We start from the raw sequence: 57,671 nt of genomic DNA on the forward strand, positions 1-57,671 counted from the left end.
CCGGCAACTATCCAATACGATACGGAGCAAATCCTCCCTGTGTTCTTGTCCAATCATCGACACAGTCTGACGTGGGAAGCAATCTACCTGAGGTATGGACTGCCGAAGTGACTCATACCATTGCCATTCATCGGTGACCAACATTTTAATTACACCTGTTAGCTGTACTTTCCAGTGCTCACGCTGCTTTATCCGACTGACCTGAAGCATATTGTAGGCCTTCTCCCAACGTACAATGATCTCGCTGAATTCTCTCGCATATTGATCAAGTGGAGAACCGAGCCATAAGACAGACTCCTGAAGAAGATCTCGAAGAAAATATCGACTCCATCGCATATCAAACAGCAGACCCGATATTAACATTTCATTGGCCTGATCCCCTTCATTCGCCCCACGCAGTGCATCTAAGAGTCGCAGAGACACCACATGTCCAAAATGAAAATTCCGCTCTCCTTGCGTAATCGTCCGGCCTGTCAGAAATTCTTCAATCTGCGTTGTTAACGCCTGGATCAACATGTCTCGGTAACCGTCAGAGTCCAGCTTCACAGTCGCCCGAATGTCCATGGTTCCATACGTTCGGAGTTCTTCTTTGCGTTTGGCCTGCGCAAGCTCAGGTATGCTTTGGTTACCTTTCCAGAAGTCATGAAAGGCCCTTTGAGTAACCTTTCCCTTATACTTGGAGGGCACGGGATCGTAGACGTGAACATGCTCATCTTCCAAACCATATACAGCAATCCAATGGTCTACCAGATGTAGTCGGGAGCCCTGCTTCACATGTTTGCGAATGTACTCGGGATTCTGATAATCCTCACAGTAAGGCAGGTGATAACTGGTTCCTGTAGCCAAAAAAAGCCCACCTTCGCCAATATACTGCCGGATCTGCGTCTTGCCTTCCTCGAAGCTTTCCAGCTGTCGCTGACCATACATCTCCCAGATTGGCTCTACATAATCCAGTTTGTGAAAATAAGGCTTCACCAGTCCGTTATCCCCGCACGAAGGAAGGCTGTACAACCGACTTGCCGCCAGCAGTGCAAGACTTGTGATAGATCCTTGTCGATGGAGCACTTCATGAATCAGAGGAAAATTGCAGGGATAATAATAAGGAATGTCCAGCACTGGAGCGAATGAAGGAATGATCATTTTGGGCCTCCTGTTCCCGTTTTGGCTGACGTACTGCCCCAGGATTGGATTAGGTAATGCACAGACATATCATCTGTCGCTCGAAATACCCGATTGGCAATAGGTTTGCCATCCACATCGGTCTCGAAACGGCGGAAACCACGTGTAAACCGGAAGGAGAACCCACTATCACGCGGGACTCGGTAACTACCTTCATATCGACCTGTACCAGAACGGACAAGCTTCATACCCATCCCACCATATATCGTTTCCTCCGAGTCTTCGTCGGGAGCTACCTCTGCACGAATGCAGACCTCTACGTGAGTTGACAATTCAGGAACGACGGTATAGATGCGTGTAGCAGACAGTTCCCCCACAGTCAGCGTGATGGATGCACTTCCAATACCGACAGGAACCAACTCTCCACTCGCATGAACCTGAAGCACATTCGGGTCACTTGAAGTATAATTCCCATGCAGCAGACTCTGAACCAATCCACTCTCGTAGTGCATTTGTGCATTGATACACACGGTCATTCCACCTTGTAGTCCGATGACATCCCTTCCAAGCAGTTCGAGCGAGGAGGGCTTACCCACGTGGCCGAACATGTACAGTAACGGGAGGTGAATGCGCGCTCCCCAGTCACCTTCCTGATGACAGGCACCCGGCTGTTCCAGAAATGCCAATTCCTCATCCGATCCTACTCCGCGTTCAAGTAATTGATGAGCTACCCTTCTGACCTGAGAAGGCAGAAACAGACCTTCCGTATCTCCAATATCCATCCATATTCGAACGTCGGGTACCTCTTCTGGCAAGCGATACATGTGTTCTTCCAACAGTCCGCTTTCCGATGTTTCGTCCAGCTGCACATCCACATAGAATGGCGACATCATGATCAGTTTTCCAAAAACCTCCGGATTTCGCATCCCCATGTGCAATGTACAAAGCGCCGCGGCAGATGAACCTAACAGCCCGGTATTCGACTTATCCGGTAGCGTCCGATATCGATGATCAATGATCGGCTTGAGCTCATGAATGATGAAATGTTCATAGTCGATGCCTGAACACCCCACACTCACGGCCTCTCTCTCCGGAGCGACGAAGTGATAGAATTCGTTGTGCGTGACTGGACGGACATGCGTAATGCCGACAATAATCAGTGATTCAATCTGCCCGGAGGAAATAAGACCGTCTGCTGTCTGGTCCATATTCCATGTTTCATTGCCTGGCCCGGATGGACCAAAAGCCCGCTGCCCCGCATGAACGTACAGAACCGGATAATGCCGAGCTGTCTGCTCATGGTAACCGGGAGGGAGGTACACATAAATGTTGCGGATATTGCCCAGCCGCGACGCCTGAATGCCTTCCAAACATTCGATGACAGAATGGGTACTCAACGATCATCAACCGCCTCTCTTCTCCCAATTCGACTGCATAATACAAATAACCCCGCCTCAGAAGAGACGGGGTTGTCCCAGAACACACGTAAGTGTTCCGGGATACATAGCCCTTATATTGTGAATCTGCGAATAGTTTAAATCCCCGGACATGCTTTTGTAAACATAAAAATAGAAAATAAATGCTCTCAAAAAAGTTATTGACATAAGATCCAATATTTCTTACGATAACGTTGTGATCATAACTCGAGGGCCATGCTTTTAAACCTGAGCGGTTTAGGACAACCCCGGTAACTCCCGAAGGAGATGCCGGGGTTGTTGGCGTGTCAAAAGGAGGGAAGTCTTCAATCCACTGCGTAACATTCCGCTGTATTGAAAGCGCTATTATTCAAGAGCCAGGTTGGTTGTTTATCTAAACTACTACATTCACGAGAAGGGTGGATTACTATGTTTCAAATGGCCAAACGTGTACTCCTCAGCACAACACTGACACTCAGTTTACTTGCAGGGGGCGCACTTCCCTATCTGCCTGCTTCAGCGATCTATGCCGATGCGGATACCGCGGTTACCAACAAGCAGAACTTTAGTACAGACGTCATCTATCAGATCTTTACGGACCGCTTTCTGGACGGCAATCCTTCCAACAATCCTACCGGAGCTGCCTACGATGCTACTTGTAGTAACCTGAAGTTGTATTGCGGAGGCGACTGGCAGGGTTTGATCAACAAAATCAACGATAACTATTTTAGCGATCTGGGCGTTACGGCATTGTGGATCTCCCAGCCGGTCGAAAATATCTTCGCCACGATCAACTACGGCGGCGTGATCAACACAGCGTATCATGGCTACTGGGCACGTGATTTCAAAAAGACCAATCCGTATTTCGGAACGATGGCTGATTTTCAAAATTTGATTACAACCGCTCATGCCAAAGGCATCAAGATCGTAATTGACTTTGCACCGAACCACACGTCTCCTGCCATGGAGACCGATACCTCCTTTGCAGAGAATGGCAAGTTGTATGATAACGGTAATCTTGTTGGCGGATACACGAATGATACAAATGGATATTTCCATCACAACGGCGGCTCCGATTTTTCCTCCCTGGAGAATGGTATCTACAAAAACCTCTATGACCTCGCTGACCTGAATCACAATAACAGTACCATTGATCAATATTTCAAAGATGCAATCAAGCTATGGCTTGATATGGGCGTGGATGGTATTCGCGTTGATGCGGTGAAACATATGCCTCTCGGCTGGCAAAAGAGCTGGATGTCCTCCATCTATGCACATAAACCTGTATTCACTTTCGGTGAATGGTTCCTGGGATCTGCTGCATCTGATGCGGATAACACGGAATTTGCCAACGAATCCGGGATGAGCCTGCTTGATTTCCGCTTTAACTCTGCCGTGCGTGACGTCTTCCGGGATAACACATCCAACATGTATGCTCTGGATTCGATGATTACTGGCACAGCCGCAGATTACAATCAGGTTAATGACCAAGTCACGTTCATCGACAACCATGATATGGATCGGTTCAAAACAAGTGCCGTCAACAACCGTCGTCTGGAACAAGCGCTGGCCTTCACCCTGACTTCACGCGGCGTACCTGCCATCTATTATGGTACCGAGCAGTATCTGACGGGTAACGGGGACCCTGATAATCGGGCCAAAATGCCTTCCTTCTCCAAAACAACCACTGCTTTCAACGTGATCAGCAAGCTGGCCCCTCTGCGCAAATCCAATCCAGCAATTGCCTATGGCTCCACTCAGCAACGCTGGATCAATAATGATGTGTACGTCTATGAACGCAAATTTGGCAAAAGTGTAGCTGTTGTTGCGGTGAACCGTAATCTTTCCACACCAGCAAGCATTGCGAATCTAAGCACTTCACTGCCAACAGGCAACTACACCGATGTACTGGGCGGTGCACTGAACGGTAATAACATCACTTCCACCAATGGCAACGTCTCTTCCTTCACACTGGCAGCCGGAGCAACAGCGGTATGGCAATATACAACGAGCGAAACTACACCAACGATCGGGCATGTAGGTCCGGTGATGGGCAAACCGGGTAATGTCGTTACCATTAGTGGACGTGGATTTGGCTCCAACAAAGGTACCGTATACTTCGGTACAACAGCCGTTACCGGTGCCGCGATCACATCGTGGGAAGATACACAGATCAAAGTGACAATCCCAGCTGTTGCCGCAGGCAATTATGCTGTGAAAGTAGCTGCGAACGGCGTTAACAGCAATGCGTATAACAACTTTACCATCCTTACGGGTGATCAGGTCACTGTACGATTTGTCATTAACAATGCTTCCACCACACTGGGTCAGAACATCTATCTGACAGGTAACGTGGCAGAACTGGGCAACTGGAGTACGGGCACAACAGCTATTGGTCCTGCTTTCAATCAGGTCATCCACGCCTACCCAACTTGGTACTATGATGTGAGTGTACCAGCCAGGAAACAACTGGAGTTCAAATTCTTCAAGAAAAACGGGGCAACCATTACGTGGGAAGGTGGTTCCAACCACACGTTCACCACACCAACCAGCGGTACAGCCACAGTCAATGTAAACTGGCAATAGAATATCCAGTCCACAAGCTAAACCCGGAGTTACGCTAACGCAGCGTATGCTCCGGGTTTTGCTGTACCTAGCCAGATTGCTTAGATTGCTTCTATCCTCTCTCTGTTGAATTTATATGTGGGTTCAATTCATTTCATTTTGGTGTATCATACATGTCATTGATAGGTTCGGATCGACTTCAATGTTGTCGCTGCCAGAATACCTGTCGCCAGCAGTAATATGCCCACGCCTTGCAGCACAGAAGCTGCCCCCAACTGATCAGCCAATACGGAGACAACCGTCAATCCCAGAATAGGCGCTGTACTGGTGATTGTTCCAACCACACCATAGACCCTTCCTTGCAGCTCGTCCGGAACGGCTGTCCTCAGCATAATCTGGGTGAGCATCGTACAGCACGCGAACATCGCACCTCCGCCCACGATTAACGGCAACGCCATGATTGGAGAAGATACATTCGCCAAAAAAATATAAATCGGTCCTAATACAATCAGACCGATAAATACCCATCTCCCTCTTCGCTTCAATCGTTTCCCCGAAGCAATCAACAATGCAGAGCCAATCATGTATCCCAGCGGAATACAGGTCTCAATTAATCCAAACTGTACCGGATTCGCCTCCCATACCTTGACCGCCATCACTTGAACCAGCATCATGGCCGACATGAAAAATAAAATCAGCAACGGATTGAGCAATACGATGGATCGGATCAAAGGATTCCGATAGATGTAGCCAAACGAACTACGCCACTCCTGAGCAAACGTGGTCTGCTGACTAACGGATCGCTGTACCTCAGGAAAGCGGCCCGCCATCAGCACACAGACTGCGGACAACAGAAAGGTTGCCCCTGTAATTAATATGGCAACGAATCCGCCAAATGCAGCAACAGCCACTCCCGCAGCGGCTAGTCCACTGATTCGGGCAAGATTATCCACCATATGAATGGTTCCGGTCGCTTGTTGAATATGCTCTCTGCCAACCATACTTGCTACAGAGGCGTGGAATGCAGGGGCCTGAAACAGGCTTGTAAACATGGAGAGTGAGAGCAACAGCAGCACTACCGGAAACGGAGCATGCCAGCCGAACAAGCTTACTGCAATCAGTACAGCCATTACGCCCCGAAATACATCCGAGGCCAGCATCAGCTTCCTGCGATCCAATCGGTCTGCAACCGTACCCGCCACCGATCCAAATAGAAAACTGACGGCCATATTGCAGATCTGTACAGCCGCCATGCTCTTTGCACTGCCTGTGGTCTGTAACACCCACAGGCTAATCGCAATCCCATTGAAGCAATCCCCAAAGACCGAGATGCCGTAGCCGTACAATATCCTGCGAAAGGTAACATTACGCCAAAGTGTTGGTGGAGCTTTAGTATTATGCAATGCAGCTTGTCCATCTTGGTATCCGATAATCTCGGGCTCACTGGACGAGTTCATGCCCATACATCACGTTCCTCCCTTATCATCATTAGAGCCCATGCAGAATCAGGCACTTCCGTAGCTCTGTCAGTCGACAAAGACATGACATCACGGAAGTGCCTGAGTTAATTGAGTGTTACGCTATCGAGATTAATCATGCCGTCGTTAGCTTAGCTGATGATATTGTTTCTAGACCTATAATGTTTCTTGCTGAGTCTGCGTTTACCCTTTGGAAGCTCCTGCTGTCAGACCCTGAACCAGGAATCGTTGCAGGAAAACAAACAGCAGTGTAATTGGAATAGCGATCAGTACCGCCCCCGCAGCAAACATCGTAAAGTTACTGTCCTGATAACGGTTGACCAGATCCCACATACCCACCGCAAGCGTCCAGTTCTCTTTCGTCCGCAGCACCAGCCGGGCGAAGATAAAGTCCATCCACGCACCGGTGAAACTGGTTAGTGCCACATAAGTCAGCATCGGCTTGGATAAAGGCAGGATGATGCTGGTGAATACACGCAGGTGACTTGCACCATCCATGCGGGCTGCTTCGTCCAGACTGCGGGGAATCGTATCAAAGAAACCTTTGACGATAAATCCGCCCAGTACCGCCCCTGAAGAATAGACCAGGATGAGCGCAGCATGGGTGTCGAGCAATTTAATTTGCAGCAAAATGATATAGATTGCAATCATGCTCATGAAACTCGGGAACATCCCGAGGATCAGCATGGTGGAGAGAATCGTTTTACGTCCACGGAAGCGGAAGCGGGACAAGGCATACATCCCAAGTGTCACCATCAGCGTAGAGAAAATCATCGTGAAAAAGGCAATTTTCAGCGTATTCATATACCATCTGCCGTACATAAAGGACGGGTTATTGAACAGCTCACCGTAATGAGTAAGCGTGAATGCTTCCGGCCACAACCGTTCACTGAACAATGCCGCACCAGGTCTCAGAGAAGAGAGAAAGATCCAGAGCACCGGGTAGATGGAGACAACGGCGATGATCAGCAACAGCACATAACTCAGAGCCAGACGCAGCGGATTATTACGTGTCTTCATTGAATCATGTCCTCCTCCTTGAATGACTTGGAGCGGCGGAAGTTCCAGATAGAGAATGAAGCGATAATGAGGAAAATGATGATACCTACCGCTGAAGCCATATTGAATTTGTTATTGTCGAGTGTGAGCTTGTAGAGCCAGGTCACCAGCAGGTCCGTTGCCCCTGCGTACTGGTAGTCTCCCCGCAATGGATTTCCGTTGGTTAGCAGGAAGATGACATTGAAGTTGTTGAAGTTTCCGGCGAACTGCATGATGAGTACCGGGGTTGTGGCAAAAAGAATGAACGGCATCGTAATGATCCTGAATTTTTGAAACGCAGATGCTCCGTCCACTTCGGCAGCCTCGTAGAGATCACGAGGGATGGCCGTCAGTACACCCAGAATCAGCACCATACTGACCGGAATACCGATCCACATGTTGACAACAATGACGGTAACCTTGGCCCAGAACGGATCTGTCAGCCAGGGTAATCCCTCCAGTCCAAATGCTCTCATGTACGTGTTGATCGGACCAAACTGACCATTGAACAAATTACGCATAAGCAGCAAGGAGATGATCTGTGGGATCGCATAAGGCAAAATAAAGATCGTCCGCCACAGCTTTTTGAAGCGTATGCCCCGCTGTTCAATCAACAGTGCCACAAGTACGCCACCAAAATAGGTGGTGACTGTAGCCAGAATGGCCCAGATGACCGTCCAGGTCAGCACACCGTAGAATGTCTGGCTCCAAGATTTCAGCTGGATCAAATCACTGAACGTCTTGAAGCCTACCCAGTCCACGAGTTTGGCTGGCGGAATATGATCCGGGGCCGAATAGTTGGTAAAAGCAATCGTGATCGTAAACAGGATGGGCATAACGGTGAAGAAAAGAATGCCCAGTGCCGGGATGGACAGGAACAGATACGGAAAGTTTTTGTCCATCATGTTCCGAAGCGAAGCCGCTGCGCCCAGGGTCTGCTTGCCTTCTTCCCTAGCGAGCCCAGTGACGTACGCATCCCGGATATTCAGGATGTAGATCAGAATAAACACAAAAAACACCAGTAATACGATAATGCCATCAAGCAGCAAAAAGATGGAATGGTCTCCCCTTTGAAGTACGGTGGACCCATTCACTTTGACAAAACGCTGTGTATTTTCCCCCAGTGTCCATATGCCCCATACAGCCTGTGACAGGCGAGGAAGCAGGTACGCCAGCCCCGCTCCCTCCAGTAACAGTAGACAAATTCCCTTAATCCATTGTCGATTGTACAGCTGTCCAAGACCTTGCAGTATGATGGAACATATGGCCGCTGTCATCCGGTGCTGTCTTTCCCTGTTCGGTCCAACAGACACCGGGACATGCTGCTGTTGCATTCGCTCTCTCCTCCCTGCCTATTGCTAACCTGTATACATTGAACAAAAGTGTACTTACACTGACCACTCCGATGACAGAACAAGCTTCCGATCGGTGATAAAGGCGAGCCTATGCTTCCGAAGTAGCTTTCTTCTGTCCTCTACGTTTTGGTGTAAATATGAAGTTCAATTTATCCAGCTCTTATGCAAATCTTCGAATTCGTCGTTCGTCCTTATTGGACGGTTGCAAGGCTTTCCTGGATCTGTTTCACGGCATTGTCCAGCGATGCCTTCACGTCCTTATCGGTATCCCATATGTCCGTAATAGCCGACGTGATTGGTCCCCATACGCTGTCCATGGCAGGAAGCGAAGGCATTGGCGTAGAGTTGTTGAACTGTTCCAGGAATGCCTTGTTGATTGTGTCCTCTTGTAACTTCGGATCAGCAGCTACGTTTTTGTTCGCAGGAAGTGTACCGTTCAGGTCAAAGTTCTCCATCTGAGCTTCTTCATTGGAAAGGAACGCTGCCAAGAGCTTCGACGCATTCGGGTATTGTGTAAATGCATTCACATAATAGGCTTTAACACCTGAGAAGGAGGTCATCGGTTTGCCATCGATTGCCGGAAGCGGAGCAACACCAAAATCAATACCTGCATTGCGATAATCGGCAATGGTCCACGGACCGTTAATGTCCATAGCCAGCTTGCCGCTGGAGAATAATCCTTTTTTGATATCATAGTTCACGTCACCCATCTTGAGCGGCAGCACTTTCGACTTCAGCGTCTGCAAGAACTGTCCACCCTTCTGGGCTCCTTCGTTATTCAGACCGAGATCCGCGCTATCCATCCCGTTGTCTCCAAAAATATAACCGCCCTGTGAAGCCAGGAATGCATAGTTATAGTAAAATTGCTGCAATTCCCACATCAGCGCATACTGATTGGATTTCACATTATTGAACGTCTTGGCGAAACTGATAATCTCATCAAAGTTTTTCGGAGCTTCTGGGTAGAGTGCCTTGTTATAGAAAAGGGCGTAGGTCTCCACGCTGTACGGATAGCCGTACAGTATATCCTTGAACGTCACTGCCTTCAGTGCGTTGTCGCTGGTGTTCTCTGCGGTCTCTGCTTCGAATATGTCATTGGGCAGAATAAGTCCCGCCTCTGAAGCGCTACCAATCTTATCATGTGGGAAAACAACCACATCTGCCGCCAGACCCGCTGGGCCATCCGTCGTCAGCTTGGTTACCTGATCGGTTGGAGGTAATTCCTCCATTTTGACCGTTACCCCATATTTTTCTTCGAATTTTTTGACCCTTTGCTCAATAAAGCTGCTTTGATTTTTATCCTCCCAGATCACCAGAGTTGCCCCTTCTTCCGGTTGAAGGTTCTCGGATGTCAGCTCTACAACTTCCTCCGGATTCTCACCTGCCGTAGTTGGAGATGGACTTCCGCCTCCAGCCCCGCACGCAGCCAGTGTAAAAGCCATCATGACGGACAATGTTGCCCCTTGCCATTTTCTCATGTAAAATGTCCCCTTCCCTCTGCTTGGTCCAACAAAGTTCGCGCTTTTCACCCTTTTGTCTGCGTATGTTGTCAGGTTTTGCATCCCATATTCCATTTTGTACAAACGTTTGCTCAAATGGGAGACAAGATGACCTATCCGTTCAATATGTAGGGGTAAACAAGTCAAGAAGTATGTAAATCCAACGATGTAAGCGCTACAATAACAATCACATCATACAATAACGATCTTTATTTGCACAAACGTTTGCACAAGCCATATTTGCTTAATTTTAACCAATTTCCTTCTTCTACCTACAGTAATTTCCTGTTTCCTTGTTCTGACTCTTTCTTCCTTAATTTCACTTCACGTGCATCCCTTATTCGGCAGTTAGCAATTGATTTCTCGTATCCTTTGGATTACCATAGGAGAATATTTATACGATTGTTCAGAAGGGATTTTTTACATGATTACGATCAAGGATATTGCCAAATTGGCGGGTGTTTCCCCTTCTACAGTGTCACGGGTGATTTCCAACCATCCTAGAATCAGCACCAAAACGTCTCTCAAAGTGAAGCAAATTATGAAAGAATTGAACTACCATCCCAACATCATCGCGAAGAGCCTGGTTTCCAAAACAACACATACCCTTGGGATTATGCTTCCACGTCCTGCAGAAGAGTTGTTTCAGAATTACTTTTTCGGGGAACTGCTGCGAGGTATTATTACACATGCCACCCGTATGAATTATGAATTGCTGCTAACAACCGAAACATCATCAGACAATGAATTGCATGCGATATCACGCCTTGTGCATGGCCGTAGAGTGGATGGTATTCTGCTGCTTGGGTCCAAACGAGATGATCCTATCATTTCTTTTTTGGAAGCGGAAAAGTTTCCTTTTGTGTTAATCGGTCGCAGTGAAGCTCATCCAAATGCCCCCATGGTGGATAACGACAATGTGCAGACTGCTTATGATGCAACGCACCATCTGATCGCCCAAGGGCATACGCGAATTGGATTTGTCAGTGGCCCACCGGACATTACGTTATCGCATGATCGCATGCTAGGATACCAAAAAGCGCTTGCCCAAGCCGGGCTGGATGCGGATAGTGATTGGATTGTGGAAGGCGAATTTCTGCAGGAAAGTGGATTCAGAGCGATGTCGCTGTTCATGTCCTTGCCGGACAGACCCACCGCAATTGTTGTCATCGATGACAACGTGGCTTTTGGGGTATTGAGAGCTCTTGCTGAGCTTCATTATCTGGTGCCTGAAGATATCAGTGTGGTCAGTTTTAACAATATTGCATTATCGGAACTGGCTTCTCCACCCCTAAGCTCTATCGACATCGGGACTTATCAGCTTGGTTATACAGCCGTTCAGGTATTGTTAAAAATTCTTAGTGGGGAACCACAGCTTCATAATCCGGTCATTATCCCCCATCGTCTGATCGTGCGTGAATCCTCACTCTTTTCCAAGCCAAGGCCACCCTCAGATTGATTCATTTCGGGTATCCGTGTAGTAATGCAAACGTTTGTCCTACACGGAATATGATGCTGTTATCCACCGTACGTAGGTGCATAGGTGCAAAAAAAGAAGCCGCATATACTCATGCGGCTTCCTTAATTCACACACTATTTCCGTACTCCATGCTTGGCTACACTTCAATGGATTAATAAGAGCTCCAGCCTGCATCAGCTGTAACGACAGTTCCGTTCACGAAGCTGGACTCGTCAGATCCAAGGAACAAAGCCACTTTGGCGATCTCTTGGCTTGTCCCGATGCGTGGGTTGATTGCCATCCCAAGCTGTTGACGCCCTGCACCGAAATGGCTAATACCTGCCATGGATGTGCTGATATTGGTTGCCACAGCGCCTGGAGCGATCGCGTTACAGCGAATGCCTTGCTCAGCATACATATACCCTGTATTTTTGGTGAAGCCCACGACCGCATGTTTGGAAGCTGTATAGGCTGCTCCTGCACGTCCGCCGTGTAGGCCCCCTGCTGAAGCAATGTTCACGATAACACCTTTTTGTTTTTCCAGGAAGATCGGCAATACTTTACGCGTTGTCCGCATCACACTGGTTGTGTTCACAGCAAACAATCTCTCCCACTTCTCATCCGTTACATCTGCTGCCGGCTCCATGCCATCCATAATGCCCGCATTGTTAACCAGAATATCTACTGTACCGTATGTGCTCACCGTCGTATCGATCAGATTTTGCACATCTTCTTCTTTAGCCACATTGGCCAGAACGACAATCGCTTCTCCGCCCTGGGCTTTAATATCATTGACTACCGCTTGTGCAGATTCTTCGTTAATATCCGATACAACGACTTTCGCGCCTTCTTGAGCATACAACGTGGCAATTGCTTTCCCCATACCTGAACCAGCACCTGTAACAACTACAACTTTATCTTGAAGTTTCATTCCATGTATCCTCCTTTGTGTATTCGTTTACAATAAGTTAACAAACAAATGTTCATTAACTCCTATCCTTAGTATAATAAGTCATAGCGTTTCACTTCAATCAGTAAAAGCTTGTCCAGTTGTACGTTAAACAACACTTATAAGCCTGAATGTACTTTAACTAATAAAGTGAACTCGCGAGGAGGTAAATAGATGTCTGAAACTCTGAATTCGATGGACCGAAGAATTAAGAAATCAAAAGTTGCACTGAAGGATGCACTCATCCATTTGATGCAAAAACATCCCTTTAAAGAAATATCGATTACGGATATTGTGCAGCGAGCCGACCTGAATCGAGGAACTTTCTACAGGCATTATCAGTACAAAGAAGACCTGTTCAACGAAATCATCGATGATGTAATTCAGGATCTGGTGACTTCTTTTCGTAAACCCTATCAGGATGAGGAAAAGTTCGAAGTCAATCTAATGCCCTCTTCGGCGATCACTATATTTGAGCATGTACACCAACACGCACAATTCTACACACTGGTTGTGAAATCTGAGGCTTCATCTAATTTCCAGCGCATGATCTGTGATGTTCTTCGGGATCTGGCCTTACAGGATCTGAACCATATCTTCCCTCCGCACATCAACCATGAAATATTGGCAAGTTACCAATCTCATGCGATATTTGGCATGATCATGGAGTGGATCAGACAGGATTTCAAGCACAGCCCCGCCTACATGGCTGAGGAGTTGTTCAAAATCATCCATTACAAGCCGGATAATGTCGTGTTAAAAAACTGAAATTTTGAATCGTCTTACTTCCCTTTAGTAGGGTGATTGAGAGGAATTTTAAGAAAGCTTTACCACTAAAATTATGTAAATGTATTCCTGTAATTTCTGGTAATGATATGTTAGGTTATCCAATGGAATATAACAAAAGGAGGATGACATTACATTTGAAGAAGTCGTGGATTATATCATTGATTACCAGTTTTGTTTTGCTTGGCGGAGTGCTTCTCTCTCCAGCCGCTTCTGCTGATACAGCCAAAGTAGCAACCTCTACATATTCAGATTTGGATCAGAGTTATGCAGAATTTAAAGAGTACACTAATCAGTTATTTGCTCTTGAAACTTATGAGGCCAAAGCCTTCACAGCTTTGGAAAGCATCGACACCCAGGTAACTTCAACCAATCGCAAGTCCATGTATCTTAAACTTACGAATACGGTGATCCCCAATTATACAAAATTGGTATCCAAGGCAAAACAAATCAAGCCTACCAACCCGCAAATCAAGAAAATCCACGCTACATTTGTTAAGGCAAGTTACACTCAGCTCGAAGGATACCTGTTGTACCAAAAGGCAGTATCCAAGAACAAAGTGAATTACACGTTACTAAAACAAGGTAATGCCAAAGTAAACACCGCTAGTGTTCTAATGGATCAATGCGAACAACAGTTATACGCCTATGCAAGAAGCTTGGGGTATGACAGTTAGTACCTATCTTCATAGAAGCCCAAAAAGCGACCGTTCCTCATGTTTAATGAGGAACGGTCGCTTCTTTTTCTAATTATAAATAAAGAGGACAATCAAATAGGTATTTATTTCTCTCTCTCCTTATCACAGCCCCAGCTTTTGCCCTTTCTCCAACCGCTGAATCTGTTGCTCGCCGGTATCCGCAAGTTCACGGAACTGGTTAATCGTCTCACGCATTCTTGGCAGAGCTTCCTGCTTATAAAGACTAATCGAATCGAGCGCCGACAGCACATCGGTGAACGCCTGTTTCATCGTATCCACGGAGATGCTGGCTTCATACGCCTGCTTCTGAATGGCAATTCCCTGATCCTTGAGCATCTTGGATGTTCCGGCGATCAGATCGTTGGTTGTCTGGTTCAGCAACTCAATTTTCTGCAATACAATCTTCTGATTATACAAAGCACTTGCTACTGTAACGGCAATTTTCAATGCCGAGATCGTTACATTCTTCGCACGGTCTACGCCTCGGATCAGTTCCTTGTTGTTGCGAATCACCACTTCAATCGCCATGATACCCTGCTGGTTCACGACTAACATCTGCTGCAGATCCATCACCCGCTGACGGAGCGGAAACAGCACTTCTTCGGTAATAAATCGGACTTTCTCAGGGTCTTCATTACGGACCTTGGCGGCTTCAATCTGCGCGTCGATGGACTCATCCATGAGCATGCCAAGCTGGATTTCCTTTTGCAATCGCTTTGTGAGTTCTCGCAGGTTCTGTTGTTCGATCTCCAGCGTTGTATTATCGTTACGCAGGGTGGATCTGCCTTTATCCAAAGAGGTTACGATGTCAGCGATGACTGCGTCAGCCTTCTGGTATTTCAGGAAATAGGCGCGAAGCGGATTGAACAATTTCCCAAGGAAACCGGTCTTGGCAAAGTCGACCACACTCGGGTCGAGATCCTTCAGTTGCATATGCAGCTCGGTCAAACCTTTGGCGACCTGACCGCCCTCGTCTCCCGTCTTGGACAGATGTCCAACGGAGACTTGAAGCAAGGCGTTTTTCTCAGAAGAGGATCTCATCGTGTTCATGCCAAAACCGTCAATGGATTGCAAAATCTCTTTGCGCTTCTCCAAGGATTCGAGGTCCAGTGTCATGATCATCTCTACGTTGGCATTTGCCACTTGTTGAAGCTCCGCGACCTCGGCGGGCACGGGTTTCACCTCTTCCTCAATCACCTTCTGAATTTCCTTCTGGCTCGGTATTTCCATTGAAAATGACATCTACAGTTCCCCCTTTAGATTACATCTGTACGTTAAACAGGTTTCCGATCTTGTATACGACATCGTCGGTATCGGCATTGATGCTTGCTGCTTCGTTAATGCTGGAGATGCTCTCCAAAGCCTTGATGTCCGCGTTGTATCCAATCGTATAGATTGGCACTTTGTACGTCTCGACCAGATCCCGGATATCCTTGAGGGTATGACCTTCGTTGGTCTCGCCATCACTTAGGACAAAGATCAGCGGCTTCACGTTTGGATCAGCAGCCATATAATCTTCCAGCATCTTCATCGCCACCACGATCCCGTCAAAGGTCGCCGTACCACCGCCAGCTTGCAGACTATCAACTGTTCCGACAAACATGGACTGCTGGTTCGTATCATACTTGGCAATCGGCAGATTCACGGTTACCCCGCTAGAATAAGAAACCAGGCCGATACTATTCTCAGTGCCCAGGTACTTCTGACCTTTGCGTAGGGACTCCTTCAGTCGGTTAAGCGGTTCGCCGTCCATGCTTCCGGATACGTCTGTCACGAACACGGCAGCAATAGGTTTACTGCCGTTTTTCTTCTCTTTCCATACTTTCTGTGCAGACAACAACGTGCCGCCATCCACAGTAGCCAGCTCGGATTTGTAATCCTGTAACCCGTTGAAACCGAACTCCTCCGCCGATTGTTGGTACTTTGCTTGGGTTACGAATTCCGCGAATTTCTGGATGATTTCCTGTTTATTCTGCGGCAATTGTCCCAATGCATACAGCGGGCTATCATGTCTCACGCCAAATGGTGTAAAAACGTAACCACTCTTCAGATCGGCGGTATTCACATACGTCTGGTATTCGAGTACAAAGGCATCCAGTCTGCCTGACTTGGCAGCTTCCCGCATCTGAATCGTTGTTGACGCTGTAAACGGTACATTCGTCTGGAACTTTTCGAACCCTTCAATAGCCTTCTCGCCAAGTGGGTTGGCGCTGTCATACGTATTCAGTGCGGTCACCAGGAAATTCAGTCCTGTGGAGCTGGCAAATGGATCGGTATATCCCATCGCGAGTTCATTGTTGGCAATCGCTTCGGTTACGGTTTTTACATTAACGGAGCCGTACGTATCAACCAGTGAATCATATTTGGCTTTGGAGATGACAATACCAGGAACATTCCCGACCAGTCGCTCGGATACCATCTCTGTCTTCACTCCACTGGCCTCAACCATCTCGCCCCACAGTTCATTGGAAGGTGTGAATGCATCCGGCATATACTTACCGGACTTGATATAATCGGTGGCTGTTCCGGAGGCAATGTTGCGGATTTTGACCGATACCTGTTTGCCTCCAACGGTGATGTTCGCTTTGTTGAACTCCTCGCCCACTTCGGTTAACCAGCCGTCTACCCCGCTGCCCGACTTCTCTGGGGAAGAGAAGATTTCGACGTAATCATTTGTTGTATTCTCTACAGCAATCGCAAATTTGGAGATGTCCGGCAGTGATTCCGCCACATCGACCGGGTCGAGATCAATCTGTCCTTTGACCGGTTCCGCCGTCGCTGGCGCAATGTCCGCGTACAGTTTTCCCAGTTCCTTACCTGCATTCTCTGTGCTCACCTGTGTAGTCGACTTGCCAAAGTTCGACGTCAGTGTAATCCCTGCATAGACTAGACCAAATACGAGCACCAGCATTACAATCGATATGAAAAAAAACTTTCCCTTCTTGGCCATACTCGCAACCCCTCACTGTCTGTATAATTTGGTGTGCTTGATTAACTGATCAATCTCCTGCATACAAGGCATCTGTTCAATATCTCCGGCTTCGAAGCTGTCGAGGCGTGAAATCTCCAATAACAACTGATCGAGCTTGAGCAAAATTTCCTCATTGGTGTGAAGCGAATTCTTCACATAAGACAGATAATCGTTGTATACCTTGGTTTTTTCCTGAAAAAGCTTCTGGGGAAGTGTGGAGGACTTGGATTTCATCATGTTGGCATAGTCAGCTTCATCAAATACATTCAACCGGTTCAGCACACTGCGGATGTTCAGGTACAACAGCTTCTCCACTTCCAATGTGACCGAAGCGAATTTCTTGTAGCTCAGTTCCCCTGGATCAAAGCGTTGATGAAGCACATTCAGGAGGGTTTCTTTTTTCTTTTTCATTCGACTAAGTTGGGACAGCCCCAGCGTAATATCTTCTTCGAGGACTTTGATGCGTCTATAAAAAGATAGTGCTTCCACATAATCTTCATGCGTTTCAATATGCTTCACGGGCAGCACTACCGGTTGTCTGAACAGCAGGGTATAACTCCCATATAGGAGTGCCATTGCACTACCGAACAGAAGGGTAACGGATAGCGCAGTTGTGAATGCACCCTCCTCGAAATTCAGCCCGATAAAGCCGGGTGAGAATGCGAGAACATTCACAGCCACAATACCGAGGATTAATCCCAACAATTTTATGTACTTGATCATGTTCAATCATCCGACCTCCTTTCATGTTATATATTGGTGCTTCATGTCGTAATTTTCCTGTTCAACTTATTCTTATTGTACATGATGTTAACGCTCTCAGGTGGATATGATTGGATATTTGGATACTCATAATATACGTGGTTTGGGCTTATCCCATTTCATATTTTCAGGGACAACGTGGAACTTGGCAGGAAATTTTGTGGTCAATCCATAAAAAGTGAGCTTTACGAGACAGCAGATTGTGGAGAAGAAATGTTATCAGGTAATACGTGGAAAATAGCTATGCGTGTCATTTTTTATATAAGACTTGTCTGAAAAAAAAGTAATGCAAAAAGGACGAATCGGAGATCATCCGCTTTCGTCCCTTATGCGTTGGTTCATTATTTTTCGTGTTCTTATTAAAATTTTAATGCCTTATTCTACAGCTAACGAACTGAGGTGAGGTTATTTGGTGCATTTCAGCTCATCTGAAAATGTAATGAACCTGAGACACGTTATGTTCGTGTATTAGGTGTAAAAACGTTGTTTATCGCCTATTTCGAATGAAATAGCGTCACTGAGATTCGTTACATTTTCCACCACATCAATATTGCCCATATAAGACGTGTGCGGTTCGTTAAAAATTAGAAAGTCGATTTCTTATAAAACCCTCTCCTCCAGTGGACAGGCCACCGCCTTTTCACACCATGCCTGTTATCACGAAAAGATGGATTCCCGTTTACTTCGCGTGGTGCGCACCTCTACAACTTTCCCGGCACAGCCATTGTCTCCCTTCGCCTGGAACATTACTGTAACGCTGTTTTTGCCTGATGTTACGGCCTCAGGAATATCGTAGGTCACATAGAACACGTCGCCAATTTTATTCATGTGAATTCTCTGCTCGCCAATGAGTGTTCCATCCACGGTAATAGCGAATTGTCTGTCATATAACTTACCTTCCCGTTTAAACGCGGAATGATCTCCGCCCCAATAGGCCACACATAGATAATTGGTTGCTTTACGATCCACCGCCAGTTGGTAACTGAAGTAAGCTCCACTGACGCCAAAAGCCTCTCGCCACATATGCAACTTCTTACGGCCATCCGTGGTAGAACCATTATGATGCTCCCCACGGCAATTACTATCCAGTTGATGTCCGATCTCATCCTGCTGACCATCCGCCTGAACCCTGTCGATCGTAATATCGTTCAACTCTTTCTCCAGGGCGTCCCCTTCATCGTTAAACGGCCAGTACACAGTATAAAATTCGTGATGCACATCATAGAACGGAATGAGCTTCACGGCTTCGCCTGTGGAAGTAACATCTTTGCTAAGCTCAAATGTTAACGTGTCTGCATCCACAACCTTGATCCACTCTCGTACATCCTCCTGCTCCGTCCAGATCACAGGTACAGGTGCAGTCTTGGGATTCAATGCTGTTTCGTCCACGATCGTATCCTCGGGAAGACCCTCGTTTCCTAGTGCACCAGCGAGTACTATTGGGCCGTACAGGAATGCCACCTTGTGGGAATCATCCCTGGCAGTGTACTGGCGGAGTGACATCGGCAGTGTGATGGTGATGACATCGCCCGTTGTCCATGTGCGGTCGATGGAAAGATAGCCGGGTTCCATCCGTGTATACGGATGTTCCGTATCCCCGTTAACTGTTGCCGTCATTGGCTGTTGCAGCCATGAGGGCACACGTAATCTTAGATGAGCCGAGGCGTTGCCTCCGGTGATCGTCAGGGTTACCTTTTCCGAATAAGGAAAGTCGGTTTCAAGCTTCAGGGATAATCCCTGTGACGCCCAATCCAATTGGGAAGCGATATACAGGTTGACGTACAGGTCCTGTTCATCCTCAAAATAAATCGCCTCGGCATATTTGCCCGGGTTCTCCATGCCTGATCCTGTGCAGCACCACCAAGCGGTATCGTGAGTACCATAGATTTTGTAGTGGCCTTGCAGCGTTGATGCAAAATACGTTTTGTTCCCCGTATCGGGGTCCTGCGTGCCGAGGATGTGATTATAGATGGCGTTTTCATAATAGTCCATGTAGGCGCTATCGTGATTCCAGGCAAAGAGTTGCTTCGTTAGATGTAACATGTTGTGAGTACAACAGCTCTCTCCTGTTTTGATGCCAAGACTCTCCATGCCCTTTGCTTCGTAATGCTCCGAAATGCTCGTCGCACCAAATACGTAAGAACGATGATGCACCGTGGTGTTCCAGAAAAACTCTGCCGCTGTCCGATAACTCTCATGAGTATGATCCTGGTTGTAAATTTCGGCTGCACCGATCACTTTGGGAATCTGAGTATTGGCGTGTTTGCCTTGAAGATCGTCTTGTTTGTGCTCCAAGGGTCTCAGGATCAATTGATGGGTGAACTTATTAGCGATCTCAAGATATAAGGCTTTGCCTGTGATTCCATACAAGTGTGCAAATACTTCATTCATGCCCCCGTGTTCACTTTGAAGCATCGTCTGCATCTGTTCTTCTGTCATCGGAAGCAAACCTTCGACCGCCCAGTCTGCAAATCGAGTAACTACATCAAGTACCTGTCCGTTGCCAGTGAGTTTATGGGCATCAATCAGGCCGCGATAGATTTTGTGCACACTGTACCAGGGAACCCAGTATTCACCGATATTGAATCCACCGATATTCTCTGCTCGAAAAGCCATGTGGAAAGGTTCTTCGGACAAACCACCGATATATCCGCTCCCCGTGGTCTGCTGGATTCTCGCCAGTTCGGTGACAGCATAATCCAGTCTTTCTTTTAACGTGATATTCCCGGTTGCCTGATACGTCACAGCCAGGGCAGACAGATAATGTCCGAGGGAATGTCCGCTGATGGTACGTGCCTCCCAACCCGCGTAGCGCTCTTTTCGGGCAGGTAAACCATGCGCTTCGAAGCATGGAGCCAGGAATCGATCAATATCCAGTGATAACAGGTAACGCTCCCCCACCTCTTGTGATGTTTGGAACACACCATTTAACAGATCTACATGTTCCGGTCCCAGAAATCCTTTTTTCGTATCAATCATGACACTCACTCCTTCTCGGGATGTAATAGATATCCATTGATTCTTGAGGGGTAAAATCCGTTTTTTTAGCTACAAGACTAATACTCATCAATCCACTTTAGAGCTTGAATATCCTCATATTATCAAATAAAATACAATTACATCAGACTCATAATCCAAGAAAAGGTGGATAAATCCGTCCTATGCAAAAGCCACTGGAACATTACCTGTGCGGCAAGTTCATATCCGAAGGCAACTGGAGCCACATGAGACGCAGCATGCCCGTTCACGAGATTATTTTGATGCTGGAAGGTGAGATGTACATTGCGGAAGAAGAGGAACAATATGTAGTTCGTGCCAACGATCTGTTGTTTCTGCGCGCTGGTCGCACCCACTATGGCTACCAGATTAGCGACACACCCGTCAGTTTCTACTGGGTTCACTATGATGCCATGTCGGCAGAATTCAACCAGTTTAGGACACACGCCACCATTCAGGTACCTTCCATGGCCAATCAGTTATTCAAGCAGTTGCTGCATGTGTCATCCTTCTCACCGGAGGAAGCCAACGCTGCTTTGTTATTGTTGTTCAGAGAACTGGAGCGGAATATAGAGGCGGATTATCGTCCGCACAATGCGATTGTGGACCATATCTGCAAGTGGGTCGATATTCATCTGCATACAAACATCACGGTGAGTCAGATTGCGGAAAATTTTAATTTTAACAAAGACTATATCTCCAAAATGGTGAAACGCGAGAAAGGTACTGGACTCAAAACCTATATCCTCACAGAACGTATTCGCCGGGCAAAACAATTGCTGCTCAACACCAATGCCAGTGTAAAAGAAATCGCCGGACAGTGCGGCTTCTCCGACTACAAGCTATTCCTGCGCATGTTCAAACAATACGAAGGCAATACGCCAACCGAATATCGCAATCATCTGTATTCCACACAGCTCAATCGCTGATATGCTTTGATCTATAGAAATGACTGAGTTACCTATAGAAAATTTGAATGAATCGGATTGAATCCGTTATGGTAAAATGCAAGAAAACTATATTCCATGCTTAACCCATAAGAGAAGAGGAATTATAAGATGACAACGGCTGCCGTTACGATTCATCCTGCCACAGAAGCAGACCATCCAGAGATTGTAGATATCCTTGTTGCAAGTTATGCCGAGTATCGGGAGACTTTTGAGCAAAATGAACGCTGGGAAGCCTACCTAAAAGATATTCGAGAGTCTGTGGTTAATCCGTACCTGACACAATTATGGATCGCGAAGATTGATGATCAGATCGTTGGTACAGTTCAATTATTCGAAACAGCACGCAAGGCTTATCCAAACTTTGAATTGCCGATCGATTATCCGTTTATTCGGCTGTTGGGTGTTGATCCAAAATGGAGAGGTCACGGGATTGCCAGAGTATTGCTCCAGCAATGCGTAGATTCTGCCAAAGAGATGGGCAAAAATACGGTGTACTTATATACGGGCGGTCAGATGGTTAATGCCATCCGTTTATATGAGCGTTTTGGATTTACAGAGGATAAGGAATTCAGCTCCGAGAGTGACGGGGGCAAGGCGATCTGCTACCGTTATGATTCCTAGTGGAGGTTAACAGCAACACGGGATCAGGGAGCAGAGAATGAAATGTAAAACAGACCGATCATCTTCATGACGGTCTGTTTTACATTTATAAATGATCAATCAACATTTGAAATGACACTTCGCTATTGATTTTTTAACCGCCAATCTCCACCAAAATCTTCGCATGGCTCTTGTCGCTCATTAACAGCTCAAGCCCTTCCTGCACGATATCGTCCAGTTTGATTTTCTTGGTGATGACCTGTTTCACATCGAGCGACCCTTCAGCAATCAATGAAATCACTTCAGGGAAAATGTGGCGATATGCCAGCGTTGCCGTTAGATTCGCTTCTTTGACCAAAAGATCGAAGAAGTTCACTTGAAGCGGATTTGGAATCGCTGCGATGACAACAACTTCTCCACCTTTTTTGACAACCGCAATGGCGCTATCCATCGTTGGTTGCACACCCGCTGCTTCATAAGCTACATCAATGCCGCCCGATTGTTGCAGGATCACCTCTGTTGCATTGACTTTGGCACTGTTCACCGGAATCGCTCCCAGCTTGGCTGCCAGGTCCAGACGTTCCTCAAATACATCGACTGCATAGATTTCAGAGGCTCCTGCTGCTTTGGCAGACAGAATGGTCAATAATCCAATTGGACCTGCTCCATATACGGCTACTTTGTTCCCCACTTTCAGCTTGCTGTGACGAACCGCGTGAAAGGCTACGGCTGTAGGCTCTACAAGCGCACCTTCTTCGAAAGTTACGTTATCCGGGATGGGATGAACCATGTATGCTTCAACAACAACATACTCTGCAAAACCACCATCACCATTCAGTCCAACGAATCCAAATTGAGTACACTGGTTGTAACGCCCCTGGATACAGTAGTCACATTTTCCACAATGGTACAACGGCTCAACCACAACTCGATCCCCTACACTGACACCGCTTACATTACTCCCCAATTCACTTACGGTTCCTGCAAATTCATGACCCAATGTCAACGGTGCTTTCTGTCCTGAGAGCGGATGATTCTCGCCTTCTTGAATTCCTACACCATGATGATAGGCATGCAAGTCACTGCCGCAGATCCCTGCATATTCCACTTTGATTTTGACTTGACCCGCTTGAGCAACCGGAACCTCCCGCTCTTCCACACGCACGTCTTTATGGGCATACCATACTGCTGCTTTCATGAAGTTCATCCCCTTTGTATGATTGTCTATATATTATATCGCTGTTCATGTATTATTCATATTTATAGATACTAATGTTAACATTAGTTGTATTAATGCTAAACGGAGATGAAATCATGAATCTGGAACAGCTCGAATATGTCGTTGAAATTGCGAAAACGAAATCATTCTCCGCCGCCTCGGAGCATCTACATGTCACACAATCGGCGATCAGCCAATCGGTTCATCGTCTGGAGAAAGAATTGGGTATCATCCTGTTCGAACGCTCGCGGCAGGGAACTCATCCCACTCCCGAAGGCAAACAATTCATTGCCAAGGCACTGGACATTTTACAGCGGATTGATGAATTAAAATCCCTGAACGCAGAAGCCTCCTCACTTAGCGGAGAGCTTCATGTGGCTACTTTTCCAAGTGTCATGCCCTATCTTGTTCAGTCTGCTGCGGATATGAAGCGTGAGCACCCGCAACTTAACATCTCCATTGAAGAGAAAGGGTCCATGGAAATTATTGAAGATATTCGCAACAACAAAACCCATCTGGGCTTTATCGCGATCTACGCCAAACAATTGCGGGAATTCGATGGACTTCACTTCAGTCCCATGTACTCGGGCAGGCTGGTAGTTGGTACTCATCACCTGTCTGAACTTGCCAAGCACAGCCGTGTTTCACCGGATCAATTAAAAGAACACAAGCTGGCACTGTATCGAGATGGTTTCATCGAAGACTTCATCAAGGAATTCACCTATGATCATGGACCTCTGTCCATTCTGTTTAAAACAAATAATTCAGAAGCCATCAACATGGTGTTAAGAAACGATATTGCCGCTACGATTGGTCACGACTTTTCCTTTCACCAAAATCCCTTATGGAAAGAAGGTCTGGTGAAGATGGTAGAGATCGCTGGAATCGATCAACCGAAAATGCAAATTGGCTTTGTGCAGACGGAGTCCAAGGAGTCCGCCGTAGCCGCAGAACGATTCGCCCAACGCTTCAGACAGGCGATAGAGCTGGATCATTTAAAAATTTAAATCTAAAAAAGTGCTCCACCCTTTGAATGAAGTTTGGGATGAACACCAACTTCTCCAAGAGCGGAACACTTTTCTGACTATCTCTTGCGTTACTATTGCTACATCTAACTCAAACTATACTTTCACTTTACGTACGGCTTCACTCATCTCATTCGTCTGCTGCTCCAGCATGGTGGAGGTCTGTGCCACCCTGTTGAACATGGCCGACTGTTCACGCATCAATCGATAGATTTCATCCGAATGATCCGATACCCCGGCTGAGATCTGCGAGATCGTATTGACGGAGGCTGCAGCCTCTTCCGATCCTGCCGAGATTTCCTCTGCCGCAGCGGAGACTTCCTGAATGCGACTGGTTACCAGTTGGAACGCGTCAACTACATGAGCGAAAGCTTGCTCCGCTTCTGCGGTAATTGTAACCCCTTGTCCAATCTCGGTTGCAGTAACCCCCATCTGTGAGCCAATCTGCTGTGATTCTTGTTGAATACGAAGCAGCAAGTCGGAGATCCGTTCCATGGATGTGCTTGAGGCCTCAGCAAGCTTCCGAACTTCATCCGCCACAACCGCAAAACCTTTGCCGTGTTCTCCTGCATGTGCTGCCTCTATGGATGCATTAAGCGCAAGTAACTTCGTCTGACTCGCAAAGTCACGAACCGTGTGCAGGGCACCCCCAATTTCCTGGGAGTAGTTGTTCAGCACCTGAACCATCGCTACAACTTCACTTGAGACATTTGAGATGCTCTCCATCTGTGTTTTCATCAGTGTCATGCTCTGTTTACCGGACTCCGCCGTAGAAAGCGCACTTGATGCCGCATCCGATACAACCATCGAGGATTCGGATATATCCGTTATGCCTTTTGCGATCTCTTCCATCGCATGCGCGCTATCGCTTGCACCCTGCTTCTGCGTATGTGCACCCTGCCTAATCTGTTCGACAGATTGATCAACCGTCTTGCCCATCTCAAGCATCTCTTCGGTACTGCGATTAAATTCCTTCGTTGATTCCGATAAAATATCTGTGGTTACTGCTACGCCTTCAACCATGTTACTCACAATCTTATTCAAGTTACCAGACATATGTATCATCGCTTGATATGTTGTTCCAATCTCATCTTGGCTGCGCAAACGATACGACGTCAAAATTTGGTTCGCTTCTGCAAGCTCACCCTGTGCCATTTTTTCCACACTCGCCTTCAGCGGTTGAAGTGGCCGCAGTCCTCTTACGATAAACCACGTGACAACAGCAATGCCTATAAGTGTAATTAAAAGCAACAAGGCATAGAAAGGGATACTCGATTTCATAATATCCGATTCAATACTTCCGATGACCGATACCGCCGTATCGATACCAATTACACCTGTTACAGCACCGTTACTATCCAGCATGGGAGCGTAAGAGGAAATATAGTCGCCGTACTCCTCATTGTTAATAATCGAAGAACTGGCTGTTTGCCCCTGCAACAGCTTTTGAACAGCCTCCTCAGGGACATCCGTTACTTCATTAATCGGTGAGGCTTTATCTGCATCCTTCATACCGTCCACCATAATAAGTGGCGTACCTTTGTCATCTATTTTGACGAAATACACATACATTGCACCAATGCTTACGCGAAAGTCATCCAGTTCATCACGAATCTTCAAGAACTCGTCATTCTCCTTGGGGTCCTTGGCAAACTCGGCATAAGATGCTGTATCCAGCTGATTCACATAACTCTGAGCAATCTGGATGTTGTAACTCGAAATGGCCTCCTGCGCAGCAAGTTTCATATTGGCCACCTGTAACAGCATGCTTCCAACGGCTATAATCGTAATGACCAGTGTGACTACTGCAACAATGCGCACAACCAAACGTTTTCTAAAAAAACCAATCATCCGCTCCTCTTCCTCTCCCGTGAACCCAAGCCTTTTTGACTAGGCGCTACCCAAAAAACGCATGCTTGAAGCACTATGTATGGGAAAATAGTAAACGAATATGTCGAATTAGGCAAGAAAATATTGGGTTTACATAAAAACGCTATCATGGCCGTGGTAGCTTTGTTCATTGGAGCTGCATCTAGGCATAATTTTGGAGGATTTGTTTAGGTTCTTTGCAGTGAAAAATGATAGAAAAAAACATCCCGGCTCAAGCGCCGAGATGTTGATGTGTTCTACATTTGAATGTAAAAAATACTAAACTGTTCGTCCATTCGTCTTCCTGAATCGAATCAGGGACCATATAATCAGCAACGCGAGCACGGCAATACAGATGCTAATGCTGAACCGATTCCCTTCATCAAACACAAACATCACCGCAATCACACTAAGACATAGTACAACGACTCCGGTTATGTAAGGGAATCCCCAAACTTTGAAGGTCGGTTGAACCGGATATCTCTTCCGTAGTTTCAGCTGTGATGAAGCAATACAGATCCACACAAGGATTACAACAAACCCCGGAACTGCGAGCAATACGCGGAACAGTTGATCCTGCGCGAACAGGCCTAGCAAGGAACCTCCGAGCAAAACTACTGAGCACACCAGAAGTGTGTTAACAGGGCTTCCGTTGCGATTCGTCTGTGACAATGCCTTTGGAGCTTCACCGCCTACTGCCATGGAGTGCATCATCCGGGATGCACCATAGATCCCTGAATTCGCAGCAGACAGAACCGCCGTCACCAAAATAAAGTTCATTATGTGTGCTGCTCCCGGCAGTCCCGTGGATGCAAGCACCTGTACAAATGGACTGCTCTCCGGCCCGATCTCATTCCATGGGATAAGACCACAGATGATGAGAATCGGCAAGGTGAAGAACAGAATAATTCTGAGCATGAAATTGCCCACGATTTTTGGCATCACTTTTTCTGCATTTTCCGTCTCGGTCAGCGTCAGACCAATCAGCTCCGATCCCCCATAAGAGAACATAACCACAAGCAGTGCCGAGAAGATCGATGACCATCCGTTCGGGAAGAACCCGCCTGCTTGCGTATAATTTTGCAGATAAGGGGTGTTATCACTTGGGATAATGCCAAAGATCAATCCTGCACCCAGGAAGATAAAAATAATGATCATGGCAATTTTGATCCCGGCCAGCCAAAACTCAAATTCCCCGAACACACCTACACTTAACAGATTAACCAGTATAATGAACGCCGCACATGCCAGACTCAGCATCCACAGCGGTACTTCACTGAACCAATACTGCAAAAAGCTCCCGGCGGCAATCACCTCAATGACACACACCGATAACCATAGAAAGCAGTACATCCATCCCATAACAAAGGATACTCTGCTACCAAATGCCTCCTGCACGAAGTCTTTCATATTTTTGTTCTTGTACACCGTAGCCATCTCCGCCATCGCGGCCATAACAACCAGCAGCAATAATCCGGCAAAAATGTACGTGACAATAACGCCCGGACCTGCGAGTCCAATCGTCTCTGCACTGCCTTTAAAAATTCCCGTTCCAATGACACCACCCATAGCCATAAAACTGATGTGTCTTGGTTTAAGCTTCTTCTGTAGTGTTCCTTCTGTCTGAGCCAATTCAAGTCCTCCTGATGTAAAAAACGTCTGTAATGCTGTCTTGTTTCATAGACATAATGTCCAGTATACCCTATTGTCCATCAATCAGCCCAGAAGTTCCTCATGGCCAATTCATCCCAAACATATATGGACATAACCTATGTTTTATACCCCACAATGGCACGAAGCAATCTGTGTACAATCCAGGTTAGCAAAATGTACCCTGCCCCATAGATGAACCAAGCGCCTATGTTACTACCCCATGTTGAAAGATCACTCGCGATATACAACAAAGGCAGCATAAAAGATATAACCAGCGCTACCCAGAGTCTAAACCAATTGGCAAAATAACTGCATACTCCAAGCATCACAGCAATGATGGGACATAACACCAAGACAGCAAACAGCGGATTCATATGATCGAACCACCAGTAAATCATGTACGACTCCCTCCACATTCTTCGTCACAAGGCCACGTTGTTTTAATGCGTATTATTGAGTTTATTCTACTCTTTTTCCATCTCTTAAAATGTACGATATGTTGCAAAATTAAAAAACCAGCGTCCTGTAAAAAAACAGAATACTGGTTTGTCATGTGAATTCATTTAGATTTTTTTCGTCATAAACGTGCTGTTCGGGTCCAATACATAATCTGCGAATGGTTCGCAATATTCAAATCCGAAATCTTCGTACATCTTCCTTGCCGGGATAAATGAATCCATTGAACCCGTCTCCAGACTGATTCGCTTATAACCACGGTCTGTGGCAACCTCCATAATATGTGCCAAAATTTTTCTCGCTACGCCTTTTCTCAGATGAGCCGAAGCGGTACGCATCGACTTCAACTCTGCATGCTCTGGATCAAGTTCTTTGATAGCCCCGCAGCCGAGCAAGTCGTCCCCTTCCCAAGCACACCAGAAAGTAATTTCGGGCTCCTTGAGTCCGTCCAGATTCAACGCATGAATACTTTCTGGAGGCGAATCTGCTGCCATCCCTTGCAAGTGCTCCGCAATTAAAGCCTTAACTTGGACTCCACTCAAATCATCCACTTTGATCTCCATAACGTACCACTCCCGCCGACATTTTTATTGGTTTTATCACTGAATGTATATCAATCATTTCATCTTACTACCGTGTTAGGTTTTATGACAAGAGGTTACTTATATCCACTGAAATACGCTATTGTGATTCACCTATAATTTCCAGTATGATGAGGCTATCAGATGCCAAAGGGGCGAGGTCTATTGCGAAATATACATAGAGTTAAACGTGGAACTAAGGTGAAGCAAGCTTAACTTAATTTAAAGGAGAACCCTATGACACTCACTACGGATAACCTGTTTTATAGCAAACGATTAAAGATGACGCCACCACGCTCTGAAGACGTGCAGACCATGCTGCAATGGAACGAAGACCCGGAGTACCTTCGGAATGTGGATACTGACCTGGCCATTCCCTATTCGGAGAAACAGTTGGAGGATGAGGGCGAAACGAAGAACAAGGAAGTTTATTTCAGACTTCGCACGCATGAAGAAGATACGCTGATTGGTTTTGTCGTCATTCATGGCATTGAATGGAACAACCGCTGCGGACAGCTTGCCATTGGCATCGGACTTGCCAAACATCGCAACAAGGGATATGGTACGGAAGCGTTGAATCTTATTTTACGATATGCGTTCCATGAGATGAATCTGGACCGAGTTGGTCTGGATGTCATCGCCTACAATGCCAAAGCAATCCGTTCCTATGAGAAGGTTGGTTTTCAGTTGGAAGGTCGGGCACGCTCAGCTGTATTTCGTGATGGTAAGCGTTATGACCGCTTGATGATGGGAATCCTAAGACCAGAATGGGAAACACACAATCAGATCCATACGGAGGGTGAACAAGTATGACCAAGAATGCAGAAGTTACTGCGTTTATTGAACAGATTCAGATCCCCTGGCAAGTAGAAATCGCTGAACAATTGCGCCAGTTAGTGCATGATACCATCCCTGACGTACAAGAACGCGTACAATACAAGAAACCTCATTTTTTGAAAAACGGAAAGTACGCTGCGGTCATCTCGCCTTCCAAACAAGCCATGTCTTTCACCATCTTCAATGCAACCGGACTCGATCTACCCGATGGGATATTTGAAGGCCCGGAAGAACGAAAAACGATCAAACTCAAGGAAAAAGATACGCCGGACTATGAATGGTTGGCTGATTTGTTAAAGCAGGCATCTGCGGAATTGTAGACGGGTCTAGTAAAGAGGCACATACGCCGAAGTAGTAACTTAGGTAGTAATGTGTGAGTGGTAATGTGCGGTTGGAGTATATGGGGTGAGTTTGGGTTTGGGCCAAGCGCTAACGAATCGGACACACCTTATGTCGCAGTTTTACAAACATATGAAATTCTAACGAATCTCAGCAGTCTTATTACAGACAAAACCTCTGATTTGCTTCATAAAACCTTGTCAATAGAAGCAATAACGTGTCTAAGATTCGTTAGAATCCTACACTGCTGCAAATTCGCTTAATAAGATGTGCTAGGTTCGTTAGACTGTGTGAGTACGACAAGCGGCCTCTGCACGTAGAAAAAACAACCCATTCTCACTCTGGCGGCTAAATAAATAGCATAAACGACTGGCTGTAGCAAAGATATCTCACATCCATCCTGCGCAGGGCAAAGGGGCATCCCATGAAGTTCCAAGAACTTCGGGATGCCCCTTGGTTATAGTCTGTCTACTACTGTCATTCCAACCTTAAAAGCGGTGTAATATCATAATAAGATGACTGCTTATAATTGCTTTTATTATGTTTTATACTAGCTTCCACCATCAAGATTGCTGGTACGATACGGCGGTCATCTGACACGGCTCACATATGAACATGTAATACATACCCTCACCATATTTCTCAACCTCGCCCCAGTCCAGTTGTGCGACAGCCTTCATTCTCGTGGAACAGCGTGGACATGTTGGGTACTCCGCATCTTGAACCCATCCCGGATGGCCGCCGACCTGAGATAACGATGGCTCCATCGCCCACTCACTGGCATGGAATGCATGACGCGATGCATTCGCAATCCGAAACTGCTGGCCAACATCCGCTGCAAGTTTACCATAGTCGTCCAGGTCAATCTCGTCCATTCCCGCAGGCATGACATTATGTGAACTCCATAACGGTTCTCCTGCTACGTCCAGCTCCATGTAAACCACACCGTAACTGCTGCATATCACGCAAGTCTGTATCTGAAGTTGCTGGGCATGCCAAGAAACGTCATTCAATGCTGGATGCTTAACATCCAGACTAATTAAGATGGTTAACGCATTGCCACACCATGGACAGCAAGTTTTGCTAGGGTTCAGCATCGAGAGTGAATTTCCGGTTAACTCCACGTTAGGTCCTTCATTCTCTTTTACTTTATAGAGTGAATAACTTGGGGTGATGAATAATTCCCTGCGCTGCCCGTCTTTTGCAAGCTCCCAACCAGCTTCAGTGGTGTAATGCTCAGGTGCCACGTATAATTCGTTCGCCCAAGATGGAGGAGATTGTCTCCACTGCCGGAACTGCCGCACGACAACATCATCTCCGATATGGGCCAGCATGAGCAATATGTGGTTCCGATTCTCATCATCGGTATTCACCTGCTGTAAGAGATGATCACGAACCTCACCCGAGGCACTTTTATACAAAATGGCAGGATAATAGATCTCCTGTTCCAGCAGCTCAGGAATTTCGGCAGTCAACGATATATCATGGTAGCAGACCAGATATACCAGAATGTCTTTGCCCGTATCTTCATCACCTGTACAAATCCGTTGCATCGCGTAATCCTTCATCTGATCTTGTTGCTCTACAGACAAAGATAGATATACCTGTTCCTCGGATTGTTCATAGGGTGTATAACGAATTAGTGGATCGCGAACCTGAGGTTTGTGCATGATTTTCAAAATTTCGACCGGATCTGTGATACCTGCATACAAGTTCACGTCACGTCGATTCGCTTCAATGTATCTCTGGCGCTCCTCGCGTTCCATCTCCTGCTTGCAAGGCATGCAATAACCACCCGTTTTCGCCGCTGTTGCTGGTAAAATGGTATTTGCACACCCTTCCCGTATACACGGAATTCGTTCTGTCATGTTCCAACCCCCTCTACTATCTGCTCGCTTCATCATGCAATGGAAAACACGCCACAATGTGACGTGTTTGTCCCTTACTCATATTTCAATACTGCCTGTCTCGAAAAGGAAATGCGAATCAGTGATGTCCCAACTGGTCCTTGGTGAATTCGTAAAAAGCAAGCGCATCTTCACTGCTGGCAAAGCCTGCCTGAGCCATCTTTTCACTGCCCCCACCTTTGCCTTGATAGGCTCCAAGATTACCTTTGAAGAAAGGTCCACAAGCCCATTCAGGCGGTTGGCCGTTCTGTGCCAGAACTACTTTGGCCTCCGAGATGCTCACAAAGAGTACAAGCCCCTCATGGTCTGCCGTCAGCTTGGTAGCCAGGCTCTGCATATCCTTGAGCGATTTGTCTTCAAAGACCTGAGCAATCACTAGCCCTTGCCGAGCGGCCAGAAGTTCATCCGCATAGTAAGCATCATTCGTTGTTTTCACTGCATTCAGCTCGGTTTGCAGCTGCTTTTGCTCCAGCTCCATTTTCTCAATGCGCTCCAATAATTCGTCCTTGCTGGTCTTTAATTTAACCATGATGCTGTTGAGCACGTTTTGTGTAGCTGTGAATTCATTCAGGGCTCTTGTTCCACATTTGAAATAAATGCGGGTGCCGCCCTTCACTTTTTCAGTTTTCAACAGTTTGATGATCCCAATCTCACCAGTCGCCGACACATGAGTTCCACCGCAGGCGTTATACTCCACACCCTCGATCTCAACGATGCGAATGTCCTCTGTTACCGTAGGTTGCTTCACCAGTGGTAACTGTGCAGCCTCTTCTGCTGTAACCCAGGACGTGTTGATGCGAGCGTTACGATAGATCTGACGATTCACTTCTTGTTCAATGGCAGTCAATTGATTCGCTCCCAGTTCTGCCGCAGCCACATCAATCGTGTCATACTCCGTACCAAGATGGAAACTGAGGGTCATCGCTTCAGTAAGCTTTAGAGTGATTGCCGATAACAAATGCTGACCCGTATGCTGCTGCATATGATCGAATCTGCGTTCCCAGTCAATCTCACAATGTACCTCAGTCTGTTCAGGGAAGCGTTCCAGCTTATGCCATACTTCACCATCTTCGATGTTCACATCCAGAACAGCGATTCCGCCAATTTGCCCCAGATCACAAGGTTGTCCGCCTCCATGCGGGTAAAAAGCAGTCTCCGCCAGCGTGACATATACACCATCTTCCTTGTCTACTCTGTCTGTAATCGTTGTATGCCACTCTCTTGTATAAGCAGAGTCATAATAGATTTTTTGCGTCATTGAATCATCCCGATCCCTTCTCGTTCAAATGGTTTTTTACCGATCTGCACCTAACCTCCAGATTACACTATCTGGAACTGCGAATCCAATTTAAGGCACACAAGATCGCTCCTCCATATCAAAAAGACCGCTCTGTAAGCCAAGCTACAGAGCGGTCCCTTACTTATATCCACGTTTAATGTAACGTTGGATATGGTTTGAGCTATGATTACACCGGAACGGAGATTGCAGACATATTACTTATTATAGACACAAGAGCGAAGCAGACAGAAAGGACCTGAAGAAGCGAAGCGTGCTCCTTTATCACCGGATTTCTACCTTCAGGGGAAAAATCATTAAAATCCGGGGATAAGAGAGATCGAAAGGTTTTCTGTCTGTGTAGTTCCTGAGTGTCAAATCAAGTATGGTCTGCAATCGGAATGGTCAAGTGTAATCCTAGGTGCATTCCATGTCTTTTTTTACATTAAACCAAATTCCAGAACAGGGCGGTATTCGCCACCGTAACCATCGTGAACAATAATGTGTTCACAAATGCGGCGAGCCATACATTATTCGTTTTTTCAAACAATTTGCGTGCATACACGGCAGCGATGATGAGACAAGGCACCAGTGCAAAGAGCAAAATGCCATTCAATGCCTGACCTGGATACAACGCCACACCTGTCATAAAGTCTTTGCCGTATTGTACCAGCAACCACAGCACCAACCCGCCAACATTCAGTACAATCGTCAGTAACGTTCCGCCACGTTTACCGCGTGTGTTGGCATTCAGAGCAACTGCACTGACAAAGTAATAAATCAGGAAGAACGGTGTATACCGTAAGGCGGTAATGAAGTGTTCACTCTCGAACGTACGGACCGCAAACGTCCAGATCCGGAAATCTGTTCCGAAGATCGCCTGCACTACAAACAGCAATGCGTATCCGATGACTACTGCGAGCACCGCGGTCACCAAGCTGGCAATGATCGTAACAGGATTCAAGCTGATACCATAATCGCTGAAACGGGTTCCTGCATCCTTTTTAGAGAAATAATGGAAGGCAAAGGTCACCAGGATCATAATTAACGCCGATACCAACGCCCAATACACAATCTGGTTCGTTGTTGGTTCATTGAAGTACGAACTTGTAACCACAATCTTATCTGCATAGTTGAAGATGATCCACATCACCAGAGATACGATAGCCATAATTACGCTGCCTACCGCAATATTTTTCATCCGGCGGCTTGATGTATAGTCGTTCTTCTTGCTTCCAGCCATCACGAGCCCAATAATGGCCCCAAGCACACTCACGGCAAGTACAATCAGAGCGATGATGCGAAGCACATTCAATCCATTCGCTTCTTTATCCATCAAGGTTGGGAATAGAATCGCTGGAATCAGGGTGCTGAATGCGATAGCGAGCCAATAGATTGATTTTTGTTTCCCACTGACTGCTGCGGACACCGTTGCAATCTCTCCCGTTACCGTTTTGCGCAAGAACGGCAGTCTGATCAACAACGTAATCAGCGGCACAATCATCAAGAAGAATCCAATCAGAGCGACAAAGTTAAATGCCTCTTTCGCCCACCAGATCTGATTGCCCGAATCCAGATTCACATTGGTCTGATTAGGCGACGTCACACCATTAAATGCATGTGCATAGAAGTCGATTAGATGCCCAGTTGTTGTACGCGAGAAATGGTTCCATGGGTGAGTCTGATTAGGCGTAAACAGAATATGCTCACCCGTTTGGGAAGGACGTACCACTTTTCCGTCTACGGTCAGATCGCCGGATGGTACTTTGGTAAATGTATCGGTCGTGCCTCTTGGCGCATCAGGAGCAAGGCCAAGGAAGGCTTTACCCGAAGCCGTTGCTGCAAAATCCTTGCGAGTCACCGTACCTTGTACTTCTTTCTCTGCGGCTGTTTTCTCTTCATCCGATTTGTTGAAGAAAAACTCGTCATATTTCCCCGCGACCATGCCCACCGTCCGACTGCCAAATGCAGCCTGAAGCTGATCCTGTGGCGCAACCGCCGCAGCGTAAGAGTAATCCGCACCTGCTGAGATGCCTGTGTAGATCATACGGTATCCTGTTTGAAGGGAACTCATCTCGTCCATGTACATTGACAACAGCGTTGAGAACCCACCCATGGAGTGACCGCTGACTGCCACGTAGGCATTGCCTTTCTCATCTTTCTTGGTGAAGTCCTGCTCATAAATATATTTGGCTGCATCAAACTGCGAGTATATCCAGAACGTTCCGAACAGATCCTTTACCGGAATATCTGCACTCCAGCGGGAATCCCCGTGGTCATACATGTCCAGTGCAAGCACAATATAGCCGCGTCGGGACATCTCAATAGCAGGTGCATCCTGCATTTCTTTCGTATTCAGATATCCATGTGTTGTAATAATGACCGGACGTTTATCATCCGCACCTGCCCCTTTAGGCATGTAGAGCAGACCCGATAGCGTGCCATGATCGGCTTGGAATTTGATCTCTTTGACCTTAACGGAATAAAAGGAAGAGTTGAACATTCCAGCAAACAAGCTGCCGAAAATGACCAAAATGAGTGATAAAACCAACAACCCTTGCGGTTTTTTTAAGAATGATGTGACTGTTCTCATAAAGGTCCCCTTAATAAATATAAAATACTAGATAAATGAATGTATAATAGTGCATTGTAGATACGTCCAAAGAGCTATTCAAATTAGATGTAAATGATAACATGTAAAAATTGACTTAGTATGGCCTAAAAAAGGCACACATAACGGCGCCGGACGTCCGGCGCCATTACCTGTGTCACTTGCTGCATAGTAGCTTAACGTTTGCTGACTCAATCTCTATACCTGTCTAATGAATGACGCTGGGCAAACCCGTGACCAATCTTATTTCATCGACTCGGATAATTCTGTGAAAATAACACCCAGCGCATACGCGCCAGCATCCGGGTAGCCCAGACTACGATCGCCGACGGCACCTGCACGTCCCATACGTGCCACGATGTCTTCCGTTTTCTTCGCACCTTCAACGGCTGCTGCTGCACCTTTGGCAAATGCTGTTTTGAAGTCATCGCCAGACTCCGCGCTTTGTGTCCATGAATCGGCACACGGAACGAGTGCATCGATCAAGGTTTTATCACCTACAACGGCGCCACGTCCGAAGGAACGTTCTCCTGTAGACTGAATCCCTTGTACGGCTGCATGGATCATCTCAGCAAATTCAGCAACGTTTAATTGCTGTTTATCCCCTACAGCTTTGCCAGCTGCACGGAATGCTGAACCCCAGATTGGGCCGGATGCGCCACCACAATATTCCATGATGACCAAGGAACATGCATCGAGGAATGATCCGATGTCTTTTTTATCTTCGTTAATGATGTGATTCCATTCGCGTTTCAACTGGCGGAAGCCTTTTGCCACACTCATACCAAAATCGCCATCACCTGCATGGGAATCCAATTCACAGAATGGTACTTCATTCTTGATGATGATCTCGCCCATTTTATCGATCAGATAGACGACATTGTTCAGTGAAAATTGATTGCCTTTGATGACCGCAGCTGATGCATCCGTCTCCACTTCGTAAGATACGGGAGCATCTTCACCCACAACAGCTTCCAGCGCTTCGGAATACGCCACTTGTGCTGCTGGAGGGCCGGATACTTTAAATGCAGGTGTATCACTTTCCTTGAACAACAGCGTTTTTAGTTCATCATCCAGTTTCAGGATCGTAACCGACGCACCCGCCATATCGATACTTGTCATGTAGTTGCCTACAAACGTAGTAGCGACCTTCAGACCTGCATGTCCAGCAAGCTCACGCTGAACGGAATTGTTGAGCAGATACAGTTCTTGCAGTGGTGTTGCACCAAAACCATTCACGAGCACCGCAATCTCAGCGGATGCATCCTTATCCAGCTTCATGTCTGCGAGCAATGCTTCGACCATACGTCCTGTCAATTCATCAGCCGATACGATTTTCTCCCGGCGAATCCCTGGCTCACCATGAATCCCTACGCCGAATTCCATCTCATCTTCAGCAATTTCGAATGTAGGCGTGCCTTTGGCGGGCACCGTACAGGATGTGAATCCAAAACCAATACTGCGCACGTTCTGAGCTGCTTTCTCAGCAACGGATTTCACATCTGCAAGACTGCGGCCTTCTTCGGCTGCTGCTCCGGCAATCTTGTGAACCAGTACAGTTCCGGCAACACCGCGACGTCCAACGGTATACAAACTGTCTTGTACAGCGATGTCATCCTCAACACGCACATACTGTACGTTGATGCCATCTTCTTCAGCCAGATGTGCTGCATTTTTGAAGTTCATCATGTCGCCGCTGTAGTTCTTGATGATCAGGAGTGTACCCTTGTTGCTGGCTGTTGCCTTGATCGCTTGATATACCTGGATTTGGGAAGGAGATGCGAATACATCTCCACACACCGCTGCATCCAGCATGCCTTTACCCACATAACCAGCGTGAGCCGGTTCATGTCCGCTGCCGCCGCCACTGATCAGACTGACTTTATCAGCCTGAATCTCTCTGCGTTTAATGACTTTATATTTTTTCAGAAATTCAAGCTCCGGGTGTGCAAGCGCAATCCCGTTGCACATTTCCATAACAACATGTTCGGCCTGGTTAATAATTTTCTTCATTATTTTACCTCCCGGCGAGCTGCTTTGTACTCACGGCCCATGCGGTCAGCCGCTGCAATGGCAGCAGCTACTTCAGGAACGGTGATTGGGAACGGCATGGCGTGAATGGATTCTTCCGGAATACAAGCGATCTCTGCCACTTTCAACAGTTCTTCCTGACTAATCGTATCTACACCGATATCCGCCAAGCTGATCGGCAGTCCCACTTCAAGACAGAAGTCCATGACTTCATGCAGCTCTTCGGTTGGTGCATTTTCAAGGACGAGCTGTGCGATTGTACCGAAGGATACTTTTTCACCGTGGAAGAAATGATGTGTGCCTTCCAGAACAGTCAAACCGTTGTGAATTGCATGTGCTGCGGCCAGTCCGCCACTTTCGAATCCAAGACCAGATAACAGAATGTTGGTCTCAACGATATTTTCCAGCGCTTGTGTCACAACGTTGCTGTCACTTGCTACTTTCGCTTTTGCACCATCAGTCAGCAGCATTTCATAACACAATTTTGCCAGTGCAAGTGCCGCATTGGTACCTACTGCAGATGGGGTAAATCCTTCGCGGGAACCCATTGGCAGACTTGCGTTTACACGGGAATAGGATTTTGCTGTTGCTCTTGCTTCGAAGTATGTAGAGAGCGCATCTCCCATACCGGATACGAGGAAACGTGTTGGTGCATTGGCAATTACCGTTGTATCAACGAGAACCACACTTGGGCTTTGTTTGAAGTAAGCATAGTCATCAAAAGAACCGTCCGGTGTGTACAATACAGCGGAGTGACTTGTTGGTGCGTCTGTTGCCGCAATCGTTGGGCAGATGATCAGTGCTTCGCCTTCAGCTACACATTTAGCCGCATCAATGGCTTTACCACCACCAAGACCGATGGTAGAGTCACATCCTTTTTCCTTTGCGATCGCTTGCAGACGAGCAACTTCCTCACGGGAACATTCCCCTTTAAAACCGCTTTCAACAAACGTAATATTAAATTTCTCGGCTGTTGCATCCAGCTTAGCTTTGACACGCTGTACATCATCGGGATGTGCAATCAGCAAAGCAGATTCTCCGAAGGATTTAACAAAGTACCCCAGGTTCAACAACTCGTCTTCGCCTTGTACATATTTAGTTGGGCTGATAAATGCTTTTCTCATAATATTATATGCCTCCTAAGGATATGAAATAGTGTAGTGATTACATCAAATTTTAATTTCTTACAATTGACCTTAATATAACGCATGAGCAACAGGTTTACAGTGGACTTTGATAACAAATTATTATAATTTACAATCGTAATTTTTTGCTTTTTGTCACAATCATGGTATCTTATTGTCATGAGATGGTTGAATTTTGACCTCCCATTATACATTACCCGTCATCATTACATCTTAATATGTACAACTTGCTAACTTTTAACGGCCTAAATTATGAATCTGGTTAGCCTATGGAGGTTGCACCAATGATCAAAGAATATCTGCATATCAATAAAATTCTGGACCTTAATAAATGGAAGCGTCTACAAGATTCTCTCGCAACAGTAACCAAACTGGCGATCCTCACCGTTGATTATAAAGGCATTCCCGTAACCAGTCACAGCAGCTGTCAGGCTTTCTGCCAGAATGTCCGTAAAGACCCGGAGCTTCTCCCCTACTGTCAAAAATGTGATTCACGCGGTGGTCTGGAAGCCGTTCGATTGAATGAACCTTATGTGTATTTATGCCATTTCAATATTATAGATATCGCGATTCCGATCACGATTGATGGCAAATATATCGGCGCCGTCATGGCAGGACAAGTGAAACTCGCCGATCCGGAAAAGGGTAGCGACTTGGAGCAAATTGTCACGTCCAAAAACGTACCCATGCATGCAGCCAAGCTGGAGGAATTAAAGGATGATTACGCCCAGCTACCTGTGATGACCTATGAAGAGATTGTGAAAATCTCCAACATGTTATCCCTGCTCTGCAACTACATTGTGGAAGAAGCGCTAAACAAAAATCTGTTAGTTGAAATGTTCGAGAAAGCTTCAGGCAATCAGGAGACTCTAAACCTCTCCACCATTCTGCCGGGTTACTCCATTCGTAATATCGAGTCGATCAAAAAAGAGATGACCAATGCGATAGCGGATGCTTATCTCAAAAATAGCCCAAGTGATACGGAAAGCTCCAGTCCGGTGCTCCAGCCTGCTTTTGAATACATTCACAGTCACAAGAGTGAACAAGTTTCACTCAAACAAATGGCCGATCTATGCCACCTGAGTCCGAGTTATTTCAGCAGACTATTTGCCAAGGAAACGGGTGAGAACTTTACTACCTACCTGGCTAAACTCAAGATTAAGTGGGCCAAACAATTGCTGGAGGTCACCGACATGCCTGTCTCACAGATCAGTGATGAGCTGGGATTTAATGAATCGGGATATTTTATCAAAATATTCAAAAAGTTCGAGGAAATTACGCCTGCTCTCTATCGCAAATACCTCCAGGAGAAAATGTAGATTCACTGATACTTTTTTCGTATCAAAGATGAGGTTAAAAGATATTTCACCTATTAATCTGCCATTGTTACAATGGAGTCCAGATGACTTAGGGAGGCGACATGAATGGAATATCGCAAATTAGGAAACAGTGGATTAACCGTCAGTGAGATTTCACTCGGCAACTGGATTACGCATGGAGCGCAAGTCGAGGATGGAATAGCAGAAGCTTGTGTGCGAACCGCATTGGATGCAGGTATTACCACATTTGATACCGCAGATGTGTACTCCAATACCAAGGCAGAGTCCGTACTGGGACAGGCTCTTAAGGATATACGAAGAGAAAGTATTGAACTATGCACCAAAGTCTGTCACCCAACCGGCACAGGTCATAATGACCGCGGACTTTCACGTAAACACATCATGGAAGCCTGCAATGGTTCATTGCGGCGGCTACAGACGGATTATATCGATGTCTATTACGCTCACCGTTATGACTACAATACTCCGCTGGAAGAGACTTTTCTGGCATTCTCCGATCTGGTGCGTCAGGGCAAAGTTCATTACATTGGCGTAAGTGAATGGAACGCAGATCAGATTGCAAGAGGAGCCGCTTTGGCGCGGGAACTTCATGTCCCCTTCATTGCAAGTCAGCCCCAATATTCGATGTTGTGGCGTGTGATTGAGCAAGAAGTCGTACCTGCAAGCGATCAAGCAGGACTGGGACAGATCACATGGTCTCCTCTTGCTCAGGGTATACTATCAGGCAAATATGCGCCTAACGCAGCATTGCCCACCGGATCACGTGCAGCTGCTGAGGCAGGAGCACCCTTTTTCAATAAACTGGCTGGTCAGTGGTTACGTGAAGATGTTCTTACCGCTGTGCAACAACTTGTTCCACTCGCTAAAGAGATTGGTCTAACTCTCCCCCAACTCGCTGTGGCGTGGGTTCTTCAGCATACGTATGTTAGTTCCGTCATTATCGGTGCATCCCGGCCAGAGCAGGTATTGGAGAATGTAAAAGCTTCTGGTGTGAAACTGGACCCTGCGATCATGACTCGTATTGATGAAGTATTGAATCCATGGATTGAGCGTGATCCAACCAAGACGGGTTAAACACATTCATCAACAAAGTTCATAAAACGGGATACCACTTCCTGATTCATATCCGTCCGCCATGCCGTGTACAACGGTACGGAGGGCGGATTTTCTTGTAATGGAAGAAAGACTACACCCTTACGCTGGAACACATCCACCGATGACGGAACAATAGAAACGCCCATGCCCGCCGCAACGAGATTCACAATCGTATACATCTGGATCGCTTCCTGTGTAATTCGAGGGTCTACGCCATGCTCCCTGCAATAATCCAGAACGAGACGATGGAACGGAGAACCCAGATGCCTTGGGAATAAAATAAAATCTTCATCCGCCAGTTCTCGAATTGAAACTTGAGTCTGAGAAGCCAACGGGTGATGATCTGGCAATACGGCAATCAACGTTTCCATCTGACAGGGGCGGAACGAGACATGACGAGTATCTTCCTGATATCTCAAAAATCCAATATGGATCTGTCCGTCTTCCAGTGCCTGCAATTGTTGGGACGAAGTCATCTCACGCAGCGTCAATTCAATCTGCGGATATGCAGCGCGAAATTTCCTAAGAACATCCACCATAATGCTCCCCGAAGCCGAATCCACAAAGGCTATGGTTATATGCCCGATGATGCCCTGATCTGCCTTTTGTGTAAGCTGAATAGATCGATCAAGTTGGGCCATGATCAGTCTGGCCTGTTCCAGAAATACGGCACCTGCCGGGGTAAGACGAACCATTTTCCTCGTGCGCTCCAACAGCTTCACGCCAAGCTCTTCCTCCAGATTCTGAATCTGCTGGCTCAGCGGTGGTTGCGTCATATTTAATTTTTCCGCTGCACGGTGAAAATGAAGTTCTTCTGCCACGGTGATAAAGTATCTTAACTTCCGAATATCCATAAGCCGATTGCGCATCCTTCCGTCTACCTTGTTAATTCATCTGTTCCTGAACCCAGATTGCCGACTCAGCCAGCATCGTCATCAATTCATTAAAGTCCACAGCAATTTCCCGCAGAGGAGTTTCCCCTGCATCGTGGATCAACATCATTATCTTGCCTGAACTTTGATCCAGTATAGCCGTACTTCCTTCACCAAATCCACCAATCGGGAAAGGCTGGAGGTCAGCTGGCAGCTCGTATTCTTTCTCATATTCACGGTATACTTCCAAAAAATCCGGATAAGCCCAGCTTAGTTCTTTCACCGAATACAAGGCAGGGTCGCCGAAGTTACATGCACCGAACTCAAGTAAAAGTGCGCGATACGCTGCGGGCAGTCTCACATTATGCTTTTGCTCAAAATCCTCAATGCTCTGTTGTTTCTCAGGAGTACATCCATCTCCCATTGTTGTATCGTAGGCCTTCACCAAAAGATCACGAATCGGTTCCAATTCTATTGACGTCACTTGAACTCCCCCTTAAGGTACTTTTCTCCACTGATCAGCCGTTGTGAATTCAATAGTTCTCCTTGAAGCGCAACACCTTACCCAAACAAGAGTCGAGCATTAAAATCAACTTCTTATCTCACCTGTTTACGCAACTCTTGATCCAGCCATTCCAGTGCTGCACGCAGCTTGTCCTGAGGAACTTTCTCATAACGATCACCCGTAGACAATTCAAAGGCACAGCTGTTCCCACTTGTTTTGTTCAGATATGAAGTCATTCCTATGCCATACTGCTGAGCCATTTGCACGAGAATTGGTTCAACTTCGGCAGCAGCGAGCGCAAAGTGCACATGGAACATATTGGATACCGGCACCTCGGGTAAGGTTTGTATTCCGTGACACGCATTCAGTAAGAAGGCTAGTTCTTGAGCCTGCTCGTAATACAACTCCATTTTGCCAATCCGTTCATTGAAATAATACTGAGAACTCAGAATATACGGATACAGGCCGATCAGATCTCCGCCGTGCCGACGTTTCCATACTTTCGATTCTTGCATCACATCCGGATCACCCGCCAATATAGCCCCCGCAATACCTCCAATGCCTTTATAAAAGGATACATACACCGTATCAAACAAACTGCAAATCTCCGCAGACGTTTTCTGATAATAGGGAGTAATCTCAAACAGGCGTGCCCCGTCCAGATGCAGCTTAATCCCGCGTTCACGGCAATAGGCCGAGATCGCTTCCAGTTCTTCATACGCCGGTAATTGCCCACCAATCTCGCGTTGCGGAAGTTCCAACAGCAGACAGGCAATGTCCTGATCAAGCGCTTGTACATCTTCCAAACGAATCAAACGATCCTTGTCCGCCAGTAAAATTGATTCAATCTGATGCAACTCTTTCAGTCCGTCTTCCTCATGGATTTCAAGATGACACAGAGGGTGGTAAGCTACTCGTTTTACATCTTTGCGGTCACACCAGATCCGTAATGCAATCTGCTGCGCCATCGTTCCACTTGGAAAAAATACCGCCGATTCCTTGCCAAGAACGTCAGCCATCTGTTGCTGAAATTCTTCAATGAGTGGGCCGTTCCCGTAGTGGTCACTGAACAACTCCCCATCGATCTGGTCCAGTACGTTCTGAAGTACCTTCACTTGGCGACTGCCATGACCACCTACAATAAAGTCTGCCTGATTAAATGCATCACCCAACGTTAACGCAGTTTCTTTCAAGATCACTCACTCCTTTATAGTGCATGTTCATAAACGGACTTTTGAACAACCTCTTATAGGTCTGGTTCTGTAATAATCTCAACCAAAGCGCTGAGTGCACTAGATATATGTTCACCACGGGAATACACAAATCCTACTTCCAACCGACAATAGGGATCAGGCAAAGACATCACCGCGATCTCACCTCTTAATTCTGCTTTGGTAACCGAAGAACGTGGCAGCAATGATACGCCGAGCCCGGCAGATACACCATTCAGAATCGTGTCCAGTGTTCCATATTCCATGATGTTAAGCGTGTGGATACCCTGATCGTTCAAAAAGGATTCCGCCTGAGTGCGATGAGTGCATCCGATCTCAAAAAACAACATCGGCCTGGACAATAACGTGCACATCTCATGTACTCCAGGTTCAGCGATCAACACCAATTCCTCGTCATACATCTTCATATAGTTCAGCTCAGGATGATCGATTGGGCCATATATTAACGCGCCATGCAATTCATGTTGAATCACCTTCTGGTTCAGTTCATGGGTCCCACCCGTGACAAGCGAATGCTGTACCTCCGGGTAGCATGAAGTATATTCAGCCAAGAGCGGCGTCAGAAAAGTAGAAGCTGCTGTCTCTATGGAACCCAGACGAAGCATGCCAGCTGGTGGGTTACCCACTTGTGTGGCCTGCTCTGCTTCATATAATAATTCCAATATTCTATCCGCATACCCAAGCAGGTTCTCGCCTGCTGGTGTAAGCGACATCCCCCGATTGGAACGATGAAATAGCGGTACTTGCAGTTGAGTCTCCAACTGTTTAATCCGTGCTGTTACATTGGACTGCACATAATTAAGTGAGAGCGCAGCTTTACTGATACTACCTTCGCGGGCAACCGCCTGAAATATTTTCAAATCACCTGCATCCATACCCTGATCACCTGCTCGTCGTTATATCGGCATTCTGCATCATCCGATTCATGCAAAGTGCTTATCTATTATTTTTAATGATACTGACAATCATTTTTGTTCATTTTACGTGAATCTGCTCCGTCTGTACAATGAGGCTCAGTAGTGAAATCTAGCTACACAGACAGGAGGAATATTGAACATGAAAGCTATTGTCCATTCGGCCCAGAGCGGCCTTGCAGGTCTTCAATATACAGAGTCAATCTCTCGGGCACCAGAAGCCGGGGAAGTGCAGATTCAATTAAAATCCGCTGGAATCAACCATCGGGATCTATTCATCATGGCAGGACGAGGAACCCAGGACACCCCGCTCGTTCCCGGTTCCGATGGAGCAGGTATTGTCGTAGCGATTGGCGAAAGCGTAAGAGGGTTCGCGATAGGAGATGAAGTCATTATCCATCCTACACTCGGTTGGGAACATGCATCTGAAGTGCCGACCGTACCCGATATTGTCGGTGGCCCTACGGATGGAACACTGGCTCAATATATAACGTTACCTGCTGAAAATGCCCTGCCTAAGCCAGCCCACCTGTCCTGGGAGGAAGCAGGCGTATTGCCCCTTTCAGCGCTGACGGCCTATCGCGCCTTATTCACTCGCGGCGTATTGAAGAAAGGTGAACATGTGCTCATTCCCGGTATTGGCGGTGGTGTTGCAACCTATGCCCTGCTCATGGCGGTAGCGGCTGGTGCCAAGGTGACCGTCACCTCCAGAAGTGAAGCCAAAAGAAATGAGGCACTGCGCTTGGGTGCTACCCATGCATTGGATAGTCATGCCGATTGGAGTACGCAGAACGATCTGGAACCTGTGGACATCATCTTGGATAGCATCGGACAAGCCATGTTCCCAAAATATTTTGATATAATCAGACCAGGTGGACGTATCGTGATGTATGGTGCAAGTTCGGGGGATGATCTGACCCTACCCATTCGCTCTATCTTCTTCCCGCAGATCAGTCTGATCGGCACCTCTATGGGCAGCCGTGAGGAGTTTATCCAGATGCTGCAATGGGTCGAGCAACATGACATACACCCTGTAATTGATGGCGTATATCCATTGCAAGACGTAGCAAAAGCATTCGAACGTATGGAAAAAGGCGAGCAGTTTGGTAATCTGGCTATCCTTATGGAGTGATATCTATTTTGAGATGGGCCTTCATGAATTGTTGAAAATTGATTTACGATAATGGGGTGAATCCATCTGACCCGTCTCGCTAAACGTATACTAATTGTTCTTATTACTATTATCATTGTGGCCCAAATTCCTATGTTAAAAGAAACCTTAGCCCGAGGAGCTACTACGTTATATGTGAAGATAAAGTATCCCGAACATTCCTTTCAATTCCAAGACTTCATCTACGAGTCTCATTTCGGAAACTATATCATTTCTTATACTGATCAAGACGAACAACGCATTAGTCTGATGCTTGAGCCCAATTTTTTTCCGGCGCTCATTACGTATGATCCATTGAATCAACCCATGAAATGACTAGTTTGTTCACACTATGAATCATTCAGGAGGTATCGATATGGACAATAGATTACATTTGGTAGAATTGGTTCGCAAACTGATGGACTCTGAAGGAACGGAAGCCGAGTTGGATGACATGTTAACAGAGCTACAGCAGCAGGTTCCACATGCGGAGATCAGTAATCTGATTTTCTGGGATGATCGAGACCTGACACCTGAACAGATTGTGGAAGAAGCCTTAGCTGCCCGTCCAATCATTCTTCCACCCCAATCTTAATATTCTTCAGGAGATGAACGATAGGATATGTCTGACATGTCTGATATGAATCATAATAACAACAATGAACACCCTGATTTTAACGAAATCAGTGGTGAAGAAAACATATTAGTCAGAGGAGCTGCCTTTGCTATTCTTGTTGCACATCAACAAGTTAATGGTGCAGCATCCGCGTTAGAATCACTTCAATCCGATCCTGATTTTGGCTCTTCTGCAATACGGGTACTGCATTCGAAACAACGAAGTAATAATCAATAAACCAAGTTTACCCTCCCTAATTTCCATAATTTCGTTATAATGGTAAGCAAGACACCATGCTATTGGAGGAGAATTATGGAAACGGAAGCTTTACGCAACGTGGAACAACTAGCTCTGAAGAAACACAAGATTTATAAACAAAGTTTAATCAGGTACCTCGCACGCTCCATGCTGGCCAGTATGTTTATCGGATTCGGCGTCATCGTGGCGTTTAAGACAGGTAACTTCTTTTATATGGAGCAGTCCCCGTTTACCTATCCGATGGCGGCAATTACGTTTGGCGCGGCCATCATTCTGATCGCCTATGGCGGGGGTGACCTGTTCACGGGCAATACGTTTTATTACACGTATGCGGCGTTGCGCAAGAAACTGCGCTGGTTCGAAGTGATCAAACTGTGGATTGCGAGTTATAGTGGTAACCTGATGGGCGCAGCTGTGTTTGCCCTGTTAATCTACCTGACCGGATTGTTCGACTCGTCTCAGGTGAACGGTTTTCTGTTAAGCGTGGTAGAACACAAAATGGAAGTTCCAACCATGCAGCTCTTTTTCCGGGGAATTCTGTGTAACTGGCTTGTGTGTATGGCGTTCTTTGTTCCAATGTTTATGAAGGAGAATGGAGCCAAAATGTTTGCCATGATGCTCTTTGTTTTCTGCTTCTTCATCTCGGGATATGAGCACAGCATCGCCAATATGTGTACGTTCGCGATTGCACTCGTGCTGAACCATCCGGGGACGATCTCAATTGAAGGTGTGATCCACAACCTGGTTCCCGTGACTTTGGGTAATCTCGTGGGCGGTGTGTTGCTGATGGGCTTTATGTATTATGCGGTGAACAAACCGTTTCTGGATGAAGAGACACATTAATCTCTGGCAAAAAAAGCCCTCCTTCCGGCCCGGTCCTTCGACCGTGGCTAATCGGTAAGAAGAATCCAAAACACCCCGGCAACCTTCCCATCTCAGGGAGAAGGTTGCCGGGGTGTTTCTCTACGGGCAGGCTCACGGATAAGCCGCCTGCCCTCCACACGCATAGCCATGTGATACACAACCACATGGCTCCATGCGGTGGGTTGGCAAGCAGGCAGCAATCAGGTTGCCCTGTGTTGCCCGCTTGCCAACCCCATCCGTGGCTTAGAAGTACTCCCGCCACGGAGTATATTCAATATCGTTGTCGCCGCGCGTGACCACGATCATATTCTCAATTTTGCCCGTGTCCTTATTGGTACGGTAGATCATCGTACGTGTCTCGCCTTCTTCCGGCACGGAGAACAGGAATTTGTCCGCGACGAAGGAAGAACCAAGTCCAGTGGCATGTTCTGTAAAGGCAGAGCCCGTCTTGCTTGTGAGCAGCAGACCAATCCCGTAGGCTGTAGCGGTTTGTGCTGCTTTGCCAAAGAGATGCTCGCCTTGACTGGTCGTGTGCGTTTGCTCCGAATACCTATACTTTTCCGTATCCTTGCTATAGTCCACCACATTGCCCTGTTTATCCAGACTGATGGTGGTTGTTTCGCCCTTGTCGCTTTTCACCTGATACGTACCTACGATGGAATCCTCGGTAATTTTCACCGTCTTGCCCGTATTGGGGTCAGTCTGATAGATTACATCTTCATACTGAAGCCGAATGATGTTCATGCTGGCCTGAATCTGTTGCGCCAGTTCTTCGTCACCCATCTCTTTGGCTTTCTTCAGCATTTCCTCATAGTTCTGGTATTTCTCGGCATCCTTCTCATCCCATTCATCCATGTTCTTTGGTGGACCTGGCGTTTTGTCCAGATCATCGCCTTTATTTTTGCCCATGGTTGATAGCGCCCGCGCTGCGGTCAGCGCCGTCATGATTGCCTGGCTCACCGCCTCTTCATCTGTCATGCGGAAACGCTCGGCAATCTTCTTAAGCTCCGACTGAATGGACAGAACCAGTTCCAGAACAGATTTCATCGTGCCTTGAGCCGTTGAATAATCGTTATAAAAACGCTCACGCTCCATGCCATCCCAGTTGCTCCGCATGACACTCATCTTGCCGTCCAATGTGGACATGAAGCCCGATAATTGCTGATGTGCCTGAGCGAACTGCCCACTGACCGTCTCCAGTTGTTCCGGTGTCACCTTGATCTGTGTCATCCTGCACACTCCTCTTCGTGGTCATTTATAACTCATGGTCTATCCATTACGACAATCTCTCGGCCTCTTCCTGTCTGATCTCCAGATGCAACAGCGGAAACGGATTACCGGAACTATCCAATTCGGAACGACCTGTCTGTACAAATCCCATCTTTTCATAGAATCGGGCTGCCCCAGTATTCTGCTCATTAACATCCACCTTGAGGTGACGACCTTTTATTTTGAAGGACTCACCACTTTTTTGTAGAACTGAATGTGATGCTCTTCCAAAAATGTATGTGTTGCCCGAACAGAACTCTCCCAAATCTCAACCAACTTGTCATGATCCTGTTCCCGATATGCAACGACTAACATGTCCGACGTATGCTCCTTTTCTATTAAAAGTAAAAGGTTATGTAAAAGCCCGATCCTGGGATCGGACTTGTTTAATACATCAAATTTGAAATAACTCTACGTTTATTTTACCATGTCCATCATTCAATCTGTACCCATAATTTCCAAGCTTGAGTCAACGTTCTACCTGCGTTTTTGGCTTCCAACGGAAGGTTGCTGCCGATTGGGAAGGCAGTATATATCGAAACGAATCTCCGCTCATGACTACATCAAAGGAAACTTCTGCCTCACCCGTGTTAGCTGCAACCAGCACCATCGTTCCATCCGGATTGCGGAAGGTTACGTTCTCGATCTTGCCCTGTTCTTGCGTGGAATCAACTCTCACAGCTCCCGGACGTACATAACGGCTGATGTGGCCTAACACATAATACTCGACATTTCTAGTGATTTCATCACTGTCCGGGTCAATCGTCACAACCCCACGACAGTTCTCACAGCCACCGTTCGTGGGTCCACCTTGCGGATCGAGTGCGATGTTCCAGAGCAGCACATTTTTTGCCCAGTTGCTAGGTGCACCAATGATGAGATTGGACATCTGCCAGCTCAGATTCTCGCCAAAATCAGGACTCCACTCCCCACCACTACATTCGGTAAAATAAATATTTTTGTCTGGGAAGCGCTCATGCACTTCCGACATGGCAGATGGATCACCTGCATAACAGTGGAAAGCAGATCCATCGATATATGCAGCAGCCTGCTCATCACCAAGCACCTTGCTGGTATAATCAACCGCCTGATCCCAGTTATGATCATACGCGATGATTCGCGTACCCAGTCCCGCATCCTGTAGCGCAGGGCCTAGATAATCCCGTATGAACATCGCTTGTTCATCGGCACCCATACTCATACTCGGATATTTGTCCGAGGTGAACTCCGGTTCATTTTGCAACGTGATCCCGTAGATGGGAATGTCCTTTGTCTGATAAGCTTTGATATATTTCACAAAATATCTCGCGTACGCTTCATACACCTGGGGATCGTTGTAATCCAGATACCAGCCGTTAGTGGTCTTTTCTCCATATTTCATCCAAGCTGGGGCCGTCCACGGTGTGCCAAATACTTTAAGATCCGATTTAAGACTAGCTACACGCTCCAGCATATTCACAACTTCCTGATCCTTTTCGATCGAAAAGTATTCCATGTCATAGTCCTTGCCAGACTCGATATCATCATAGGTATAACTCGAAGCTACACCTGATTCATCTACCGAATAATCGGAGGCACCAATCGTATGACGCACCATATCCATGTTCAGCCCTTCTGTTGTAAACAGTTCCTTCAGCAGTTGCTCTTGTTGTTCCTCTGGGAGCTCGTTGATCAGATGTGCCGATGAACCCGTCATCGCTGCGCCAAAACCATCCATGGTCTGATACGTCTTGTCCGGGTCAATCTGTATGGTGAACGCCGACGAAGAAATGTCTGGCTCCTGCGTTGAAGAAACTGAAGAACTTGTGTCTGCATCATGGTGATCGGTAATTGGAATGGGCTTCTGTCGTGCAAGCAGATTTTGCTGATCTCCCGTGGTTAACCAAACTTCGGCCGTTCTCTGTTTGTCCACAACCGGTGGCGGAGCGGGTTGTTCACTTCGGTTGAAGATAAGCCAGATTCCTATACCGACAAAACAAACAGCAGCGATCAACAGGATCATCCATCGTTTGGGATATTCTCGCCAACCTATGTTTATCATGCTTCACTCTCCTTCCATTGCGGAAAAAGCCGCGGCCACTAGGCCACGACTCATTTTCCTAATCTATATGAAGTAGAACAAACTGCATTTAACGAAATAACTTCGCCGGGAGAAAAACCTTCCAATCTCCCTTATTGAACTTTATTTACCGGACTTGCTTCCGATATTCACACTGCCTGTCAGACGGATATCATCCGATGCACTGCCAACATACACTTGAACTTTCCCCTTAGGCATTACCCATTCATGGGATGTTTCATCCCAATAGGACAATGCGCTGCGATCCAGTTGAATGTTGACCCGTTGTTGCTTGCCTGCTTTCAGATCAACCTTCGCCCAGCCAGCAAGTTGTTTCTCCGGGGTCTCGACTTTGGTTGGCAGATTGCCAACATAGACCTGTACAACTTCTGCACCGTCAACTTTACCGGTATTACGCAGGTTGAGGGATACTTCTACAGTTTCCTTATCGCCTTTACCTGTGTTTTTCACATGCAGATTACGATAATTAAAATCGGTATACGACAGTCCGTGTCCAAAGGCAAACGCCGGTGTCATGCCTTCTTTGTCATATCCTTTATACCCTACAAAAATACCCTCGGAATAGTTGCCCACCCCGTTCACACCCGGGAATTGTTCCGCAGTGGATACCGGGGTCTGGGAATCATCTGATGGGAACGTCACCGGCAACTTACCGGATGGATTCACATCACCAAACAGCACACGTGCCACTGCATTACCTTGTTCCTGACCTGCATACCAAGCCTGAACGATGGATGGCACTTCTTTTTGCCAGGAATCCATTTCAACAGCGCGACCACTCATTTGCACCACGATCGTTTTGGGATTGGCTGCTGCTACCTTGCGGATCAGCTGCTCCTGGTTATTCGGCAGCTCCAGGTCGGAACGGTCGACGTAACCTTCACTGTCATACGTACGAGTTACCACGACGGCAACATCGGATTTTTTCGCCAGCTCAACTGCTTTTTGCATTTTAATATCCACAGCGTCGTCTGGAGCTTCCCAGCCGAAACGAACCTGTGCACCCATATCATGATTGGTCTGTACCGGGAAATCCGTACGATACTCAATTCGAATATTGTGGGACTCACCTTCTTTGAATGTGATTTCTTTCTTCGTTGTACTCAATGTTTCACCTTGATTGTCTACGAGTAATTTATCATCCACATACAGTTTCGCAGAACCTAGACTGGTCAGGGACAGTTTATATTCACCCGTTTGAGGTGCTGTGATCGCCCCTGTCCAACGAGCAGACATTTTGGCATTGAATTTCGTAGGTGTCACTGGAAGCTTGGAAGACTGTGCGTTAAAACCTTCATAGTTGTAGAATCCAAGATTCATGTTGACCTGATTATCTGTACGGACCAAAGAAGGATTACCCTCCATATCTTTATTCGTCCAGTATTCAGCACGCAGACCGTATTCCGCACGATCTGTACCATAGTCTCTTTCACTTTCCTGAGCATCCGCTGGTGATAAAAGAGTAGAAGGTACGGCGGATGGTCCATTAAATGCATCTCCTGCGGAGATAGGATCCGTTCCGGCAGCATATTTTACATCCACACCGTTACCGGCACGGTTACGAATGCCTTGAAGTGGACTTACAGTATACGTCGGATTAACCAGACTGCTACCTCCACCAGCAGCAGATGCGTTATCTGCATCCGGACCGATGACAGCGATGGATTTCACGTTTTTCTTGGACAGCGGCAGCACATTATCGTTGTTTTGCAAAAGAACCATGCTCTCTTCTGCAATTTCACGTGCCTGTTTGCCGTCTTTCTTAGCATTGATTTGTGTATTCGTTACAGGGTTATCGAACAGCCCTTTATCGAACATTTGAAGCAAAATGCGTCTAACCTTCTCATCAACGGTTTGCTCGCTGACTTCGCCATTGTTCACGGCTTCCAGCAATTTGTCTCCCCATTTGCCGTAAGGCTCTCCCGGTGTCTCCAGATCCAGACCCGCATTGGCGGACTTGGCTGTGCTGAAGTTTGCACCGTAGTCACTCATGACAAACCCTTCGAAGCCAAACTGATCCCGAAGGACATTGGTCAGCATCTCCTTGTTCTCACAAGCATATGTACCGTTCACCTGGTTAAATGAACACATTGCTGAACCAAGATCCGCTTTTTCGACCATCGCCTGGAACGGACGTGCATAGACTTCCTGAATGGCACGTTCGCTGGCTGTTGCATTGGTCGTGAAACGTTCCGTCTCCTGGTTGTTCAGGATATAGTGTTTCGCTGTAGCGATAACTGGATTACTTTGAATTCCGTTCACATACGCTGCACCCATGCCGGAAGCCAGTAGCGGATCTTCCCCGAGAGATTCGAAGTTCCGGGAACCCCATGGTGTACGTGCAATATCCAGCCCAGGGCCGAGCACTACATTATGTGTTGTATCATGTGCTTCCTGACCGATCAGATCGCCATATTTCTTGGCCAGATTGGTATCCCAGGAAGCGGCAAGCGCGATGGGTGCAGGCAATGCCGTGGACTTTTTGTCCTGCACATCCGGGTTAGCCACACGTACTCCTGCGGGTCCATCTGCCATCTGTAATGCCGGAATGCCGAGGCGCTCCAATTCATCATTATAGAAACCATAATAGTTATTTACTTTACCGGTTACGAATCCAACTTTCTCCTCCAGCGTCATCTCCTTGAGCAGCAGCTCGGTGCGTTCTTCCGCTGATAGAGATTTGTTCATCCAAGGCCGATTGGCCCCAGATTCCGCCTCCGCGGCGAAGGCGTGCAGCGGCATAGCCGCAACCGCCACGATGATTAATAACATAAACCATCGTTTGAGGAAAATCAGATTGAGTCTTCTGTTCATGTTGTAAGTTCTCCTTCTCTCTTGATCATTTTTCTTGTGCACATATTGAATACATGTATACAAGGGAATGCGAACTGGCTTGATCCCAGTCTTTCAAGCATTCAGGTCGTCCTGCACATGGCTTCTGAAACTGCAGCCTGCAAGCAAGTCAGCAGATTTCGCTTCCTAACGATAGCCGACATGATCATGAATTACATCCCCTTAAATTTGGTAAATGACCGATTGGAACAAGCCTAGTTCTTTGGAATCACCATATTAATAATTCAGATAACAAAACAAGAAAACGAATTATTTACATTTCCGTAACTACTTTAGAACAAATTCTTTACTTTTAAAAACAGTCGGTTCGACCCACTCCCGATCAACCAATTAATGCAATTAATTATCAGATTAAGGAATATGTCGACACACTCTGGGTCCTAAGTCTATTTGAAAACGGAACCAATCCGGTCCATTGAAATATCCAAAAATATAAAAGCAACTGAGGTCCCTTTTAACAGGTTCTTCAGCTGCCTTTATGTTGGAATTGCTCCATATTGTTCACTTTCCATCCATGATTCTTGTTCTACACTCGTTATATTGAGATTCGAAGTTACATTGAAATCGGAGTAGCAAATAAAAAACCGCCCCAAGAGGGACGGCTCACTTCTAGTTCTGTAACTGTGCAAGAATCTGCGGGTCCTTGATCTTTTTATCTTCGGCGAGCAACATCACCTTGGACAAAATCTCAGCTGTTCTCGGATCTTCATCGAGGAATGGCAGGAAGATTCGACCCCGATGCTGACTGTGCACCGGAACAATATGAAGTGCACCTGTTGCTTGTTTAAACACATTACCACTCCCCAGATGAACAGCATACTCACCCAATTCACCATCAATTCGTGCGTAATTCCCGTCCAAACGTACATTGTCGATCTTCAGCAGACGCAACGACTCGTTCACAATGACGTGACGCATCTCGATTGTTGTCAGGCTGGCTTCCGGATCTACGCCTCCCACATGTGCAACGCTGACCACCAGATCGATATCACGCATAACTTCGGAGAAGAACGTCAGCGGCACATCTTGCAGCGCTACAGGTTTGTAACTCTTGCGATCGTAGAACTGCACCGTCTCCAAGGTAGGTGCCTCGGTATCTGCTGGTGAGAACCAATCTGCCATAGCATAGAGATTCGCAATCAGATTATGCTCATAACTTACCTTCTGCAGACCTTCCTCATAACTGACAGTCCATTGGCGTCCTTTAAGCAGAGCTACTGCTTTTTTCGGTTGAATCTGATACCCGGCGTATCGGCGAGACACCGTACCATTAGCCAATTCGTCCTCGTTAGGAAGATATAGCTCACGGAATACCTGCTTAAACGGCTGACGCTCCTGACGGGTGAACAGATCCCGCTGGAATTCACTCCAGCTTCCGCTCTGATACAGATGAAGAGGATGAGCAATCAACAGTTGATCCTGTTCCGCTAGTATATGGACCGTACCCTCCGCTCCTGGTGCAACCAAACCATTGGATGATACATCGAACCTTCCCGTCTTGTCACCTGACTGGAATACAAGTGTTCTTACCAGCGGTTGTATAACCGGATTTTGCATCAGACTGGCAATTTCCTCAAGTGTAAAGGATGTTCCAGCAGTCATCGAACGTTCCAGCTCCTGTCGTGCCCGGCGATACTGATCCACCAGATCCGATTTCAGCTCTTTCAGTTCAGCGATATATCCATCTTTTTTGAACCGGGCAGGTACAGATTTGAGTGTCTTGCCTTTGCTAACGATAACCATCTCGGGTTGGCCTTCCTCATCAATGACCAATTGCGCTGTCGTGTCAGCATCCAATGCATGAGGTTCAAAGAAAGATTTCATCTCATCCAACTTACGTGCTTCCATGTCCCACATCAGCCGCGTAACATCGGCATAACCTGCATTACGAGCAAGATTACCCAGTGCAATCTGCGATGCCACACCTTCACTGGCACGGCGTTGCGCACCGAATTGTTTGCTCTGCATCAGGAACTTCTGAATGAAGTCGTATCGCTCACGCAGATCCTGTTCGCGATTTACAGCGAATGGAATCAAACTGTAGGTTAACAAATGATCCTTGTTTCGCTTGTCTGACACGGACTCACGCATATCGTCCAGTCGAAGCTTACCCAGTGCAGCATCTGCGAACAATTGGGATCTACGGTGGTTGGATCCCCCGGAAATATACTTGGCGCAATCGTATAACAGATTGAACCGTTCCTCCCCGACAGCAGCATAGGCTTCTTCAAACCAAGCGATATCAAACGCACCTTCATTAAAGTCCTGTGGTGAGATTGGAGAATAGTGGGCCACGATGGTTTCTTTCTCGGCAGTAAAGCGTTCATTAATATGGGCATGGAAGTACCAGGCTGCACTGCGTAGACCTTCCCATCCCAGATGTTTCGCTACAATCTCCATCCACTGCGGGGCGTACATGGCTGCTTCCAGCAATTTTTTCTCATTCACCGGATACTTATGGAGCAACTCCCCAAGACGCTTATCATCTTCTCCATCCCGTGGATGACAATTCTGAATTAAATAGCTAAACGTCTCTTTACGTGTTGTGTTGTCTCCATAACTATAGATATATCCACGGACAAATGTATCCTGATCCATCGCCGAGACCAGATGTACCCAGTGTTCCATGCCTTCAATTCGATCCAGTTTCATGGCAAGTGTGCTTACTTCTGTAGAGAGTTCTCCCCGGGTCAGCTCAATCTCCAGAATGCGATCGACCACCGCATCTCGCAATTGAACAAGCTTCGGATCACTCGCGATCATTTCTGTACGAGTGGATGTTAAGTCCCGAATAAACAACAGACGATTCTCACCGACCAGCACCTGTCGATATATCTCTTGATCATCAATCAGGTTCAACTGGTACGCACGCAGGAAATCTTCAAGTGACAGTAAAGACAGCGGTTGACTACTCTCTACAAGACTGGTGAACTGGTAAGCTGTCTGGAAGAAACGTTTGAAGCTGTTATCGTCATGGATTTTGCCACGAACTACATAATTCCAAGGTCCAGTCAGAATATGAAGCATGCCTGA

45 protein-coding genes (2 of these 45 running past the window's edge) are annotated in these 57,671 nt (G+C 46.8%); 15 read left to right on the forward strand and 30 right to left on the reverse strand.

What is annotated here, in order from left to right:
* Positions 1 to 1,140: the 5' portion of a hypothetical protein gene (locus MKY28_RS21080; RefSeq protein ID WP_340936898.1), read on the reverse strand. It extends 279 nt beyond the left edge of the window; 1,140 of the gene's 1,419 nt are visible here — the first part of the coding sequence; it begins with the start codon at positions 1,138 to 1,140; its stop codon lies off the left edge, out of view.
* Positions 1,137 to 2,516 carry an alpha/beta hydrolase-fold protein gene (locus MKY28_RS21085; RefSeq protein WP_340936899.1) on the reverse strand — a complete coding sequence of 460 codons (1,380 nt, stop codon included), beginning with the start codon at positions 2,514 to 2,516 and terminating at the stop codon, positions 1,137 to 1,139. Before MKY28_RS21085 ends, MKY28_RS21080 begins: the two co-directional genes overlap by 4 nt.
* 447 nt (positions 2,517 to 2,963) lie before the next feature.
* On the opposite strand from MKY28_RS21085, the gene MKY28_RS21090 reads away from it, so the two are divergent.
* Positions 2,964 to 5,120, forward strand: a complete 2,157-nt coding sequence (locus tag MKY28_RS21090) for an alpha-amylase family glycosyl hydrolase (protein WP_340936900.1) — start codon at positions 2,964 to 2,966, stop codon at positions 5,118 to 5,120.
* Between the two features lie 155 nt (positions 5,121 to 5,275).
* Here the strand turns inward: MKY28_RS21090 and MKY28_RS21095 are convergent, their stop codons facing one another.
* The 4 genes from MKY28_RS21095 to MKY28_RS21110 form a co-directional block, all read right to left on the reverse strand.
* Positions 5,276 to 6,562 carry an MFS transporter gene (locus MKY28_RS21095; protein ID WP_340936901.1) on the reverse strand — a complete coding sequence of 429 codons (1,287 nt, stop codon included), beginning with the start codon at positions 6,560 to 6,562 and terminating at the stop codon, positions 5,276 to 5,278.
* A 198-nt stretch (positions 6,563 to 6,760) separates the two neighbouring features.
* Complete coding sequence (locus tag MKY28_RS21100; protein ID WP_017690474.1) at positions 6,761 to 7,597, reverse strand: sugar ABC transporter permease; 837 nt, start codon at positions 7,595 to 7,597, stop codon at positions 6,761 to 6,763.
* Positions 7,594 to 8,949 carry a sugar ABC transporter permease gene (locus MKY28_RS21105; RefSeq protein WP_076329761.1) on the reverse strand — a complete coding sequence of 452 codons (1,356 nt, stop codon included), beginning with the start codon at positions 8,947 to 8,949 and terminating at the stop codon, positions 7,594 to 7,596. The genes MKY28_RS21100 and MKY28_RS21105 overlap by 4 nt, the downstream gene beginning before the upstream one ends.
* Positions 8,950 to 9,161: 212 nt before the next feature.
* Positions 9,162 to 10,448, reverse strand: coding sequence for a sugar ABC transporter substrate-binding protein (locus tag MKY28_RS21110; protein ID WP_340936903.1), 1,287 nt, complete (start codon positions 10,446 to 10,448; stop codon positions 9,162 to 9,164).
* A gap of 445 nt (positions 10,449 to 10,893) precedes the next feature.
* Between MKY28_RS21110 and MKY28_RS21115 the strand changes: the two genes are divergently transcribed.
* Entirely contained in the window at positions 10,894 to 11,928 is a 1,035-nt protein-coding gene (locus tag MKY28_RS21115) for a LacI family DNA-binding transcriptional regulator (RefSeq protein WP_036672606.1), read from the forward strand.
* A gap of 172 nt (positions 11,929 to 12,100) precedes the next feature.
* Here MKY28_RS21115 and MKY28_RS21120 read toward each other — a convergent pair whose 3' ends face one another.
* Positions 12,101 to 12,859, reverse strand: coding sequence for an SDR family oxidoreductase (locus tag MKY28_RS21120; RefSeq protein WP_340936904.1), 759 nt, complete (start codon positions 12,857 to 12,859; stop codon positions 12,101 to 12,103).
* A gap of 192 nt (positions 12,860 to 13,051) precedes the next feature.
* Here MKY28_RS21120 and MKY28_RS21125 point away from each other — a divergent pair, with 192 nt between their 5' ends.
* Both MKY28_RS21125 and MKY28_RS21130 read left to right on the forward strand, forming a co-directional pair.
* On the forward strand, positions 13,052 to 13,645 hold the full coding sequence (locus tag MKY28_RS21125) for a TetR/AcrR family transcriptional regulator (protein ID WP_340936906.1): 594 nt from the start codon (positions 13,052 to 13,054) through the stop codon (positions 13,643 to 13,645).
* Between the two features lie 155 nt (positions 13,646 to 13,800).
* Complete coding sequence (locus MKY28_RS21130; RefSeq protein WP_076319361.1) at positions 13,801 to 14,340, forward strand: hypothetical protein; 540 nt, start codon at positions 13,801 to 13,803, stop codon at positions 14,338 to 14,340.
* A 123-nt stretch (positions 14,341 to 14,463) separates the two neighbouring features.
* Here the strand turns inward: MKY28_RS21130 and MKY28_RS21135 are convergent, their stop codons facing one another.
* The 4 genes from MKY28_RS21135 to MKY28_RS21150 all read right to left on the reverse strand — a co-directional run bounded on the left by MKY28_RS21135 (position 14,464) and on the right by MKY28_RS21150 (position 21,073).
* Entirely contained in the window at positions 14,464 to 15,603 is a 1,140-nt protein-coding gene (locus MKY28_RS21135) for a toxic anion resistance protein (protein ID WP_047841746.1), read from the reverse strand.
* Between the two features lie 19 nt (positions 15,604 to 15,622).
* Positions 15,623 to 17,311: a vWA domain-containing protein gene (locus MKY28_RS21140; RefSeq protein WP_340936907.1), complete on the reverse strand. Its 1,689-nt coding sequence runs from the start codon at positions 17,309 to 17,311 to the stop codon at positions 15,623 to 15,625.
* Positions 17,312 to 17,323: 12 nt separating this feature from the next.
* Positions 17,324 to 18,055 carry a hypothetical protein gene (locus tag MKY28_RS21145; RefSeq protein WP_340936908.1) on the reverse strand — a complete coding sequence of 244 codons (732 nt, stop codon included), beginning with the start codon at positions 18,053 to 18,055 and terminating at the stop codon, positions 17,324 to 17,326.
* 696 nt (positions 18,056 to 18,751) lie between these two features.
* Entirely contained in the window at positions 18,752 to 21,073 is a 2,322-nt protein-coding gene (locus tag MKY28_RS21150; protein WP_340936909.1) for a beta-L-arabinofuranosidase domain-containing protein, read from the reverse strand.
* A gap of 182 nt (positions 21,074 to 21,255) precedes the next feature.
* Here MKY28_RS21150 and MKY28_RS21155 point away from each other — a divergent pair, with 182 nt between their 5' ends.
* Both MKY28_RS21155 and MKY28_RS21160 read left to right on the forward strand, forming a co-directional pair.
* Entirely contained in the window at positions 21,256 to 22,020 is a 765-nt protein-coding gene (locus MKY28_RS21155) for a helix-turn-helix transcriptional regulator (RefSeq protein ID WP_133386495.1), read from the forward strand.
* A gap of 129 nt (positions 22,021 to 22,149) precedes the next feature.
* Positions 22,150 to 22,662, forward strand: a complete 513-nt coding sequence (locus MKY28_RS21160) for a GNAT family N-acetyltransferase (protein WP_100527689.1) — start codon at positions 22,150 to 22,152, stop codon at positions 22,660 to 22,662.
* A gap of 133 nt (positions 22,663 to 22,795) precedes the next feature.
* On the opposite strand, the gene MKY28_RS21165 is transcribed toward MKY28_RS21160, so the two are convergent.
* Positions 22,796 to 23,839 (reverse strand): 2,3-butanediol dehydrogenase, encoded by a 1,044-nt coding sequence (locus MKY28_RS21165; protein ID WP_076319354.1) that lies wholly within the window; start codon positions 23,837 to 23,839, stop codon positions 22,796 to 22,798.
* A gap of 116 nt (positions 23,840 to 23,955) precedes the next feature.
* On the opposite strand from MKY28_RS21165, the gene MKY28_RS21170 reads away from it, so the two are divergent.
* The gene (locus tag MKY28_RS21170; RefSeq protein WP_340936910.1) at positions 23,956 to 24,867 is read left to right on the forward strand and encodes a LysR family transcriptional regulator; all 912 of its coding nucleotides are present in this window, start codon (positions 23,956 to 23,958) and stop codon (positions 24,865 to 24,867) included.
* A gap of 114 nt (positions 24,868 to 24,981) precedes the next feature.
* On the opposite strand, the gene MKY28_RS21175 is transcribed toward MKY28_RS21170, so the two are convergent.
* The 4 genes from MKY28_RS21175 to MKY28_RS21190 all read right to left on the reverse strand — a co-directional run bounded on the left by MKY28_RS21175 (position 24,982) and on the right by MKY28_RS21190 (position 29,426).
* Complete coding sequence (locus MKY28_RS21175; protein ID WP_340936911.1) at positions 24,982 to 26,736, reverse strand: methyl-accepting chemotaxis protein; 1,755 nt, start codon at positions 26,734 to 26,736, stop codon at positions 24,982 to 24,984.
* Between the two features lie 297 nt (positions 26,737 to 27,033).
* Positions 27,034 to 28,386, reverse strand: a complete 1,353-nt coding sequence (locus tag MKY28_RS21180) for an amino acid permease (RefSeq protein ID WP_036606189.1) — start codon at positions 28,384 to 28,386, stop codon at positions 27,034 to 27,036.
* A 137-nt stretch (positions 28,387 to 28,523) separates the two neighbouring features.
* Positions 28,524 to 28,805, reverse strand: coding sequence for a hypothetical protein (locus MKY28_RS21185; RefSeq protein ID WP_036606188.1), 282 nt, complete (start codon positions 28,803 to 28,805; stop codon positions 28,524 to 28,526).
* 165 nt (positions 28,806 to 28,970) lie between these two features.
* On the reverse strand, positions 28,971 to 29,426 hold the full coding sequence (locus MKY28_RS21190) for a GNAT family N-acetyltransferase (RefSeq protein ID WP_036606187.1): 456 nt from the start codon (positions 29,424 to 29,426) through the stop codon (positions 28,971 to 28,973).
* A 255-nt stretch (positions 29,427 to 29,681) separates the two neighbouring features.
* On the opposite strand from MKY28_RS21190, the gene MKY28_RS21195 reads away from it, so the two are divergent.
* Together MKY28_RS21195 and MKY28_RS21200 are read left to right on the forward strand one after the other, a co-directional pair.
* The gene (locus MKY28_RS21195) at positions 29,682 to 30,257 is read left to right on the forward strand and encodes a GNAT family N-acetyltransferase (RefSeq protein WP_338707842.1); all 576 of its coding nucleotides are present in this window, start codon (positions 29,682 to 29,684) and stop codon (positions 30,255 to 30,257) included.
* Positions 30,254 to 30,601 (forward strand): DUF1801 domain-containing protein, encoded by a 348-nt coding sequence (locus tag MKY28_RS21200; protein ID WP_047841734.1) that lies wholly within the window; start codon positions 30,254 to 30,256, stop codon positions 30,599 to 30,601. The genes MKY28_RS21195 and MKY28_RS21200 overlap by 4 nt, the downstream gene beginning before the upstream one ends.
* 582 nt (positions 30,602 to 31,183) lie before the next feature.
* Here the strand turns inward: MKY28_RS21200 and MKY28_RS21205 are convergent.
* From MKY28_RS21205 to MKY28_RS21225, 5 genes are all read right to left on the reverse strand, one after another.
* The gene (locus MKY28_RS21205) at positions 31,184 to 32,488 is read right to left on the reverse strand and encodes a DUF1963 domain-containing protein (protein WP_340936912.1); all 1,305 of its coding nucleotides are present in this window, start codon (positions 32,486 to 32,488) and stop codon (positions 31,184 to 31,186) included.
* Between the two features lie 118 nt (positions 32,489 to 32,606).
* Positions 32,607 to 33,785 carry an alanyl-tRNA editing protein gene (locus MKY28_RS21210; protein WP_340936913.1) on the reverse strand — a complete coding sequence of 393 codons (1,179 nt, stop codon included), beginning with the start codon at positions 33,783 to 33,785 and terminating at the stop codon, positions 32,607 to 32,609.
* A gap of 463 nt (positions 33,786 to 34,248) precedes the next feature.
* Positions 34,249 to 36,396 carry a hypothetical protein gene (locus MKY28_RS21215; RefSeq protein ID WP_340936914.1) on the reverse strand — a complete coding sequence of 716 codons (2,148 nt, stop codon included), beginning with the start codon at positions 36,394 to 36,396 and terminating at the stop codon, positions 34,249 to 34,251.
* 261 nt (positions 36,397 to 36,657) lie between these two features.
* Positions 36,658 to 38,427 carry a dihydroxyacetone kinase subunit DhaK gene (dhaK, locus tag MKY28_RS21220; protein ID WP_076319325.1) on the reverse strand — a complete coding sequence of 590 codons (1,770 nt, stop codon included), beginning with the start codon at positions 38,425 to 38,427 and terminating at the stop codon, positions 36,658 to 36,660.
* Positions 38,427 to 39,569, reverse strand: coding sequence for a glycerol dehydrogenase (locus MKY28_RS21225; RefSeq protein WP_340936915.1), 1,143 nt, complete (start codon positions 39,567 to 39,569; stop codon positions 38,427 to 38,429). The genes dhaK and MKY28_RS21225 overlap by 1 nt, the downstream gene beginning before the upstream one ends.
* Positions 39,570 to 39,874: 305 nt before the next feature.
* On the opposite strand from MKY28_RS21225, the gene MKY28_RS21230 reads away from it, so the two are divergent.
* Together MKY28_RS21230 and MKY28_RS21235 are read left to right on the forward strand one after the other, a co-directional pair.
* A complete protein-coding gene (locus MKY28_RS21230) occupies positions 39,875 to 40,909 on the forward strand; it encodes a PocR ligand-binding domain-containing protein (RefSeq protein WP_036606178.1) in 1,035 nt (344 codons plus the stop codon).
* A gap of 105 nt (positions 40,910 to 41,014) precedes the next feature.
* Entirely contained in the window at positions 41,015 to 42,004 is a 990-nt protein-coding gene (locus tag MKY28_RS21235) for an aldo/keto reductase family protein (RefSeq protein WP_340936916.1), read from the forward strand.
* Here MKY28_RS21235 and MKY28_RS21240 read toward each other — a convergent pair.
* From MKY28_RS21240 to MKY28_RS21255, 4 genes are all read right to left on the reverse strand, one after another.
* The gene (locus tag MKY28_RS21240) at positions 42,001 to 42,879 is read right to left on the reverse strand and encodes a LysR family transcriptional regulator (protein WP_445670931.1); all 879 of its coding nucleotides are present in this window, start codon (positions 42,877 to 42,879) and stop codon (positions 42,001 to 42,003) included. The two genes, MKY28_RS21235 and MKY28_RS21240, sit on opposite strands and share 4 nt — an antisense overlap.
* Before the next feature lie 31 nt (positions 42,880 to 42,910).
* A complete protein-coding gene (locus MKY28_RS21245) occupies positions 42,911 to 43,381 on the reverse strand; it encodes an SMI1/KNR4 family protein (protein WP_340936918.1) in 471 nt (156 codons plus the stop codon).
* Positions 43,382 to 43,494: 113 nt separating this feature from the next.
* Positions 43,495 to 44,595, reverse strand: coding sequence for a threonine aldolase family protein (locus MKY28_RS21250; RefSeq protein WP_340936919.1), 1,101 nt, complete (start codon positions 44,593 to 44,595; stop codon positions 43,495 to 43,497).
* A 53-nt stretch (positions 44,596 to 44,648) separates the two neighbouring features.
* Positions 44,649 to 45,509, reverse strand: coding sequence for a LysR family transcriptional regulator (locus MKY28_RS21255; RefSeq protein WP_340936920.1), 861 nt, complete (start codon positions 45,507 to 45,509; stop codon positions 44,649 to 44,651).
* 181 nt (positions 45,510 to 45,690) lie between these two features.
* Here MKY28_RS21255 and MKY28_RS21260 point away from each other — a divergent pair, with 181 nt between their 5' ends.
* The 4 genes from MKY28_RS21260 to MKY28_RS21275 all read left to right on the forward strand — a co-directional run bounded on the left by MKY28_RS21260 (position 45,691) and on the right by MKY28_RS21275 (position 48,415).
* Positions 45,691 to 46,680, forward strand: coding sequence for a quinone oxidoreductase family protein (locus tag MKY28_RS21260; protein WP_282319339.1), 990 nt, complete (start codon positions 45,691 to 45,693; stop codon positions 46,678 to 46,680).
* 394 nt (positions 46,681 to 47,074) lie between these two features.
* Complete coding sequence (locus MKY28_RS21265) at positions 47,075 to 47,293, forward strand: hypothetical protein (RefSeq protein WP_340936921.1); 219 nt, start codon at positions 47,075 to 47,077, stop codon at positions 47,291 to 47,293.
* Between the two features lie 36 nt (positions 47,294 to 47,329).
* Complete coding sequence (locus tag MKY28_RS21270) at positions 47,330 to 47,551, forward strand: hypothetical protein (protein WP_339285619.1); 222 nt, start codon at positions 47,330 to 47,332, stop codon at positions 47,549 to 47,551.
* Positions 47,552 to 47,626: 75 nt separating this feature from the next.
* Positions 47,627 to 48,415: a formate/nitrite transporter family protein gene (locus MKY28_RS21275; RefSeq protein ID WP_036606169.1), complete on the forward strand. Its 789-nt coding sequence runs from the start codon at positions 47,627 to 47,629 to the stop codon at positions 48,413 to 48,415.
* A gap of 264 nt (positions 48,416 to 48,679) precedes the next feature.
* Here the strand turns inward: MKY28_RS21275 and MKY28_RS21280 are convergent, their stop codons facing one another.
* The 5 genes from MKY28_RS21280 to MKY28_RS21300 all read right to left on the reverse strand — a co-directional run.
* Positions 48,680 to 49,666, reverse strand: a complete 987-nt coding sequence (locus MKY28_RS21280) for a WXG100 family type VII secretion target (protein WP_340936922.1) — start codon at positions 49,664 to 49,666, stop codon at positions 48,680 to 48,682.
* 216 nt (positions 49,667 to 49,882) lie between these two features.
* Positions 49,883 to 50,020: a hypothetical protein gene (locus MKY28_RS31735; protein WP_445670905.1), complete on the reverse strand. Its 138-nt coding sequence runs from the start codon at positions 50,018 to 50,020 to the stop codon at positions 49,883 to 49,885.
* A gap of 154 nt (positions 50,021 to 50,174) precedes the next feature.
* On the reverse strand, positions 50,175 to 51,746 hold the full coding sequence (locus MKY28_RS21290; RefSeq protein ID WP_340936924.1) for a glycoside hydrolase family 30 protein: 1,572 nt from the start codon (positions 51,744 to 51,746) through the stop codon (positions 50,175 to 50,177).
* Between the two features lie 141 nt (positions 51,747 to 51,887).
* Positions 51,888 to 54,599, reverse strand: coding sequence for a glycoside hydrolase family 3 C-terminal domain-containing protein (locus MKY28_RS21295; RefSeq protein ID WP_340936925.1), 2,712 nt, complete (start codon positions 54,597 to 54,599; stop codon positions 51,888 to 51,890).
* A 648-nt stretch (positions 54,600 to 55,247) separates the two neighbouring features.
* Positions 55,248 to 57,671 carry the 3' portion of a DUF4132 domain-containing protein gene (locus tag MKY28_RS21300; RefSeq protein WP_340936926.1) on the reverse strand. 2,547 nt of this gene lie beyond the right edge of the window, so the window shows 2,424 of its 4,971 coding nt (coding positions 2,548–4,971); its start codon lies off the right edge, out of view; the stop codon is at positions 55,248 to 55,250.

This window comes from Paenibacillus sp. FSL R5-0473, assembly GCF_038004565.1.
GTDB lineage: Bacteria > Bacillota > Bacilli > Paenibacillales > Paenibacillaceae > Paenibacillus > Paenibacillus amylolyticus.

What these genes read in the sequence shown, in the direction of transcription:
- MKY28_RS21090 (WP_340936900.1), top strand. Translation starts at nt 2,964, where the DNA reads ATGTTTCAAATGGCCAAACGTGTACTCCTCAGCACAACACTGACACTC.
- MKY28_RS21095 (WP_340936901.1), bottom strand. Translation starts at nt 6,562, where the DNA reads ATGGGCATGAACTCGTCCAGTGAGCCCGAGATTATCGGATACCAAGAT.
- MKY28_RS21100 (WP_017690474.1), bottom strand. Translation starts at nt 7,597, where the DNA reads ATGAAGACACGTAATAATCCGCTGCGTCTGGCTCTGAGTTATGTGCTG.
- MKY28_RS21105 (WP_076329761.1), bottom strand. Translation starts at nt 8,949, where the DNA reads ATGCAACAGCAGCATGTCCCGGTGTCTGTTGGACCGAACAGGGAAAGA.
- MKY28_RS21110 (WP_340936903.1), bottom strand. Translation starts at nt 10,448, where the DNA reads ATGAGAAAATGGCAAGGGGCAACATTGTCCGTCATGATGGCTTTTACA.
- MKY28_RS21115 (WP_036672606.1), top strand. Translation starts at nt 10,894, where the DNA reads ATGATTACGATCAAGGATATTGCCAAATTGGCGGGTGTTTCCCCTTCT.
- MKY28_RS21120 (WP_340936904.1), bottom strand. Translation starts at nt 12,859, where the DNA reads ATGAAACTTCAAGATAAAGTTGTAGTTGTTACAGGTGCTGGTTCAGGT.
- MKY28_RS21125 (WP_340936906.1), top strand. Translation starts at nt 13,052, where the DNA reads ATGTCTGAAACTCTGAATTCGATGGACCGAAGAATTAAGAAATCAAAA.
- MKY28_RS21135 (WP_047841746.1), bottom strand. Translation starts at nt 15,603, where the DNA reads ATGTCATTTTCAATGGAAATACCGAGCCAGAAGGAAATTCAGAAGGTG.
- MKY28_RS21140 (WP_340936907.1), bottom strand. Translation starts at nt 17,311, where the DNA reads ATGGCCAAGAAGGGAAAGTTTTTTTTCATATCGATTGTAATGCTGGTG.
- MKY28_RS21145 (WP_340936908.1), bottom strand. Translation starts at nt 18,055, where the DNA reads ATGATCAAGTACATAAAATTGTTGGGATTAATCCTCGGTATTGTGGCT.
- MKY28_RS21150 (WP_340936909.1), bottom strand. Translation starts at nt 21,073, where the DNA reads ATGATTGATACGAAAAAAGGATTTCTGGGACCGGAACATGTAGATCTG.
- MKY28_RS21155 (WP_133386495.1), top strand. Translation starts at nt 21,256, where the DNA reads ATGCAAAAGCCACTGGAACATTACCTGTGCGGCAAGTTCATATCCGAA.
- MKY28_RS21160 (WP_100527689.1), top strand. Translation starts at nt 22,150, where the DNA reads ATGACAACGGCTGCCGTTACGATTCATCCTGCCACAGAAGCAGACCAT.
- MKY28_RS21165 (WP_076319354.1), bottom strand. Translation starts at nt 23,839, where the DNA reads ATGAAAGCAGCAGTATGGTATGCCCATAAAGACGTGCGTGTGGAAGAG.
- MKY28_RS21170 (WP_340936910.1), top strand. Translation starts at nt 23,956, where the DNA reads ATGAATCTGGAACAGCTCGAATATGTCGTTGAAATTGCGAAAACGAAA.
- MKY28_RS21175 (WP_340936911.1), bottom strand. Translation starts at nt 26,736, where the DNA reads ATGATTGGTTTTTTTAGAAAACGTTTGGTTGTGCGCATTGTTGCAGTA.
- MKY28_RS21185 (WP_036606188.1), bottom strand. Translation starts at nt 28,805, where the DNA reads ATGATTTACTGGTGGTTCGATCATATGAATCCGCTGTTTGCTGTCTTG.
- MKY28_RS21190 (WP_036606187.1), bottom strand. Translation starts at nt 29,426, where the DNA reads ATGGAGATCAAAGTGGATGATTTGAGTGGAGTCCAAGTTAAGGCTTTA.
- MKY28_RS21195 (WP_338707842.1), top strand. Translation starts at nt 29,682, where the DNA reads ATGACACTCACTACGGATAACCTGTTTTATAGCAAACGATTAAAGATG.
- MKY28_RS21200 (WP_047841734.1), top strand. Translation starts at nt 30,254, where the DNA reads ATGACCAAGAATGCAGAAGTTACTGCGTTTATTGAACAGATTCAGATC.
- MKY28_RS21205 (WP_340936912.1), bottom strand. Translation starts at nt 32,488, where the DNA reads ATGACAGAACGAATTCCGTGTATACGGGAAGGGTGTGCAAATACCATT.
- MKY28_RS21210 (WP_340936913.1), bottom strand. Translation starts at nt 33,785, where the DNA reads ATGACGCAAAAAATCTATTATGACTCTGCTTATACAAGAGAGTGGCAT.
- MKY28_RS21215 (WP_340936914.1), bottom strand. Translation starts at nt 36,396, where the DNA reads ATGAGAACAGTCACATCATTCTTAAAAAAACCGCAAGGGTTGTTGGTT.
- dhaK (WP_076319325.1), bottom strand. Translation starts at nt 38,427, where the DNA reads ATGAAGAAAATTATTAACCAGGCCGAACATGTTGTTATGGAAATGTGC.
- MKY28_RS21225 (WP_340936915.1), bottom strand. Translation starts at nt 39,569, where the DNA reads ATGAGAAAAGCATTTATCAGCCCAACTAAATATGTACAAGGCGAAGAC.
- MKY28_RS21230 (WP_036606178.1), top strand. Translation starts at nt 39,875, where the DNA reads ATGATCAAAGAATATCTGCATATCAATAAAATTCTGGACCTTAATAAA.
- MKY28_RS21235 (WP_340936916.1), top strand. Translation starts at nt 41,015, where the DNA reads ATGGAATATCGCAAATTAGGAAACAGTGGATTAACCGTCAGTGAGATT.
- MKY28_RS21240 (WP_445670931.1), bottom strand. Translation starts at nt 42,879, where the DNA reads ATGGATATTCGGAAGTTAAGATACTTTATCACCGTGGCAGAAGAACTT.
- MKY28_RS21255 (WP_340936920.1), bottom strand. Translation starts at nt 45,509, where the DNA reads ATGGATGCAGGTGATTTGAAAATATTTCAGGCGGTTGCCCGCGAAGGT.
- MKY28_RS21260 (WP_282319339.1), top strand. Translation starts at nt 45,691, where the DNA reads ATGAAAGCTATTGTCCATTCGGCCCAGAGCGGCCTTGCAGGTCTTCAA.
- MKY28_RS21265 (WP_340936921.1), top strand. Translation starts at nt 47,075, where the DNA reads ATGGACAATAGATTACATTTGGTAGAATTGGTTCGCAAACTGATGGAC.
- MKY28_RS21270 (WP_339285619.1), top strand. Translation starts at nt 47,330, where the DNA reads ATGTCTGATATGAATCATAATAACAACAATGAACACCCTGATTTTAAC.
- MKY28_RS21275 (WP_036606169.1), top strand. Translation starts at nt 47,627, where the DNA reads ATGGAAACGGAAGCTTTACGCAACGTGGAACAACTAGCTCTGAAGAAA.
- MKY28_RS21280 (WP_340936922.1), bottom strand. Translation starts at nt 49,666, where the DNA reads ATGACACAGATCAAGGTGACACCGGAACAACTGGAGACGGTCAGTGGG.
- MKY28_RS31735 (WP_445670905.1), bottom strand. Translation starts at nt 50,020, where the DNA reads ATGTTAGTCGTTGCATATCGGGAACAGGATCATGACAAGTTGGTTGAG.
- MKY28_RS21290 (WP_340936924.1), bottom strand. Translation starts at nt 51,746, where the DNA reads ATGATAAACATAGGTTGGCGAGAATATCCCAAACGATGGATGATCCTG.
- MKY28_RS21295 (WP_340936925.1), bottom strand. Translation starts at nt 54,599, where the DNA reads ATGAACAGAAGACTCAATCTGATTTTCCTCAAACGATGGTTTATGTTA.